The sequence below is a fragment of the Enterococcus sp. HMSC076E04 genome, from assembly GCF_001814285.1.
Lineage (GTDB): Bacteria > Bacillota > Bacilli > Lactobacillales > Enterococcaceae > Enterococcus_B > Enterococcus_B lactis.
Genome location: NZ_KV815627.1, coordinates 18,811 through 76,481 on the forward strand (window position 1 = coordinate 18,811; position 57,671 = coordinate 76,481).

The window sequence follows — 57,671 nt, forward strand, 5'->3', positions numbered from 1 at the left end:
GTGTTCTTTACTTTTGTCCCACGCTCTTTTTCCGGTTAAACGGTGTTCTCTTACCAATTCCTCGGTCACAAGTCACAATATTCATCAAACATGGGAAGCTGTTTTTTTTAAATTGTTTCTTGTGACTCGGAGCTGAACGGCAGGCTCGCGACCTCTTTTATACTTGGTCCTATTTGTTCGAAATTCAGAAATAAAAGAAGATTTTTTTGTTTTTTTATCTGTAATGTACATATAAACGGTCGGAATATGTTGTTATTATTAGCTTTACGTCAAAAAAATGTCTTGATTTATTGAAGCGCTTTCTATAGAATGAAAAACGAATAAAAACTAAAAAAGGCACCCGGCAATTTAGTAGCAGCTAAATCGCCGGGGCTTGAAAAGTCAGCGGGAACTGACCAATCAAGTTGCCATAGTCAATGCTTGTGCATCGACGTGTATATTGTACCTAATTTCATACAGAATTACTAGTTATTTTTTCTGATTTTTAAGGGAATAATATACGCAGAGTGGCACGCTTATTTAGCTATGTCAAGGATATTGGACGGTTGTCTGATATCCTTTTTTCTTTGCGCAATTATCCTCCCATCATTGAAGCAAGAAGTGTTTGTAGCAATGGAAAAAGAATCAGCACTATCTAATTTTCCTTGAAAGTATTGAGTTGTTCATCCTAGGCAGAACAAAAAGGCAAGCCTTGGTTTTTATTCGCCTTAAAAAAAGATGGTTTTATAAATATATACTGTATAAAAATACAGTATATTGAAAAATGTCAATGGAAGTAGAGGTGTAGAAAATGAAGAAAAAAATGAGAATCATCTTAGCATTAAGTGTTATGTTATTATTCTTGACAGCTTGTGGGCAAGAGGATGACGAAAAAATCACGTTGAACATGGCTTGGTGGGGTTCACAAGTTCGACACGATGCAACGGTAAAAGTAATCGAGCTTTACGAAGAAAAAAATCCCCATGTGACGATCGAGTATGAATTCTATGATTATGAAGGATATTACACAAAATTAGGTACGCTAGCAGCATCAGATGATATCTGGGATATTTTTCAATTAAATAATCAATTTCCTCAATACATCAATCAGATTGAACCATTAGATGAATATGTGGAGCAAGGGATAATTGATGTTTCTAATGCGGATGAATCCTATTTGGCAACGACGATTTACGACGGGCAATTAGTTGGACTGTCCAACGGGGTGAACTCGTTTGCGATTGCTTACAATAAAAATATATTTGAACAATTAGGTATCCCTGAACCTGCTTCCAATTGGACATGGGAAGAATTTGAACAAATCAGCTATCAAATCACTGAAGAATTAGGGATCTATGCTATTTCAAGGTTCGAAGATTTTATAGCTGGCTGTATTATTCAAATACCGCAAGTTGAGAAAGGATTGAATTTTTATAATCAGGAGGATTTATCTAACAGCTTGGGATTCGAAAATCCGGATTATTTAACAGATTTTTTCCAGCTGCGTAAAAATCTGGTAGACAAAGGTGCCCATCCAGAACCGGGTGGTGGAGCTGCAAGTACGACAGATCTGTCTTTTCAGGCAGTTAGAGATAGCGAAGCAGCGATGGTTTTTCTATCAAGTAACCAGTTGACAGAAATTTTGTCAGGCGCTCCTGAAGACATGGAAATTCGATTGATTAATCCCCCTCGCAGAAAAGCAGATGGAGAATCTGGTATTCCTTTACGTTCTTCGCAAATGCTGAGTATGGCAAAAAATTCAGCACACAAAGAAGAAGCGGCTAAATTTATTGATTTCTTCCAAAACAGTGAAGAAGCCAATGAGATTTTAAAAGGAGAACGCGGTGTACCAATCATGTCCAATATTCGAGAACAACTCGCTCAGACAGATGATACAACTTTACAAGCGACATTCGACTATTTAGAAATGATCTCCGATATGGACAACGGTGAAGTAAATGTTTTTGATAGCGCTTTAAATCCAGAGATCCAAGATCAATACAATCTTTTGGTAGAAAAAGTCATCTATGAAGAAATGACGGCAGAAGAAGCAGCAGAGAGTCTTTATGAGTTTGCTTCAAACATTCTGGAATAGTAACAGGAGGAAAGCATGAAAAAAGAAAAACTAAAACGATTCATGAATCAAGATAACGTGGTCGGTTACGTATTTGCTTCTCCATTTATTCTAGGATTTCTATTGATAACGGTAATACCGATGATCTTGTCTCTTTATTATTCGTTCACCGATTATCGTCTGGGGAATCCAGTCTCATGGATTGGCTTGGATAATTATATAAAAATGCTAAGTGATGCTCGTTTTTTGAACTCCATTCGAGTCACTTTTCTCTATGTATTTGCCTCTGTGCCTGTGAAACTGATCTTTGGTCTATTGATTGCTTATCTTTTAACGAGAAATATCAAAGGGACGACTTTCTTTCGTTCTTTGTATTATGTACCTAGTTTGATTGGCGGCAGTATTTCTATTGCTCTAGTGTGGCGAGAATTATTTTCTAAAAATGGGTTAGTGAATATTTTTCTAGAACGACTAGGCGCACCAGCACTTTCCTGGTTTGGCGATCAAAAATTGGTCATGATCCCTCTTGTTTTGATGTCTGCTTGGCAATTCGGTTCGGCAATGATCATCTTTGCTGCAGGTATCAAAGAGATTCCAGCCTCGTATTATGAAGCGGCAGAGATCGATGGAGCGAATAAATGGCAGTCGTTTTACAAAATCACGCTACCTCTTCTTTCACCAATCATTTTGTATAACTTGGTCATGCAGACGATTGCAGCGTTTATGACTTTCACGCAAGCGTTCATCATTACCCAAGGTGGTCCGAATGATGCCACGAACTTTTATGCTCTTTATGTGTATAACCAAGCATTCTCTTTTAATTCTATGGGGTATGCTAGTGCTATTTCGTGGATCATGCTGTTGATCATGGGGGCTGTCACCTTTCTGATTTTCAAATCATCAAAAAAATGGGTCGTTGTGTGAACGAGGGAGGAAAAAATGAATAAAACAGTAATGAAATGGTTCCAGTACGGGTTTATTTTGCTATTAGGTCTAGTCATGATTTATCCAGTCTTGTGGATGATCGCAGGTTCTTTTAAAACGGATCAAGAGATTCTGAGTGGTTCACTGAATTTGATTCCAGAAACTTTTCGATGGGAAAATTACGCAGAAGGATGGGCAGGTTTTGCTGGAATCTCATTTTTCACGTTCTTTAAGAATTCGTTTGTCATCTCTGCGGTATCAACGATCGGGACAGTGCTGAGCTCGACTTGTATTGCTTACGCATTATCGAGGATCGATTTCAAAGGAAAAAGGTTCTGGTTCGTCGTCATGTTAGTAACGATGATGATTCCTGCACAAGTGATTTTGATCCCGCAGTTTATTATTTACAATCGGCTGAATTTGGTTGGTACGTATGTGCCGCTGATTTTACCGCACTTTTTTGGACAAGCATTTTTTATTTACCAGATCATGCAATTCATGGTTGGTATCCCCAAAGAGTTAGATGAATCTGCGATTATTGACGGATGCAGCAAATATAGTGTCTTTACCAAAATTATTTTTCCTTTGCTGAAACCTTCGATCATCACCACGATCATTATCCAGTTTTATTGGAAATGGGATGACTTTATGGGACCGCTGATCTATTTGAACAAGCCGAGATCTTATACCGTATCGATTGCCATCAAATTATTTGCAGATGCTGGATCTAGCACGACTTACGCTAGTATGTTTGCGATGTCTACGCTGTCTCTGCTGCCGGTTTTTCTGATTTTCTTATTCTTCAATAAATATCTCGTCCAAGGAATCAGTACAAGCGGCTTGAAAGGCTGAATATGAAAAAGCCAATAGAGGAGATGTTTCTTTACAAGATCAACTACTATTTCTGTCGGATTTTTTTAACCAGTCTTATCAGTCATGGTCTTTTCGCTTTTTTTCTAGGATGTTTTTTCACTTTAGGATTAACGCTTTCTGCTCATGTTATCTATCTGATTTATTTTTTGATGATGTATCCTGCTTATTATCTATCTGCCCATTATTTGGCGGAAAAGAAGGTAGGTTGGCGGAAAGAAAAAATCAAAAGGTCATGTTTCATTGTTGCGTTGTTTCAGCTGTTCGTTCTTATTTTTGCAGCTGATTGGTATTTGTTCATAGAAAAGGCTGATGCTTGGTATCTGATTCCTTTTCTATTGTGTCTGTTGCTTTTTGTATCCCATGGTTTTTTTAGTACGCTAATTGATGTCTGCAAAGAAGAGAAAGCAGATAGTCTTATTTATTTGATCAAAAGGAATATCTGGCTGTTGTCAAAAAACGTCAAAGGGTTTCTGTGGTATTTCTGTCTTTTGTATGGGCTGTTTTGGTGTATACAGTATGATTTTTTACTTGCTGCATTGCTGTATCCTGGACTGCCGTTTGTCACGGCATGCTGGTTAAAAGAAAAGGAGAATGAGTTTAAATGAAGAAAAAATATGTACAAGTCGGTCTTGGCGGAAGAGCTCGCTTTTTTTATGAGGCAATTGCCTCTACGTATCATCAAACTTGTGAACTGGTCGGTTTTTGTGATGTGTCTCAAACAAGAATGGATTATGCAAATCGAGTACTTGTGATCAAGTATGGACAGAAGAAAGTAAAGACATGTATGCCATCGCAATTTGAACAGCTACTGGATGATGTACAGCCAGATGAAGTCATTATTACGTCAGTAGATCGAACGCATCATGATTATATCATCCGTGCAATGAGAAAAGGGTATGATGTTATTTGCGAAAAACCTCTGACTATTGATGAGGAAAAAGCGCAAGAAATAATAACTGTCCAAAAACAAACGGGAAGGAATCTGCGAGTCACTTTCAATTATCGTTATGCGCCATATCACACGAAGATAAAGGAACTGCTGGAAAAAGACATAATCGGCGATGTTTTCTCTATCCACTTTGAATGGTTGCTGAATACGCAGCACGGGGCAGATTATTTCAGAAGATGGCATCGAAATAAACACAATAGTGGCGGACTTCTCGTGCACAAATCTACCCATCATTTTGATCTGGTGAACTTTTGGTTGAGTAGCCAGCCAAAAAAGGTATTCGCATTTGGTGGATTGAATTTTTATGGAATGCATAATGCGGAAAAACGCGGAGTAGAAACATTTTACAGTCGATGCTATGGAAGCGAACTAGCCAAAAATGATCCATTTGCTATAGATCTATCAGCCAATGAGGAATTACGAGAAATGTATTTGGAAGCAGAAGAAGACAGTGGATACATTCGTGATCGCAGTGTATTTTCCGATGATATCTCTATTGAAGATACGTTAGGAGTGACGGTCAAATACGAGACTGGTACGATATTGACGTATTCGCTAAATGCGTATATGCCGTGGGAAGGATTCAATGTTTCTTTTAATGGCAGCAAAGGACGGATCGAAATGAAAGTGATCGAAAAGTCCTATATCAACGCTGGTGGAGATAAAACAGACGAGGGAGCAGCCGTTCTTCAGTCCATCCAGGTCTATCCGATGTTCGGTGAACCCTATGAGGTAATCGTTGAACAAGAAGCAGGCGGACATGGCGGAGGAGATCCACGTTTGTTGGATGATCTATTTGGCGAAGCAAAGGAAGAAGATCCGTGGAATCGAGCAGCAACTCACGTAGATGGTATCCTGTCGATCTTGACAGGAATTGCAGCAAATCACTCTATTGCTTCAGGAAAAGCAGTGGCGATTGACGAACTTGTCAGCTTCAAGGAATAAGAAGGAATTTACGAAAATTATTTCCTGTACGTTATAAATCTGTGCGCTATTGCCGTAGGTTGTCTTTGGAACACTATTTATTCGAAAGAAGGGTTGTGACACGTTTTTTTCACAATCCTTTTTGTGTGGAATAGAATTTTTGGATAAGTGAAAATAAAAATAACTATTTAAACCCGAACAAAAAGGAGTAATGCATTAAAAATCATTAGATTTTACAAAAAAATAAGTAAACCACGTTGTCAGTTTCAGAAAGTAGTGTTAGACTATTTTCAATATTTGAAACAACATTCTTTATTCAAATATGTCAAACTGCCTTCACGTGCAAAACAGTTGCAAGAAAATGATTTTACACTATTATTAGTTTTACATACCTACTTATATATCGTCATAATATGGATGACAGTTTCTAGCCAGTACCGTAAATGCTGGACTATAAGTAAAAGATTGGCTATTTCACCCTTCTTTTCTTATGATAAAGTGGAGGGTGTTTTTCTTTAACAGAAACATAGTAGGTTTTTGCACAAAAGCGGTTTTTTGGTATTAATAAATGATAAAGGAGCAAATAAAGTGAAAGAATTAGTTGAACGTATTCAAAAAGACGGACGTATATTAGGCGAGGGCGTACTAAAAGTCGACAGTTTCGTCACTCACCAAGTAGACCCTGTATTGATGGAACAAATGGGACAACGGTTTGCAGAAGTATTTAAAGAACAAGGGATCACGAAAGTTGTGACCATTGAAGCTTCTGGGATCGCACCAGCTTTATTTGCTGCAAAAGAATTAGGTGTTCCAATGATCTTCGCCAGAAAAGCAAAAAGCTTGACGATGGATGAAGAATTATTGACGGCTTCTGTTTATTCTTTTACGAAACAAGTGACAAGTACGATTTCTATTTCTCGTAAATTCTTATCTTCAGAAGATAAAGTATTGATTATTGACGATTTCTTGGCAAACGGACAAGCGGCAAAAGGATTGATTGAATTATGCCAGCAAGCTGGAGCTCAAGTAGAAGGAATCGGGATCGTCATTGAAAAGTCTTTCCAAGATGGACGTCAGTTGCTTGAAGAAATGGGATTGAGAGTCGTTTCTCTTGCACGTATCGCTTCCTTGACGAATGGACAAGTTGAGTTTCTTGAGGAGGACGCATAAACGTGGAAAAAGAAACACAAAATGGAAAAGCCGCGGTTTTAGGGCTGCAGCATCTATTAGCGATGTATGCAGGAGCAGTAGCGGTGCCTCTTTTGATCGGTACAGGACTAGGCTTTAATCAAGAACAGATGACTTACTTGATTTCAATTGATATCTTTATGTGTGGATTAGCAACATTATTGCAATTGACCGTTAACCGATTTTTCGGAATTGGCTTGCCTGTTGTTTTAGGATGTGCGATCCAAGCAGTAGCGCCGCTGATCTTGATCGGAACTAATGAAGGAGTAGGAGCTATTTACGGATCTATTATCGCTTCAGGTATCTTTGTTGTGTTAGTTTCAGGTATCTTTTCTAAAATCAAGAAATTATTCCCGCCTTTAGTAACAGGAACGGTTATCACCGTTATTGGTTTGACATTGATTCCAGTAGCAATTGAAAAAATGGGTGGCGGTAATGCAACAGCGGCTGATTTTGGTGACAAAACAAATCTACTACTTGCATTTGTGACGATTCTCCTCATTGTAGGTGTGCAAATGTTGGCAAAAGGGTTCATTCGTTCCATCGCGGTATTGATTGGTTTAGTCGGTGGAAGCATCTTAGCTGCTTTCATGGGAATGATCGATCTGAGTGCGATTGGAGATGCACCGTTGTTCCATGTCCCACAACCCTTTTATTTTGGTAAGCCAACTTTTGATGTATGGTCGATTTTACTGATGATCATCATTTCTATGGTCAGCATGGTAGAATCAACGGGTGTATATTTTGCGCTTGGTGACATTACTGGAAAGAATGTTGGAGAAGAAGAATTGAAAAAAGGATATCGTGCAGAAGGACTTGCCGTTATCTTAGGCGGTATTTTCAATACATTCCCTTACACAGGCTTTTCTCAAAATGTCGGATTGGTTCAACTTTCGGGTATCAAAACGAGAAAACCTATCTACTTCTCTGCGTTCTTCTTGATTGTTTTAGGATTATTCCCTAAAATCGGTGCGTTAGCACAAATCATTCCTGAGCCGGTACTTGGTGGAGGAATGTTAGTCATGTTCGGGATGGTGGCAGTCCAAGGAATCCGTATGCTGTTGGAAGTTGATTTCAGCAATGATAAAAATCTATTGATTGTTGCTGTTTCTGTTGGATTTGGGCTAGGTTTCAATATTACGCCGACATTATTCAGTCAAATGCCTCAAACATTGCAAATGTTCACTGGCAATGGCATCGTAATGAGTAGTATTACGGCGATCATATTGAATCTGATCTTTAATGGTTTAAAAAAAGATGAAGAAATAGTAGAAGAAGCCTTCAAAAAATAATGAAGTAAAAGAAAAGTTGTGAAACCAGCGTTTTGAGTGAATAGCGAGGATCAGCTGATTGAATACCATTTATATTAAAAAAGGATGTGACATCACTTTTGTCACATTCTTTTTTTATGCCTTCGACAAACACGAACAATAAAATGGTTTTCTTCATCAATATTCGAAATTTCTTTGACATCAAAAAATACGATTGTTAAAATATGGGTGTAGAAAAACTGGGAGGAAAAACAATGACAGCAAAAATCTCTGTGATTATGGGGAGTACTTCAGATTGGGAAACAATGAAAGAAGCATGTCAAATATTGGAAGAATTCGGTGTGTCTTATGAAAAAAAAGTCGTTTCTGCTCATCGCACACCAGATTTGATGTTTGAATATGCACAAAGCGCTCGAGAAAAAGGAATCAAAATCATTATTGCAGGAGCAGGTGGAGCCGCCCATCTACCGGGGATGGTTGCGGCAAAAACAACTTTGCCGGTTATCGGCGTACCGGTCCAATCACGAACATTAAATGGTTTAGATTCGCTTCTGTCGATTGTTCAAATGCCTGGAGGCGTGCCTGTGGCTACTACGGCAATCGGAAAAGCTGGAGCAATTAATGCTGGACTACTTGCGATACAGATGCTTTCCATGTATGATTTAGAATTGGAGGCTAAATTGGCTGAAAGACGTTCAATGTTGGCTAAAACTGTTATAGAAAGTAGTGATCAACTTGGTTAAACCTTTGTTGCCTGGTTCAACGATCGGGATCGTCGGCGGCGGTCAATTAGGTCGTATGATGGCGATTAGTGCAAAAGAAATGGGCTTTAAAGTAGGTGTGCTGGATCCTGTAAGTGATTGTCCAGCCGCACAAGTTGCAGATTGGCACATTGAAAGTGTCTATGATGACACCTTTGCGCTGAAAGAGCTTGCTAGAAGAACAGATGTCATTACCTATGAATTTGAAAATGTCAGTGTAGAGGCGCTAAATGCGATCTTACCCATGTCATTTATTCCTCAAGGGACAGACTTGCTTGCGATTACGCAAGACCGCCTATTGGAAAAATCTTTTTTGGAAACGAACAACATCGTGATTGCTCCTTATGCAACGATCGTCAGTCCGACAGATATCCAAGATGCGATTGACGGGATCGGTTATCCTTGCGTTTTGAAAACCACTCGAGGCGGTTATGATGGCAAAGGGCAGTATGTTTTGAAAAGTCGGGCAGACTTGGCCCCTGCAATGGATCTTTTAAGAGAAGGAACCTGTGTTTTAGAAGCTTGGATCCCATTTGAAAAAGAGATTTCGATCATGGTGGCAGGAAATGGACAAGGAGATTTCACAACTTTTCCGGTCGTGGAAAACATCCATCGAAACAACATTCTGCACGAAACGATTGCTCCAGCCGCGATTGCTCAGGATGTGATCGAGGAGGCTGAGCGTATTGCCCGTGTGATTGCAGAAGCAGTAAGCCTTTCAGGTGCTCTAGGGGTAGAAATGTTTTTAACAAAAACAGGCGGGTTATATGTGAATGAATTAGCCCCTCGTCCTCACAATTCTGGGCATTATTCTATCGAAGCTTGTTCTATGAGTCAGTTCGATGCCCATATTCGAGGGATTTGCGGCTGGCCATTAGGAGAAAAAGTGCGTCTGACAAGCAATGCAGTGATGGTCAATGTTTTGGGAGAACAACTGTTGGAAAGCTATCGCTTGATTGAGAATAAGCCAGACTGGCAATTCCATTTCTATGGAAAAAAACAAGCGAAAAAAGGTCGCAAGATGGGACATATCACTATCTTGACAGAAGACATCCAGCAAACGCTGGAAGAAATCAAACAAACGAATATTTGGGATTAGAGGAGAAAAAACATGTTAGAACGTTATACACGCCCTGAAATGGGGAATATCTGGACGGAAGAGAACAAATACCGTGCGTGGCTCGAAGTCGAGATTTTAGCAGATGAAGCTTGGGCAGAACTTGGTGAAATCCCGCAAGAAGATGTGAAAAAAATCCGCGAGCATGCATCATTTGATATCGATCGGATCTTGGAAATCGAAAAATCAACACGCCATGATGTCGTTGCTTTTACACGAGCAGTTTCTGAAACATTGGGAGAAGAAAGAAAATGGGTCCATTATGGTCTAACAAGTACGGATGTCGTAGATACTGCTTATGGCTATCTCATCAAGCAAGCAAATGATATTTTACGGGAAGACTTGAAACGTTTTACGGAAATCATTGGCGAAAAAGCAAAAGAACACAAATATACAGTGATGATGGGTCGAACACACGGTGTCCATGCTGAACCAACTACTTTTGGATTGAAACTTGCCACATGGTATTCAGAAATGAAACGGAACATCGAACGATTCGAACATGCGGCAAAAGGAGTAGAAGCAGGAAAAATCTCAGGAGCAGTGGGGACGTTCGCAAATATCCCGCCATTTATTGAAGAGTATGTATGTAAACAATTGGGGATCCGTCCGCAAGAAATCTCTACTCAAGTTCTCCCTCGGGATCTCCATGCTGAATATTTCTCAGCGATGGCGCTTATTGCTACAAGTATTGAACGCTTTGCAACAGAGATACGCGGATTGCAAAAGTCTGAAACACGTGAAGTAGAAGAGTTTTTTGCGAAAGGTCAAAAAGGTTCTTCTGCTATGCCGCACAAAAGGAATCCGATCGGTTCAGAAAATATGGCTGGTCTAGCCAGAGTGGTGCGCGGACACATGGTCACTGCCTATGAAAATGTCACATTATGGCATGAAAGAGATATCTCTCATTCTTCAGCCGAACGAATCATCTTGCCTGATACCACGATTTTATTGAATTACATGTTAAATCGTTTTGGCAATATCGTTAAAAATCTAACGGTCTTTCCTGAAAACATGAAGCGGAATATGTCTGCAACATTTGGTTTGATTTATAGCCAGCGCGTTATGCTGAAATTGATCGATAAGGGAATGACAAGAGAAGAAGCTTATGATCTTGTTCAGCCAAAAACTGCGTATGCTTGGGACAACCAAGTTCAGTTCCGCCCACTGTTAGAAGAAGATCCGACCATCACATCGGTATTATCTAAAGAAGAAATAGATGATGCCTTTGATTATCATCATCATTTGAAAAACGTTGACGTGATATTCAAACGAGTAGGTTTGGAATAAAGAAGAGTGAGTTGCAAAGTTCAATTAAAATAGAATAGCAAAAATAACCAAAAAAGAAGCAGATCCGTTAGCGGTTCTGCTTCTTTTAGTTTATTATGTTTTCTTATCAATGATAGGAACCTGATTTTAAAAGCGACTACCTCTTTACCGTGCCTCTTTACATACAAAAAAATAGAGGAATTAAGCGTAAATGGCTTGGCTATTATAACTAAAATGCTGGTTATGGAGATATTGCAGCAAATTTTCGAGAAAAGTATATTCCATCTCTTGTCCATTAAATAAGATTTGGATACGATAGTGATTTTTGAAACGTTTCTGCTCGTGGATCTGACTGATTAAAAGTTCGCCTTTGTGTTCTGTCCGATAGCTAAAAGTCCTTTTACGGCATTCAGCGCAACGCTTAGCTGCTCGGCGGATTTTCCGAAAGGTATAAAAACTAGTATCTTTATTGCATAAATAAACGTCTTTGATCGACAACAAATCATTATATAGACAGGAACGTTCTTCAGCCGTTAATTCTGATAAAAAAAGCTGACCTTGTTTTATTGTATCTTCCATCGGCAAGTGCCTCCTCGATCCAGTTATCCAAATTTTTAGTTAATTTTAATATACCATCATTATATATAAATGTAAACGCTTGTTGATGAGGGGATTTTTGTACTTATAACAAAACACGAACATTAAAAGAATCTAATGCCTTTAATGTACATATTTATATTGATTTCTAAAAAGATGATTGTTAAAATTCAAAGTGAAAACACGAACAAAAATCGATGTATTTGCTTTCAATGTAAATAAAAAAGGAGAGTCAGACATGGAGAAAAAAGAACTTCTGTACGAAGGAAAAGCCAAAAAATTATATCTTACCTCTGATGAAAACTTGATTTGGGTAGAATACTTAGATCAGGCGACTGCGTTGAATGGCGCGAGGAAAGATCAGATAAGTGGGAAAGGAGAATTGAATAATCAAATCACAAGTACGATTTTCCGCTATCTGACCCATCGAGGAATAAAAAACCATTTTATTGAACAATTATCTAAAACCGAACAATTAGCAAAAAAAGTACAAATCATCCCTCTGGAAGTGGTTATCCGAAATATTGCAGCAGGAAGTTTCTCAAAACGTCTAGGTGTTCCTGAAGGCAAAAAATTAATCGAGCCAATCGTTGAATTCTACTATAAGGATGATCAGTTGGATGATCCTTTTGTCAATGAAGACCATATCTATTACTTGCAACTGGCAAAACCGGAAGAAATCAGTGAGCTGAAAACCCAAGCATTAGCTATCAATAAAATTTTGATCGAATTATTTGCTAAGGTTGGTCTGGTTTTAGTGGATTTCAAGCTTGAGTTTGGTCGGTCGAATGGAAAAATGTTGCTTGCGGACGAAGTAACACCGGATACTTGCCGATTATGGGATGAACGTACGAATGAACATATGGACAAAGACGTTTACCGCAGAGGCTTAGGTGATCTGATTCCAGTCTATCAAGAAGTATATAACCGTCTATCGGAACTAACTGAAGAAAAGGAGCGAGTATGATGTATTTCGTAAAAGTTTATGTAACCTATAAAGATTCAGTGTTAGATCCTCAAGGAGAGGCAGTAAAAAAAGCAGTCCATCGTATGGGATATGAAACAATCGAAGATATCCGTATCGGAAAATACTTTGAGATACAACTTGCTGATACAGAAGAACCAATCGATACAGTGATTGAAACGATTTGTGACAAGTTGCTTGCAAATGTAAATATGGAAACATACCGATATGAAATCAAAAAAATGGAGGAAGTATAACATGAAATTTGCGGTCATCGTTTTTCCAGGTTCAAATTGTGACGCAGATATGTTATGGGCAGTTCGCGAGATCATGGGCGCTGATGCCGAATTTGTACGGCATGATGAGTCCTCTTTAGAAGGATTTGATGGGGTTTTACTGCCGGGAGGATTCTCCTATGGTGACTATTTGAGATGCGGTGCGATTGCTCGGTTTTCTACAATCATGGAAGAAGTGATTCGTTTTGCTGAAGAAGGGAAACCCGTATTCGGTACATGTAATGGATTCCAGATATTGACAGAAGCTGGACTGTTGCCAGGTGTACTGAGACGAAATGAGTCTTTGCATTTTATTTGTAAAACTGTACCATTGAAAGTCAACCCTAAGACAGCCTTTACTTCAGAATATGAAGCAGATGAAATAATCTCTCTTCCAGTTGCTCACGGGGAAGGAAATTATTTCTGTGACGAAGAAACACTTGAAGAGCTGAAGGAAAATAATCAGATCGTCTTTACTTATAATGACAACATCAACGGCAGCGTGGAAAACATTGCAGGGATTACGAATAAAGCGGGGAATGTGTTAGGAATGATGCCTCATCCAGAACGTGCAGTAGAAGACTTGCTAGGATCAGAAGATGGGAAACGGTTCTTTGCTTCCATTTTAAAAAACTTCGGAAAGGTGACCGTATAGATGAAAACATTGAATGAACCGACAGCTGAAGAGATCAAGAAAAAAAGAATCTATGCCGAATGGGGATTGACTGATGAAGAATATCGAATGATCGAAGAAGATGTCTTAGGAAGAATGCCTAATTATACGGAAACTGGACTGTTTTCTGTTATGTGGAGCGAACATTGTTCCTATAAAAATTCTAAACCGGTTCTACGCAAATTTCCTACTAGTGGACCTCATGTCTTGCAAGGCCCTGGAGAAGGCGCAGGTATCGTCGACATCGGTGATGGACTAGCAGTTGTCTTCAAAGCAGAAAGTCACAACCATCCCTCAGCCGTGGAGCCTTATGAAGGAGCTGCGACAGGAGTTGGCGGAATCATCAGAGATATTTTCAGCATGGGGGCTCGTCCAATTGCGCTGCTAGATTCATTGAGATTCGGCGAATTAGATAATCCAAGAACAAAATATTTACTAGAAGAAGTAGTTGCAGGTATCGGCGGATACGGCAATTGTATCGGTATACCGACTGTAGGTGGCGAAATTGCATTTGATCCTTGTTATGAAGGAAATCCATTAGTCAATGCAATGTGTGTAGGTTTGATTGAACACAAAGATATCCAGAAAGGGCAAGCCGCTGGTGTCGGCAATTCGATCATGTATGTAGGAGCAAAAACAGGTCGCGACGGCATCCACGGCGCAACTTTTGCCTCAGAAGAATTTAGCCAAGAAGAAGAACAGCAACGTTCTGCTGTACAAGTAGGCGATCCTTTTATGGAAAAGCTGCTGCTTGAAGCGTGTTTGGAATTAATCTTGCATCATTCGGATTCTCTAGTAGGTATACAGGATATGGGAGCAGCAGGACTTGTTTCATCTAGTGCGGAAATGGCTTCAAAAGCTGGTTCAGGACTTATATTGACATTAGACGAAGTCCCACAAAGAGAAACTGGAATGACGCCTTATGAAATGATGCTATCCGAATCACAAGAACGGATGTTGATTTGTGTCAAATCAGGAGAGGAGGAAAAAATCCAAGAACTATTTCAGAAGTATGATCTAGATGCAGTCACTATCGGTAAAGTAACAGACGACGGGCAATATCGTCTATATCATCAAAGGAAAGAAGTAGCGAATCTGCCAGTCGATGCGCTGGCTGAAGATGCGCCAGTCTATCATAAAGAGATGAAAGAACCAGCTCGAATCGCAGATTTTCAGCGGTTGGCTCCTTATCAGCCGGTTATTGAAGAACCTGGACAAGTATTGCTTGATCTGCTGCAACAACCGACGATTGCTTCGAAACGTTCAATCTACGAAACTTATGATTCACAAGTACAAACCAATACAGTTGTCTGTCCAGGAAGCGATGCGGCTGTGATAAGAGTCAGAGGGACGAACAAAGCATTAGCGATGACCACAGACTGCAACGCTCGTTATCTCTATTTGGATCCAAAAGTCGGAGGACAAATAGCAGTGGCAGAAGCAGCTAGAAATATCATTGCTAGCGGTGGCAGACCCTTGGCGATCACCGACTGCCTGAACTATGGTTCTCCTGATAAACCAGAAGTTTTTTGGGAATTATCGACTTCAGCTGACGGCATTGCTGCTGCGTGTGAAACGTTAGGAACTCCTGTTATTTCAGGAAATGTCTCTTTATATAATGAAACGGACGGTCAAGCAATCTATCCAACACCGATGATCGGTATGGTCGGATTGATCGAGGATCATGAACATATCACTACTCAGGAATTCAAAAAATCAGGGGATCTAATCTATATATTAGGCAAGACGTTTGCAGATTTTGATGGCAGTGAATTACAAAAGATGCAGCTTGGAAGAATCGAAGGGGTGATTCGAAACTTTGATCTAGCCGTTGAAAAGAAAAACCAGGAGTTAGTATTGACAGCCATCCAAAACGGATTGATCGAAAGTGCCCATGACTGTTCAGAAGGTGGCTTGGCAATTGCACTGGCAGAATCAGCTTTCAAATATCAGTTAGGTTTATCTGTGCAGTTTGGCTTGCCCTCTGCTCAATTGTTTGCAGAAACTCAATCAAGATTTGTATTGACAGTTGCACCGGAAAACCAGACACGATTCGAAGAAATGATGGGAGATGCTGCTGTTTTAGCAGGTAAGGTGACGGATGAAGCGATAATCGAAATTTCAGCAACTGACGGTCAAATCAAAATAGAAACAGCAGTAGCAAGAAAGTGCTGGGAGGATGCAATCGTATGTCTTATGAAGTGAAGAGTTTAAATGAAGAATGCGGGATCTTCGGTGTTTGGGGTCATCCAGACGCCGCTAGTGTGGCATACTTCGGGCTCCATAGTCTTCAGCATCGAGGACAAGAAGGTGCGGGTATCGTGTCCAATGATCGAGGAAAACTCATGGGTCATCGAGATCTGGGTCTACTTTCTGAGGTATTCAAAGATCAAAGAAAATTGCAGCAGTTAACAGGAGAAGCTGCAATCGGACATGTACGTTATGCAACAGCAGGCAATGGAAGTGTGGACAATATTCAGCCTTTTCTATTCAAATTTCATGATCAGTCGATCGGCTTAGCGCATAATGGTAACTTGATCAATGCTCGCTCCCTTAGAAAAGAGTTAGAGGAAAATGGGGCGATCTTCCATTCCAACTCCGATACGGAGATATTGATGCATTTGATCCGACGAAGTGAAGAAACAGATTTTTTAAATAAATTGAAAAGTGCTTTAAATGAAGTCAAAGGTGGCTTTGCCTATTTATTAATGACAGAAACGGCAATGATTGCCGCTTTGGACCCGAATGGTTTTCGTCCATTAGCAATCGGACAAATGAAAAACGGAGCATACGTGATTGCCTCGGAAACTTGTGCATTAGAAGTTATTGGGGCACGTTTTATAAGAGATGTCCAGCCTGGTGAGATAGTGATCATCAATGACGAAGGAATCCAGATTGATTGCTTTACGAAGGACACGCAGCTTTCTATTTGTTCGATGGAATATATCTATTTTGCCAGACCGGATTCAAATATCGCAGGGATCAATGTGCATACTGCACGGAAAAACATGGGACGGAATTTAGCGAAAGAATCGCCAGTAAAAGCAGATATGGTCGTTGGTGTACCTAATTCTTCTTTGTCAGCCGCAAGCGGTTATGCAGAAGCTAGCGGTATCCCTTACGAAATTGGATTAGTAAAAAATCAATACATTGCCCGAACATTTATCCAGCCGACGCCAGAACTAAGAGAGCAAGGCGTCCGAATGAAATTATCTGCTGTACGCGGGGTAGTGGAAGGGAAAAAGGTGATCATGGTTGATGATTCGATCGTTCGGGGCACGACAAGCAGACGGATCGTCCATCTTTTGAAAGAAGCAGGAGCAAAAGAAGTACATGTGAGGATTGCTTCTCCTCCTTTGAAATATCCGTGTTTTTATGGGATTGATATTCAAACGCGTAAAGAACTCATTGCGGCCAATCACACGATTGATGAAATCAAAGAATGTATCGGTGCAGATTCTTTAGGTTTTTTAAGTGAAGAGGGTCTGATCGAATCGATTGGTCTGGAAAAAGATGCTCCGTATTCAGGATTGTGTATGGCTTATTTCAACGGAGATTATCCGACGCCGTTATATGACTATGAAGAAAAATATCAGGAATCACTAAAAGAAAAAGTATCGTTCTTTTAAAAGCAGATCAAGAAGGGAGCATATGAAGCCAATGGCAAATGCATACGCAAAAGCTGGCGTAGATGTCGAAGCTGGATATGAAGTAGTAGAACGGATCAAGAAGCATGTCAGAAAAACGGAACGATTAGGCGTGATGGGCGCTATAGGAGGATTCGGCGGCTGTTTCGATTTATCGGTCTTTCAATTAAAAGAGCCAGTCCTTGTTTCGGGGACCGATGGTGTAGGGACGAAATTAGCAGTAGCAATCGAAGCAGACAAACACGACACGATCGGAATCGACTGCGTAGCGATGTGTGTCAATGATATCTTAGCACAAGGGGCAGAGCCGTTGTATTTTTTAGATTACTTAGCAACGGGGAAAAATGATCCGACACGTTTAGAAAATGTAGTAAAAGGTGTAGCAGATGGGTGTGTTCAAGGAAATATGGCACTGATCGGCGGCGAGACAGCTGAAATGCCCGGTATGTACTCAGGAAATGATTATGATCTAGCCGGATTTGCTGTAGGGATAGCTGAAAAATCTCAATTATTGACAGGAGAAACAATCAACCCAGGAGACGTGTTGCTTGGAATAGCATCTAGCGGAATCCATTCAAATGGGTACTCTCTTGTTCGCAAAATTTTCTTTGAGCAGCAGCAGTTTTCTTTATCATCAAACCTGCCAGAATTGAAAAAAACACTTGGCGAAGTATTACTTGAACCAACGAAAATCTATGTTTCTGCCTTGCTTCCGCTGATCAAAGAAAAGAAAATCAAAGGAGCTGCACATATCACCGGTGGAGGGTTTGTAGAAAATATCCCGCGAATGTTGCCAGAATCTATGGCTGCTGAAATCAAACTTGGCACGTGGCCGATCCTTCCGATCTTCGGCTGTGTACAAAAATATGGTGAGATTCCTATGATGGAGATGTACGAAATATTCAATATGGGCATCGGTATGGTCTTAGCAGTCGAGGAAGCAAAAGTAAAAGAAATCGTGCACGAGATTGAGCAAGCTGGCGAAAAAGTTTATGAAATCGGGAAAGTGATCGCCAAAGAAAAACATCGTGTGGTGTTTACAGGAGAAGAACGATGAGGATCGCTGTTTTTGCTTCTGGAAACGGAAGCAACTTTCAAGCGCTAGCCGATTATCTATCGAAAAAAGGAATGGAAGCTTCGATTGACTGGTTGTTTTGTGATCAGCCTGCAGCATATGTTTTGAAACGTGCAGTCGCATTGGATGTACCGGCAGATTGTTTTTCGCCTAAAGAATTTGACTCCAAAAAAGAGTATGAAGAAGCGATTTTGTATAAATTGAAAGAAAAAAAGATCGATTTGATCGTATTAGCTGGATACATGCGAATCATTGGACCAGTATTGCTGGAAAATTATGATAAAAGAATCATCAATATCCATCCATCTCTTTTACCTGCATTCCCTGGTTTGCATGGCATTCGTGATGCATTTGAAGCTGGAGTAAAAGAAACGGGTGTCACAATCCATTATATCGACCAAGGTGTAGATACTGGACCAATCATCCGGCAGGAAAAAGTGAGGATCGAACAGGAGGACACGTTCGATTCTTTAGAAGAAAAAATCCATAGAGTAGAGCATCGGATCTATCCAGAAGTGATTAGTGAAATTATTGAAAATGGAGGCTATCTGAAATGACAAGAGCATTGATCAGTGTATCAGATAAAACTGGGATTGTAGCATTTGCCCAAGGTTTGGTTGAACAAGGAGTAGAAATCATTTCAACAGGAGGAACAAAGCATGCGTTGGATCAAGCTGGGATCAAAACGCTTTCGATCGAAGAAGTGACAGGGTTTCCTGAAATGATGGATGGCCGTGTCAAAACACTGCATCCTAAAATCCATGGTGGTCTTTTAGGAAGACGCGATCTCCCTAGCCATATGGAGGCAATGGAAACGGAAAATATCCAACCAATCGACTTTGTTTGTGTCAATTTATATCCTTTCAAAGAAACGATTATGAAACCAGATGTCGAAATAGCAGAAGCTATTGAAAACATTGATATCGGTGGTCCTAGTATGCTCCGTAGTGCAGCAAAAAACCATGAATTTGTCACCGCTGTTGTTGATCCATCTGACTATGAAGAAGTACTTTCAGAATTACGTCAGTATGGGCATACTTCACTTTCTTTCAGACAAAAACTAGCGGCAAAAGTCTTTCGTCATACTGCTGCATATGATGCACTGATCGCTCAATACTTGACGGATTGGGTGGAAGAAAAAGAACCGGAAAAATTGACACTTACGTATGAACGAAAACAAACGCTTCGTTACGGTGAAAATAGCCATCAAGCCGCTGCCTTTTATCAGTCCGCTCTTTTGGAAAAATATTCGATTGCAGCAGCAAAACAACTCCATGGGAAAGAACTTTCTTATAATAATATCCGAGATGCAGATGCTGCGTTACGGATCATGAAGGAATATGACGAACCAACGGTAGTCGCCTTGAAACACATGAATCCTTGTGGTATTGGGACAGCATCTACGATTTTAGAAGCGTGGGAAGCAGCATATGAAGCAGATCCTGTTTCAATCTTTGGTGGGATCATCGTTTTGAATCGAGAAGTAGATCTGCCAACAGCAGAACAGATGCATAAGCTGTTTCTAGAAATCATCATTGCCCCTTCTTATACACAAGAAGCTTTGGAATTACTGCAAAAAAAGAAAAACATCCGATTACTGACAGTAGACTTTGTGCAAGAAGAAAATCAAAATCGAGAAGAAACGGTCTCAGTCTTAGGTGGACTTCTTGTACAAGATCAAGATCTGGCAATGGAAAACGAAGAAGAATGGAAAGTCGTGACAAAACGTAAGCCGACTCCAGCAGAAGCAAAAGCATTAGCGTTTGCTTGGAAAGCTGTCAAACATGTGAAATCTAATGCGATCGTGCTGGCAAACGAACGTCAGACAGTAGGAATCGGAGCCGGGCAGATGAATCGAGTCGGTTCAGTAAAAATTGCGATTGAACAAGCGCAAGAGAAAATGGAAGGTGCAGTTTTAGCTAGCGATGCTTATTTCCCAATGGATGATTCAGTTGAATATGCAGCCAAACATGGTATAAAAGCAATCATTCAGCCAGGTGGAAGTATCAAAGACCAAGATTCTATTGATATGGCGAATAAATACGATCTAGCAATGGTCTTTACTGATGTTCGGCATTTTAGACATTAGAGAGGAGTCGGATAAATGAACATTTTGGTGATCGGTGCAGGTGGTCGTGAACATGCAATAAGTAAAAAACTTTTAGACAGTCCGAAGGTGGATACTGTGTATTGTGCGCCAGGAAATCCTGGAATGACAAAGGATGGCATCAATTGTGTCGCTATCAGTGAACAAGATCATTCAGCATTAATTCATTTTGTTAAGAATGAGGCGATTGATTGGAGTATCGTTGGTCCTGAAGTTCCTTTATTAAATGGGATCGTCGATGATTTTATGGCGGAAGGATTGAAAATCTTCGGTCCGACAAAAGCAGCAGCTCTGATCGAAGGTTCGAAAAGTTTTGCTAAACAATTGATGGAGACGTATCAGATCCCGACAGCTAAATCCAGAAGTTTTGAATGTTACGAAAAAGCAGCAGCGTATATCAAAGAAAACGGTGCGCCAATCGTAGTGAAAGCGGATGGCTTAGCAGCTGGAAAAGGTGTAGTCGTGGCTACAACAGTGAAAGAAGCGCTGGATGCGGCAGAACAAATGTTGAACCAGCATCGATTTGGGAACAGCAGCAAAAAAATCGTCGTAGAAGAGTTTTTGGCAGGAGAAGAATTCTCCCTTTTGGCGTTTGTCCGTGATACCAAGGTGTATCCGATGGTCATTTCGCAAGATCATAAGCGGGCATTCGATAACGATAAAGGGCCAAATACAGGCGGGATGGGTGCTTATTCACCAGTACCGCAAATTCCAAAAAAGATGATTGAAAAAGCTGTGGAAGAAGTTTTAAAACCAGCGGCTTTGGGAATGAAAGAACTAGGACGCTCTTTCACGGGTGTTTTATATGCGGGTTTGATTGCTACGAAGGAAGGACCAAAAGTGATCGAATTCAATGCGCGTTTCGGTGATCCTGAAACGCAAGTCGTTCTTTCTCGGTTGAAGAGTGACTTTGCACAAGTAATCGATGATTTATTAGAGAATCGTGCAGTAGAGTTAAAGTGGCAGCAAGAAGGATACAATGTAGGCGTTGTGGTGGCAGCTGCCGGTTACCCCGAAGAATATGAGACAGGAATGGTTCTACCAGATTTTCTGGAAGAAGAGCTTTCTGTTTACTATGCTGGAGTTTCCTCAAATAACGGCAAACTAGTTGGAACAGGAGGACGCCTTTATCTAGTAGAAGCATACGGTGAGACGATCAAAGAAGCACAGGAAAAAATCTACACCGCGTTAATGGATAAAACGACAGATGGAACATTTTATCGTACAGATATTGGAGAAAAAGCTGCCAATAGCGAACTGGTCGTGAAGTAAATCAGCTGCTTCCATTTATAAAAAATACAACAAATATAGTCGGAAGCGCCGATTTTAGTGAAGCCTTTTCATAAAGAGTGTGGTACACTTTTGTTGTGTATATAAATAAGGAGGAGTTCAGATGAAAAAAATTCAATTAGGTACTTCTGATCAGAAAGCAGCTGCAGTGATCTTAGGCTGTATGCGTATCAACAATGCGGAAGATCCAGTAAAAGTGATTGAGACAGCTTATGAAAACGGCATTGATTTTTTTGACCATGCAGATATTTATGGGAACGGTGAATGTGAAGAAATCTTTGCAGATGCTCTAGCAAAAACATCAATCAAACGAGAAGATCTTTTTATTCAAACAAAATGTGGAATCGTTCCAGGTGTGATGTTTGATTTTTCTAAAAAACATATCATTGAATCTGTGGAAAAAAGTTTGACCCGTCTGAAAATGGATTATGTGGATGCTTTACTTCTTCATCGTCCAGATACATTGGTGGAACCAGAAGAGGTAGCTGAAGCGTTTGATGAATTGGAACGATCAGGTAAAGTCCGTTATTTTGGTGTCAGCAATCAAAAACCAATGCAAATCGAATTGCTGAAAAAATATGTTCGTCAACCATTAGTAGCTAATCAGCTGCAATTTGGCTTGAAACATACTGGAATGATCGATCAAGGAATTCATGTCAATATGACAGATGAAGCAAGTATCGACCATGATGGTAGTGTACTTGATTATTCCCGTCTGCATGATATGACGATCCAAGCGTGGTCGCCATACCAGTATGGATTTTTTGAAGGTGTATTTATCGGGAACGAAAAATTCCCTGAATTAAACCAAACATTAGAAGAACTCGCAGCTAAATATCAAACGACACCAACTGGCTTGGCTTCTGCTTGGATTTTGCGCCATCCAGCCAATATGCAAGTAATCGCCGGTACGATGAACGTAGGGCGAATCAAGGAAATCGCTCAAGCATCAGAAATTAATATGTCTCGGGAAGATTGGTACGAATTGTACCGTGCTGCTGGAAACATTTTACCTTAAAAGTTGTCATAAGCAACGGTGCGATCAATTAAAAAGGTGGAATATCTTGAAAGCTATTTTCAGCTTCGAGATATTCCGCCTTTTTTTTATTGCCAACGGGAAAGAGTATCGCTATACGGATTTTATTTATTATTTATTTTTGTTTTCAAGGAAAAGCTGTGTCCGATATTCTTTTGGGGAAATCCCTTGTTTTTTCTTAAATAAATAACTGAAATAGTTAGGGTCATTATAACCAATCTCAAAAGCAATATCTGAGATACGATAGTCTGATTGCTGCAATAATTTTTTTGCTAATTCGATTCTTTGTTCTGTCAGATAATCGATGAATGTTTGGTTAAACGATTGAGAAAAAATCGTACTGAAATGAGAGGGGCTTAATGCAACTTGTTGAGCGACCCAAGTTAAGGACATATCTGGATCGGTAAAATTTTCTTTGATAAAATCCAATGCATGGTTCAAAATTGGCTGATATTTGTTCCTTGAAGGCTGTGAGGGCAGAGCAGTTAAGAAAGAAATGAACATATAAACAGTCGAACGGTAAAGCGAGTCGTCGGCGCTGATTGCTAAGCGTTGGCTAGTGGATGTGCAATGAACCATTTCTTGCGGGATTTCCTTTTCTTTCAGGCGGACATGCTGGAGTAGCTTAGTCAAGACAAATAAACGATATAATCGTGTTCGGATTGGTGTGCCTTGTGGTTTCGTCAAGTGTTCGATGTACTTAGATACTTCGTTTTTCGATAATGAAGACAAATCAAGTGAGAGATCAAAGTAAAAGACAGAATCAACTGGAAGTTTTGCTTCTTTAATCAAATCCTCATAGCTGATAATTTGATCTTTAAGGGAACTGGCAGTTTCAAGTATCATCTGCGTGATCTCAAAAGATGCAGGTAATTCGCTGATTCTTTCTGCGACAGGACCGATGGCGACTGAAAAATTATTTTTTTGTCCCTTTTCTAATTCATGGACCAACGTTTGGGCTACCTGATAACTGGTCTCAATCACATTTTCTTCAAGAGGATCAACTATTAAAAATTTGATGAATCGAGAGGAAACAGCAGAAAAAATCACTTGTTGATTCTCCCTAAATAAAAACTTCAAATAATCACTGAGATGAGCGTAATCTTCAAAGTCTGTACTGACTTGGTTTGCTGCTAATAATACGGTCATTTTTTTCCCTGCTAAAGAGCGATTGAAAGATTCAGCAAGTTTCAATGTTTCACTGATCGTAAGTGAGCCTTTGAACAAACCGTTCAAGAAATGATTTTTTTCAATTCGAAAACAAGATCAGAAGAAGGGTGCGTTCTTTTTGCTGCAAGTCTAACGCAGTCACTGCTTTTTCTATTGCTTGTTTCAATTCGTTGCTTTTAATTGGTTTAAGTAGATAATCATCTGCCTGTACTTGGATTGCTCCTTTCATATAATCGAAATCGTCGAATCCGCTAATAAATATGAGGCGAGTCCAAGGAAGCAGTTTCCTTGCTTCTTTTGAAAAAGTCAAACCGTCCATGAATGGCATTTGGATATCAGTCAGAATGATATCGGGCTGTAAGTCGATAATCGAAGACAGTGCCATCTCACCATCTCCAGCTTCCCCGACATAAGTGATTGGATAATAAGAACCAAGGGCAGTTATTTGTTCCCGCAAGTTATTGCGAATGAGGTATTCGTCTTCGATGATAAAAACTTTATACATGTTTGTTTCCTCCAATTGTTTTGGGAGATATAGGAATCGTCAGTGTGACAGTTGTCCCTTCTCGGTATTTGCTGTCAATCGTGATAGGTTTTTGATTATTTCCGTAATAGAGAAGGAGACGCTTGTTTACGTTGTAAAGCCCATAGCCGATACTGAAATCTGAATCGATCCCTTTGGCTAACTCTTTACGTATTTCTGTTAGTTTTTCTACAGGAATGCCAATACCGTTGTCTATGACTTTGAATTGGATCATTTCGTCGATTTTGCATGCAGTAATACGAATAAATCCTTTGTGACGAACGTACTTTGTTCCATGGTACACAGCATTTTCGATCAATGGTTGCAAGATCATCTTTAAAATAGAAACAGGAAAAAGTGTTTCTGGTATATCAATCTTATAGTCAAGCATATGTCCGTATCTTATTTTTAAAATGACCAGATAATCATTGATATGGCTGATTTCTTTTTCAAGAGGAATCCAGTCTTGTCCTTTGCTTAAAGACGTACGAAAAAAGCCGGAAAGTGCATGGGTCATAGTCAGAGCTTCTTCAAAGCAGTCTTGTTCGATCAAAGAAATGATGGCATCCAAACTGTTATAAATAAAATGAGGAGTGATCTGAGCTTGCAATACACGAACTTCACTTTGTGCTAAATGGTATTGTTTCAAAGCGTTCTCCCGTAAAGACTGGTTTAGATCTTCCGCCATTTTGTTCATACTAGCGGTAAGTGTCTGTAGTTCTTGTGTTTCTGGCATGTTTAAACGAAATCCAAGATTTCCTGAAGAAAGCTGTTCGGACATTGTGATCAGCTGATTGATCGGCTCTTGGACCTTCTGCTCTAAAAAGCGGCGATTCTTTTTCGCATAGAAAAAAATAGTACTAAGAACCCCCAATTCGACTATCGTTAATAAAATGAGCGAGCGGACAAGCGTCGTATTTTTTTGACTTGCTAAGTCGATTTCCACACGAACAAAATCCTGTAAAATATCTGACAGTAGTTGAGTGACAGAATCGACCTGATTGATGATCTGTTCATTGGTATCCATAAAATCTTCTGCCAAGATATGATGAATGAGCTCAGCTTGATAATCTTCCAATGTATCGATCGTACGTAACGATACATCTAACGTACTAATTTCTTTAAGTGTATTTGTATTATTTTTGATCTCTCGAATATCATTCCTAAGTTCTTCTAGGATATTTTCCTCATTGAACTCATCTACGGTTACTTGGCCAGAAATCAAGTCCCACATACTTTCCAAAACTTTTTGATCAACCTTCAAAGCAATTGCATCTGCTTTTTGGATATTTGCGATCGTCTGTTGATAAATCAAAAGCTGTTGCGAATATAACAGTATGCTCAGTAGCAAAGGGATAACAGCAAATAGAAGCATGGCTTTGTTTGCTTGGGCAAAAATCTGTTTTATGCTTAAATTTTTGGTCATGATACTTCTCCAGTCAATAATTTCTGGTTGGGATGTTAGCTATATTCTGCTGGGAAAAGACAGTCTCGGAAATAAAAATATCTTTAGGTAGTGTTTTTCCTGTTTGAAGATTTCCAAAATAACGAGTAACGGTATTGGCTACATACCAGCCGACATCAGGTTTACACTCGACTACGCAATTGACGATTCCTAAGCGTAGCTTCTCGATCATATCTTCTTGTCCATCAATCGTTACAATGATCAAATCTTCTCCAGGTTTGATTGATGTTTCTTTTATCGCAGCTAAAGCACCGTGAGTCATTTCATCACTATGGCTGTATAATACATCAATTTCGGATAAATCATTTGTTTCTAAATATCGTTTCATCTGGTCTTTTCCTTTCATCCGAATAAAATCACCGACAATTCGGTGAACAATAGTCATTGGAGGTTTATGGTCGATGGTTCCATCTTTTATTAGGGTTGGTTTACGATTGATTGATTCCAAAAATCCTTCGGAGCGTAGCTTGGTCGGTGTGGAGTTCTCTGAACCAGCAAGTTCTAGGATTCTGATTTCCTGTTTCTTTGAATTTGTGAAGTGATTGCTGACAAATAAACCCGCCCGATTTCCTTCTGCTTTGAAACTGGGACCGATGTGGGTGACGAAAAGCTCGGGATCATTCGTTTGAATATGTCTGTCGACAAGTATGACAGGGATCCCTGCTCGCTTGGCTTCTTTTAATACAGAGTCCCACCCGGATTCTTGCAAAGGAGTAAAAATGATCATATCTACTTTATAGGCAATGAACGTCCGTATATCTTGGATTTGCCGTTCCTGATTCATGTAACCATTTCGGTAGAGAACTTGGTAATCTTCTTTTTCAAGCGCAGTGATAATTGATTCAGTATGCTTTTTCCGCCAGCTACTCTCCGTTCCTGATTGCGAAAAACCAACGACTAGTGGGTCAGGTGCTTCCTTTGTACTAGGTGTACACCCCATCATTTGGTAAGCGATTACAATAAGAGCTAAAAAAAATAAAACACGTTTCACTTTAGATCACTCCATCTGGATTTGTTAGTACTATCTTATCAGATAAAAGGGAAAATCAAAGTCAAAAGGAATCAATCGAAAAAAATCCAAGAAACTTAAAAAAATCCAAGACAAAAAAAGTACACCTAAAAAATTTAAAGTAAATCCCATAAAAAAATCAATGTTAACGCTTTCTTTATTAGCTATACTCGGTGTATCAATCGGAATGGGGGATAAAAAATGAAAAACAAATTTAGAAAGATTCTTGGTAGTATCGCTATTTTGACCGCAAGCATTCTATTAAGTGCGTGTGGCAATTCAGGATCTGCAGATGATAGTACGGGGTATGTAGGAATCGCTATGCCGACCAAATCAGCAGAAAGATGGATCGCTGATGGGAACAACATGGTCTCGGAATTAGAAAAACTGGGTTATAAAACAGATCTTCAATATGGAGAAGATAAAGTAGAAAATCAAGTAGCACAAATCGAAAATATGATTACAAAAGGGGTAGATACACTTGTGATTGCTTCTATCGATGGTTCGGCTTTAACTGATGTGTTAGCTAAAGCAAAAGAAGCAGATATCAAGGTGATTGCCTATGATCGTTTACTGATGAATTCAGAAAATGTCGATTACTACGCGACTTTTGATAATTTTGGAGTAGGTGTATCGCAAGCAGCTTATATTGAGGAGCACTTAGGATTGAAAGAAGGAAAAGGACCATTCACGATTGAATTATTTGGTGGCTCGCCTGACGACAACAATGCACTAATTAATTACAACGGAGTGATGTCTGTTTTACAACCATATATGGACAACGGTCAGTTGGTCGTGCCATCTGGACAGACGAGTTTCAGTCAAATCGCTACGCTTCGCTGGGATGGTTCTACGGCGCAAGCAAGGATGGATAATCTGTTAAGCGCAAATTATACTGACCAAACATTGGATGCCGTTTTGTCGCCATATGACCCAATAAGTTTAGGGATCATTTCGTCATTAAAAGGCGTGGGGTATGGGAGTGAAAGTAAACCTTTACCTGTGATTACTGGACAAGATGCGACAGTTGCTGGCGTCAAATCGATCATTGCCGGGGAACAAACACAAACGATCTTTAAAGACACACGTATCTTAGCAAAAAATACGATTGAAATGATCAAAGCAATCAGTGATGGAGAAGAGGTTCCGGTCAATGATACTGAAACTTATGATAATGGGGTGAAAACTGTTCCTACGTATTTAGCAAATACAGTATCTGTCGATAAAGATAATTATCAAGCAGAGCTGATCGACACAGATTATTATAAAGAATCCGATCTGAAAAATTAAGAGGAACCAAACAAGGAACTAAAGAGATCTAAGTCAGAGAGAGGATAAGAATTATGGCGGATTGTATTTTAAAAATGGCAGATATCACCAAAAAATTTTCTGGAATCCGAGCGTTAGATTGCGTGAATCTGATGATTGAACGTGGGGAAATCCATGCATTGTGCGGAGAAAACGGAGCGGGAAAATCAACATTGATGAATGTCTTGAGCGGCTTGTATCCGTATGGCTCCTATGACGGGGAAATCTTTTATGATGGAAAGCTGTGTCAATTCAAAGATTTGAAAGATAGTGAAGAAAAAGGCATCGTCATCATTCATCAAGAATTAGCACTAAGTCCTTATCTTTCAATAAAAGAGAATATTTTTCTCGGAAATGAACAAGCAGAAAGAGGCGTGATTGATTGGGAATTGACAGAAAAGAAAACGTATGAATTGCTGAATAAAGTCGGTTTGTCTATCGACCCGAATCTTCTAGTATCCCAGATCGGCGTAGGGCAACAGCAACTAGTTGAAATAGCTAAAGCATTATCAAAATCCGTCCGTCTGTTGATTTTGGATGAGCCTACCGCTGCATTGAATGAAGAAGAAAGCGCGAATTTGCTGAGATTGATCCGAGAATTGAAAGAGCAAGGTGTAACCTCCATCATTATTTCACATAAGCTGAATGAAATCGTGGATATCGCAGATCGAATCACCATTTTACGGGATGGACAGACGATTGAGACGCTAGAAAATGAAATGATCAGCGAAGAGCATATTATTCGCGGGATGGTGGGCAGAGATTTAGTTGATCGTTATCCTGAAAGAAAACCGGATATTGGAGAAGTTTATTTTAAAGTAGAAGACTGGACGGTCTATCACCCTCTTGATCATGAGCGAATCATAAACGACCATATCAACTTGCATTTGAAAAAAGGAGAGATTGTAGGAATAGCTGGACTGATGGGAGCGGGCAGAACTGAATTCGCTATGAGTCTATTTGGACATTCTTATGGAAGCAAGATATCCGGACGTATATTAAAGGAAGGAGCAGAGATATCAGTTAAGACCGTTCCTTCAGCCATTGCAAACGGACTCGCTTATGTCTCGGAGGACCGAAAATCTTTAGGACTGAATCTGCTGATGGATATTCGGGAAAACGTGACGCTGAGCAGTTTGGATAAAATAAGTCAAAAAGGAGTATTAAATAAAGAAAAAGAAGTAACTGAGGCAGAAAATTTCCGGAAAAAGATGCGTATAAAAACAAACTCCATCCATCAAATTGTCAGTAGTCTTAGTGGTGGGAATCAACAAAAAGTCGTTTTATCCAAGTGGCTGATGACACAACCCGATATTCTTTTTTTAGATGAGCCAACCCGAGGGATAGACGTTGGGGCAAAATATGAGATCTACACGATTATCGAAGAAATGGCAGCAAATGGCAAAGCTGTCTGTCTTATCTCTTCTGAACTTCCTGAAATCTTAGGAATGTGTGATCGAATCTATACGATGAACGAAGGACGTATTACAGGAGAAGTCTCGCGAGAAGAGGCAGATCAAGAAGTCTTGATGAAATTAATGACGAAAGAAGAGGTGGGTTAAGTTGGAACAAGCAAAAAATCTTACGGATAAAAAAGAGAAAAAACTAAATTTGAAAAGTAGAGCAGCTGATCTTTTTGGTCGCTACAGCATGGTGATCATTTTAGCGGGACTACTTATTGCGTTTCAATTGATGACGGATGGTATTTTCTGGCGTCCGTTGAATATAACTAACCTTGTTTTGCAAAATAGTCATATATTAGTACTAGCTGCAGGGATGTTATTAGTTGTGCTCTTAGGTCATGTGGATTTGTCGGTAGGGTCAGTGATGGCGTTTGTTGGTGCAATTGCGGGCATGATGATGGTCAATCGCCAAATGAACCCGTGGGTGACAGTCATCGCTTGTCTTGCAGTAGGCGGGCTGATCGGCGCATGGCAAGGTTTTTGGGTAGCTTATGCTGGGATACCGGCGTTTATCGTGACTTTAGCAGGATTGCTGATGTTTCGTGGACTGACACAAGTTGTTCTAGGAGGCCAATCTCTAGCACCTTTTCCAGCTGTTTTCCAAAAAATGTCTACGGGTTATTTACCAGACTTAAGCAAAGGAAGCAACCTTCACTTCTTGACATTGATTTTAGGAATGATCATCACCATCGTGTTAGTTGTTGGACAATGGCGAACAAGAAATCGTCGGAAAAATCATTTATTTGAAGTGGAATCTCCAGCAGCTTTCTTGGTAAAGGCGGTATTTACAGCAGTCGTTGTACTAGGGATAACTTATATCTTTGCCTCTTATCAAGGATATCCGATCATTTTGATCATTCTCGGTTTGATCGTCGCAGCATATGGGTTTTTGACAAATAAAACAGTAGTAGGTCGCCAGATTTATGCGACGGGCGGAAATCGAAAAGCGGCTGAACTATCAGGAATCAAAACAAAGCGGATCACGTTCTGGGTTTTCGTCAACATGGGAGTCATGGCAGCTTTAGCTGGATTAGTTTTAGCTGCTCGGTTAAATGCGGCGACACCTCAAGCGGGTACTTCGATGGAACTAGATGCGATGGCGGCAGTATATTTTGGCGGTGCTTCGACATCAGGCGGCATCGGAACGATTATGGGTGCGATTGTCGGTGGCTTGGTCATGGGTGTATTGAACAATGGCATGTCGATTTTAGGCGTTGGGGTAGATTGGCAGCAGGCAATCAAAGGGTTGATCTTGCTTTTAGCCGTTGTATTAGACTTGTATAACAAGAAAAAACGGACAGCGTAGGAGAACACCGTTTATTCAGAAAAAAAGACTGTGACAAGACGTTTGTCACAGTCTTTTTTTCGCTAAAAGCGAACATTCATTGCTTCGTTTGTTTAGACTAAAAATAATGTATGTTTTTTTACCATTCGTATAAATTCTCTTTTTGCTCTTGATTTTTTCGCTTAATTGAGTTAAATTACATAGGGCGCTAAAAAAAGCCTTGATTAAATTAATAATGTTCGTGTTTTGCTGGATGTGAACATCAGGAGGATAATGTAATGAAAGTATTTGATTACGAAGATATTCAATTAATTCCTAATAAATGTATCGTAAATAGCCGTTCTGAATGTGATACAACGGTCACATTAGGTAAACATACATTCAAAATGCCAGTAGTGCCTGCCAACATGCAGACGATTATTGATGAAACGATTGCAGAATTCTTAGCGGAAAATGGTTATTTCTATATCATGCATCGGTTTGATGAAGCAGCTCGAATTCCGTTTATCAAAAAAATGAAAAAGCGCGGATTGATTACCTCGATCAGTGTTGGTGTCAAGAAAGAGGAATATTCCTTTATAGAGAAGTTGGCAGAAGAATCGCTAAATCCTGATTATATCACTATCGACATCGCGCATGGACATGCTAACTCAGTTATTGATATGATTCAGCATATTAAAAAATATTTGCCTGAAACTTTTGTGATTGCCGGTAATGTTGGTACACCGGAAGCCGTCCGTGAATTGGAAAATGCGGGCGCAGATGCAACAAAAGTCGGGATTGGTCCAGGAAAAGTATGTATTACAAAAATCAAGACAGGCTTTGGAACTGGAGGCTGGCAACTGGCCGCTCTTAGATGGTGTGCGAAAGCAGCTCGCAAGCCGATCATCGCTGACGGTGGGATCAGAACACATGGCGATATTGCAAAATCTGTCCGTTTTGGAGCGACAATGGTTATGATTGGCTCATTGTTTGCCGGTCACGAGGAATCTCCTGGCGAAACAAAAGTCGAAAACGGAATTGTATATAAAGAATACTTTGGTTCTGCTTCAGAATTCCAAAAAGGTGAAAAACGAAATGTTGAAGGAAAGAAAATCTGGATCCAACATAAAGGATCTTTGAAAGATACACTAGTGGAAATGCAACAAGACCTTCAATCATCTATTTCGTATGCTGGAGGAAGAGATCTGGAAGCCATTCGGAAAGTTGATTATGTCATCGTGAAAAATTCGATTTTTAACGGAGATACGATCTAAATAATGAGCAAAATATCAGCGGAAGGTTCATAACAGAACCTTCCGTTTTTTATGTTTTGCAAAAAAAGCTTTTCTTTTTTCTCGTAAATTCGGTAAAATCAATAGAAAGAATGGACAACAGAAAAGAGAGGACTATGTGGGAAAAAGTAGAGAAAAAACAAGGACCGATTTATCGTCAAATCATGGAACAGATCATGAGAGAAATCGAAAGTGGAAGAATCAATCCTGGAGATCAACTTGAATCGGAACGAAAACTAGGGCAATTTTTTGGTGTAAATCGTTCCACCGTTGTTCATGCATTGGAAGAACTTAGAGAGCTTGGCGTATTAACAAGTAAACGTGGTAGCGGTTGGTTCGTCAATCAGACTGAATGGGGGAAATTCGCCGTTCCAAGAATCGATTGGCGACAAATGATCTCACCTCGCTATGAACAGACGGATTGGTATGAGCAAAAAATAAAAGAAGCAAAGCAGAGCCAAAAAACATTGTTCCTTGACTTATATGCGAGTGAGATGCCAAATGAGCTTTTGCCGAATTTTGAGTTTCCTTCTTATTCTCTTGAAGAAATCTTAGCGGAAGAAAAAGAAATGGATCTTTTAGGCTATACTCCGTTACGTAACAAAATCAAACGGTATTTGGAAAGTAAATTTGAACTGACCTTTTCCCTAAACCAGCTTCTGGTGACTGGTGGTGGCCAGCAAGCAATCTTTTTGATCTTACAAACGATTCTTTCTGCTGGAGAGGGGATAGCTGTAGAGTCACCTTCTTTTTTTTACCGATTACCTCTTTTCAAAGCTTCAGGAACGCGTTTATTTGGGATACCGATGGATGAAGAAGGGATCGACTTAGAAAAACTGAAAGAATCGATCCATAAAAATAAATTGAAAGCAGTGCTTATCAACCCGAATTTTCAAAACCCTACAGGAAAGGTGATGAGTCAAAAGCGACGAGAAAAGCTAGTAGAATTGTGTCGGCAGTATCGGCTTCCGATTATTGAAGACGATGTATTTACGGACCTTTCATTTCTAAAGCAAGATGAAGTTCTTCCTATACGGACGATTGATCCGGATAATGTATTATATGTCGGTTCGTTATCTAGGATTTTAGGAAAAACAACGAAAATCGGTTGGTTGATCGGACCAGAGACCTTTATCTTGCAACTCGCTAAAGCGCAAGAAATGATGGAGTTTCCGATGAACATCCTTACACAAATCACGGCCGCTAATGTATTTGATGAAGCAATTGATTTGAAAATGTTGGATGTAAGAAAAAAATTGAAAGAAAAAAGCCAACTGATAAGTATTTGGGCGGAGTCTCAATCGTTTTTCAAGCTTCATTCGATTCTAGGTGGTTATTATGCTTGGATCACTTGGGATGGAAAAAAGCTGGACCCCCAACTAGCAGAAAAAGTAGTAGATATGGGTCTAGGAATCGCACCAAGTCTACTTTTTGGGCAAGATATAAATGGAATCAGAATCAATTACAGTCGTCTAGATGAAGCCAACATATCGTTGTTTTATTCAAAGATGAAAATTTTAGAACAGTGGTTAACAGAATAATTTCACAAAGTAAAAAGATTAAAGAATATAACAGCTGGGATTTAAATTTCCGGCTGTTTCTTTTTTTTCTTAAAAAGAAGACGAGACAAAGTATTAGGGAAAAAAGCACTTTTTGTACAACCGTTCACGATGTCTTAAGAAAATAAATAGTTGTAGCAAAACTGTATAACACCAGCGTTTCTAAATAGAAACAGATCATTATAAGTTTGATTAGAAAATAGAAAAAACACAGTCTAAATATAAAACGCTTTCCTTATTGTGATTATATTCACTAATACTGTTAATATGCGGATTGGCATAATTTCCTTTCATCGTGAAAATTTGTGCTTTTAGCTTGTATTTCTCATAAATCCATGATAATTTATTAATGAAGACGGTTAAATAGTGATACAGTTTTATTCGCTGTTTCAATCGCAGAATGAAGAGATTTTCTTATAGATGAGAGAGGAATGTGTGACAAATGGCAAACAAAAAAGCACCGATCGACTTCCAAGCACTGCTAGATGAAGTCAATGCAGATTTCCCAGTATATCAAGCACTTGATCAAGATGGAAACATAGTTAACAAAGATTTAGTACCTGATTTATCCGATGATGAACTCGTTGAATTAATGACTCACATGGTATGGTCTCGTGTATTAGACCAACGTTCCACAGCGCTGAACCGCCAAGGACGCCTAGGCTTTTTTGCACCAACTGCCGGACAAGAGGCAAGTCAGCTGGCCAGTGCGTATGCATTTGATAAAGAAGATGTTCTTCTTCCAGGTTATCGAGATGTCCCTCAATTAGTAAAACACGGCTTACCTTTATCACAAGCATTTTTATGGTCTAGAGGACATGCTGCAGGTAATTCTTATCCGGAAGAATTGAAAGCTCTACCACCACAAATCATCATCGGTGCACAATATGTACAAGCAGCCGGTGTTGCATTAGGTTTGAAGAAACGCAACAAGAAAAATGTTGTCTTCACTTATACTGGTGATGGCGGTTCATCACAAGGTGATTTTTACGAAGCAATCAATTTCGCTGGTGCTTACCATGCAAATGCTGTATTTTATATCCAAAATAATGGGTATGCGATCTCTACACCTCGTGAAAAACAAACCGCAGCAAAAACACTTGCACAAAAAGCTGTCGCAGCTGGGATTCCAGGAATTCAAGTCGATGGAATGGATCCGCTTGCAGTATATACTGTATCTAAAATGGCACGGGAATGGGCAATCAGCGGAAATGGACCAGTCCTAATTGAAACACTGACTTATCGTTACGGACCACATACACTATCTGGGGACGATCCAACCCGCTACCGTACAAAAGACACAGATGACGAATGGCAGAAAAAAGATCCATTGATCCGCTTCCGTAAATATCTGACGGAAAAAGGACTTTGGTCTGAAGAAAAAGAAGAACAAGTGATTGAAGCAACTAAAGAAGAAATCAAAGCAGCTATCGCAGAAGCCGACAAAGTTCCAAAACAAAAGGTTTCAGATTTCTTGAAAAACATGTTCGAAGTATCTCCACAATCAATCAAAGAACAAATTGCAATTTATGAAGCGAAGGAGTCGAAATAATCATGGCACAAAAAACAATGATCCAAGCAATCACCGATGCCTTAGCACTTGAACTAGAAAATGACGAGAATGTCGTTGTTTTTGGTGAAGATGTTGGGAAAAACGGAGGAGTTTTCCGGGCAACTGAAGGATTGCAGGAAAAATTCGGAGAAGACCGAGTATTCGATACTCCTTTAGCTGAATCTGGAATCGCAGGGTTGAGTTTCGGACTTGCGTTGGAAGGATTTCGTCCAGTTCCTGAAATCCAATTTTTTGGTTTTATTTTCGAAGCAATGGATGAAGTAGTAGCTCAAATGGCTCGTACAAGATACCGAATGAGCGGTACTAGAAATCTACCAATCACGATTCGTTCACCATTTGGTGGCGGTGTTCATACACCAGAACTGCATTCAGATAATTTAGAAGGTTTGATTGCCCAGTCTCCTGGTATTCGAGTAGTGATCCCATCAAACCCTTACGATGCAAAAGGACTATTGATTTCTTCTATTAGAAGTAACGATCCAGTTGTTTTCCTAGAACACATGAAACTATATCGCTCATTCCGAGAAGAAGTGCCGGATGAAGCTTACGAAGTTCCTTTGGACAAAGCAGCAGTTACTCGTGAAGGAACAGATGTATCTGTTATCACATACGGGGCAATGGTGCGTGAAGCAATCAAAGCAGCAGACAATCTTGCAAAAGAAAATATCTCTGTTGAAATCATTGATCTTCGTACAGTTGCGCCATTAGATGTAGAAACGATCATTCAATCCGTGGAAAAAACAGGTCGCGTAGTCGTTGTCCAAGAAGCGCAACGACAAGCGGGTGTTGCTGCGCAAGTAGTTTCTGAGATCTCAGAACGCGCTATCCTTTCATTAGAAGCCCCAATCGGACGAGTTTCTGCACCTGATACAGTCTTCCCGTTTGGACAAGCAGAAAATGTTTGGTTACCAAACGCAAAAGATATCGAAGACAAAGTAAAAGAAATCGCGGAATTTTAAGAAAAGAAGGGACGAAACAAAGTCATGGCTTATCAATTTAAATTGCCGGATATCGGTGAAGGAATTGCAGAAGGTGAAATCGTCAAATGGTTCGTCAAACCAGGAGATACGATTAATGAAGATGATACATTATTAGAAGTTCAAAACGACAAATCAGTAGAAGAAATCCCCTCACCTGTAACAGGAACGGTTAAAAATGTCATTGTTCCAGAAGGTACAGTAGCAAATGTTGGGGATGTATTGGTAGAAATCGATGCACCAGGACATGAAGACAATGAAGGGGACAGTGGTGTAGCCGCAGAATCCCAAACTCCAGCTAACCCGGCTGCTGAACCAACTGTTGATACAGGATCAGCTGGATCGTCAAGCGAAGGAGTCTTCCAATTCAAGTTACCGGATATCGGTGAAGGAATTGCAGAAGGTGAAATCGTCAAATGGTTCGTCAAACCAGGAGATACGATTAATGAAGATGATACATTATTAGAAGTTCAAAACGACAAATCAGTAGAAGAAATCCCGTCACCTGTAACCGGGACAGTTAAAAACGTGATTGTCCCAGAAGGAACAATAGCAAATGTTGGGGACGTGTTAGTAGAAATCGATGCTCCTGGACACAATGGTGCACCATCAACTAGTGCGCCATCAGCTGAAGCACCAAAAGAAAAAGTAGAAACATCAGGTTCAGCAAGTGTCGTTGAAGCTGCCGATCCAAATAAACGTGTATTGGCTATGCCATCTGTTCGTCAATTTGCCCGCGAAAAAGATGTAGATATCTCACAAGTAACTGCAACTGGAAAAGGTGGCAGAGTAACAAAAGAGGACATCGAAAACTTCTTGACAGGTGGTCCAAGCAGTGCACCAGCGAAATCAGAAGCGCCAGAAGCGGCAGCGCCGAAAGAAGCAGCTCCTGCAGCAGAAAGCAAACCATCTGCACCAGCAAAACCATTCAAGTCCAACTTAGGAGACTTGGAAGAACGTGTAGCAATGACACCAACACGTAAAGCTATTGCTAAAGCAATGGTCAACAGTAAGCATACAGCTCCACACGTGACATTGCATGATGAAGTAGAAGTGTCTAAACTATGGGATAATCGGAAACGATTTAAAGAAGTTGCTGCTGCAAATGGTACGAAACTTACTTTCTTGCCATATGTCGTGAAAGCTTTAACAGCGACTGTTAAGAAATACCCAGTATTGAATGCATCTATCGACGATGCAAACCAAGAAATCGTTTATAAACATTACTACAATATCGGTATTGCAACTGATACGGATCACGGACTATATGTACCAAATGTGAAAGATGCAGACCGCAAAGGAATGTTTGCTATTGCAGACGAAATCAATGAGAAAGCAAAATTAGCTCATGACGGCAAACTATCTGCAGAAGATATGCGCAATGGAACGATTACGATCAGCAATATCGGATCTGTAGGTGGCGGTTGGTTTACACCAGTCATCAACTATCCAGAAGTAGCTATTTTAGGTGTAGGAACGATTGCACAACAACCAATCGTAAATGCTGAAGGCGAAATCGTTGTCGGTCGTGTGATGAAACTGTCATTAAGTTTCGATCACCGTATCGTAGATGGAGCAACTGCGCAACAAGCAATGAATAATATCAAACGTCTTTTAGCTGATCCAGAGCTATTAATGATGGAAGGATGATAAACAAATGGTAGTTGGAGATTTTGCTGTAGAATTAGATACAGTTGTAATCGGTGCGGGACCTGGTGGCTATGTAGCTGCCATCCGCGCTGCTGAAATGGGACAAAAAGTAGCAATCATTGAAAGAGAGTATATTGGCGGTGTTTGTTTGAATGTCGGCTGTATTCCTTCAAAAGCACTGATAGCTGCAGGACACCATTATCAAGAGTCACTAGATTCTGAAATGTTTGGAGTAACTAGTGAAAATGTCAAACTAGATTTTGCGAAAACACAAGAATGGAAAGAAAACAAAGTTGTCCATACGTTGACTTCTGGTGTTAGTTTCCTATTAAAAAAACATAAGGTTGAAACAATCGAAGGAGAAGCGTTCTTCGTAGATGATCACACACTACGCGTCATCCATCCAGATTCAGCTCAAACTTATTCGTTCAATAACGCAATCATCGCAACAGGTTCCCGTCCTATCGAGATTCCAGGATTTAAATTCGGAGGACGTGTGTTAGATTCTACTGGCGGATTAGCATTGAAAGAAGTACCTAAGAAATTTGTGATCATCGGTGGCGGTGTGATTGGTGCCGAATTGGGCGGAGCGTACGCAAACTTAGGAGCAGAAGTAACGATCCTTGAAGGTTCACCACAAATTTTACCAACTTACGAAAAAGATCTAGTAAAATTAGTAGAAGATGATTTCAAGAAAAAAGGTGTAACAGTCGTAACGAATGCAATGGCGAAAGAAGCAGTCGATAACGGTGACAGCGTGACAGTGAAATATGCAGTGGACGGGAAAGAAGAATCCGTTACTGCTGATTATGTGATGGTCACTGTAGGTCGTCGTCCGAATACGGATGATATGGGCTTAGAACAAGCAGGAGTCGAAGTAGGAGAACGAGGATTGATTACGGTAGATAAACAAGGACGTACGAACGTACCTAATATCTATGCCATCGGTGATATCGTTCCAGGGGCGGCATTAGCACACAAAGCCAGTTATGAAGCAAAAATCGCTGCTGAAGCAATCTCTGGCAAAAAAGTAGCTGTAGATTATAAAGCAATGCCGGCAGTAGCCTTCACTGATCCTGAATTGGCTTCTGTAGGTATGACGATCAAAGAAGCAAAAGATGCTGGTATCGAAGCAAAAGCATATAAATTCCCATTTTCAGGGAACGGTCGGGCATTATCGCTTGGTAAAACAGAAGGATTCATCCGTCTAGTTACGACGATCGAAGATAACGTGCTGATTGGTGCACAAATCGGGGGAGTCGGTGCAAGCGATATGGTTTCTGAATTAGCTTTAGCAATCGAATCAGGAATGAACGCTGAAGATATCGCCTTGACGATTCATCCGCATCCATCTCTTGGCGAAATCGTCATGGATGCTTCGGAATTAGCATTAGGCTTGCCAATCCATATTTGATTTGAATAATACAGGCGAAACGCAACTGAGAAATTGGTTGCGTTTTTTTCTTTTTTATTATCAATAATTTAATTATGTAAACTTAATAATACGACTACTTCTTGGTTTATTACCGTCTCCTATGCTACACTAAAGAAGAATATGAAATAGGAGAGTTGAAGATGCAAGAATATCAGTATCCACTTGATTTAGACTGGACAACAGATGAAATGGTCATTGTAATGAAGATGTGGGAAGATCTGGAACGTGCGAATGAAAAAGGGATAAACAATGAAGCTTTTTTGAAGACCTATCAGCAGTTCAAAACAGTTGTCAAATCCATCGGAGAAGAAAAACGGTTGGGACGGGAATTTGAAAAAGCTTCCGGGTACTCCTTATATCGAACAGTGCAGCAAGCAAAAAAAAATCCAAACAAAAATTTGAGAATGAACGGGTGAGATAAATGGAACAGATGATTGATCATATCAAATCCTGGCTAGAAGAAGCTGGTGAGAAAATCAAATCTTCTCAACAAACATTAACGATCTCGCAAAAATCAAATCGAACGGATCTAGTGACAAATGTCGACCGAAACATCCAGAATTTTCTAATCGAAAAAATCCATTCCTATGATCCAGAGGCGAAAATATTGGCAGAAGAAGAAGGGTGTAATCAACTAGCAGATCTCGATGGAAGAGTCTTTATCATTGATCCTATTGATGGCACATTGAATTTCGTGATTGAAGGGGAAAATTTTTGTATCATGCTCGCTGTTTATGAATCCGGTGTTGGAAAACTTGGTTTCATTTATGACGTCATGAGAAATGAGCTTTTTTGGGGTGGAAAAGGAATAGGTGTCTATAAAAATGATAAACCAATGCCTAGACCAGCAAATAAATCTTTATCAGAAGGCTTACTTGGTGTGAATAGCTATCTTTTCGGTCATAATAAATATGGAATCCGAGAGATTGCGGAAAGCAGCATGGGAACACGTATGTACGGGTGTGCAGGGCTTGAACTAGCCGCAATCTTGAAAGGAAACCATATTGCTTACATTTCGAACCTCAGCCCTTGGGATTATGCAGCGGGAAATGTTTTATTGGAAGAGTTTGGTATGGTAACAAGCGGTCTTTTTGGCACTCCATTGACCTTTGATAGAAGGGAATACTATTTAGCAGGGACTCCTTGTGCATATGCAGAAATCGCAGACCTTTTGAAAAAAGAAGGCTAAAAAAAGGTAGAAATCATTCACAAAAATGATAAAAACGGGCAAAAGATTAATTTTCTCGAAAAAATGAAAACATTTTACTATATTTCATGAAAAAAGTCTGCTATAATTAGCAGTCGAGTAAAATTTGCCCTGTCATAAAGAACCAATAAAAAAGGAGTTAGTTACATTGAATTATAGAAACGATATCCGTAACGTCGCAATTATTGCCCACGTTGACCACGGAAAAACAACATTAGTTGATGAACTATTAAAACAATCAGATACATTAGACGCACATACGCAATTGCAAGAACGTGCGATGGACTCAAATGCGCTAGAAAAAGAACGTGGTATCACGATTTTAGCCAAAAACACAGCTGTAGACTATAAAGGAATTCGCGTAAACATCATGGATACTCCAGGACACGCGGACTTTGGTGGCGAAGTAGAACGGATCATGAAAATGGTTGACGGCGTTGTGTTGGTCGTAGATGCGTATGAAGGAACAATGCCTCAAACACGTTTTGTATTGAAAAAAGCATTGGAACAACATATCACACCAATCGTTGTCGTAAACAAGATTGACAAACCTTCTGCTCGTCCTGAGCATGTTGTAGATGAAGTTCTTGAACTATTCATCGAATTGGGAGCAGATGATGATCAATTAGACTTTCCTGTGATTTATGCGTCTGCACTGAATGGTACGTCAAGCTTATCAGACGACCCAGCAGATCAAGAACCAACAATGGCACCTATTTTTGACACGATTATTGAAAAAATTCCTGCTCCTGTCGATAATAGCGACGAACCATTACAATTCCAAGTTTCATTACTTGACTACAACGATTATGTAGGTCGTATCGGAATCGGACGTGTATTTAGAGGAACAATCAAAGTAGGCGACCAAGTAGCATTAATTAAATTAGACGGAACAGTTAAGAAATTCCGTGTAACGAAATTATTTGGTTTCTTTGGACTAAAACGTCTAGAGATTCAAGAAGCAAAAGCTGGAGACTTGATTGCTGTCTCAGGTATGGAAGACATCTTTGTCGGTGAAACAGTTACTCCTGTGGATCATCAAGATGCGTTACCTATCCTTCACATTGACGAACCAACATTGCAAATGACTTTCTTAGTTAATAATTCACCATTTGCCGGTCGAGAAGGGAAATACGTAACTGCTCGTAAAATTGAAGAACGTTTGATGGCAGAACTTCAAACAGATGTATCTTTGCGAGTTGAACCAACAAACTCTCCAGATGCTTGGACTGTTTCTGGTCGTGGAGAATTGCATTTGTCTATCTTGATTGAAAACATGCGTCGTGAAGGATACGAATTGCAAGTATCTCGTCCAGAAGTTATTGAAAAAGAAATCGACGGTGTAAAATGCGAACCGTTTGAACGCGTACAAATCGATACACCAGAAGAATACATGGGTAGTGTCATCGAATCCTTGAGCTTACGTAAAGGTGAAATGCAAGATATGGTCCATACAGGAAACGGACAAATCCGTTTGACATTCTTGACACCTGCCCGCGGTTTGATCGGTTATTCAACTGAATTCCTTTCAATGACACGCGGTTACGGAATCATGAACCATACTTTTGATCAATACTTGCCAATGCTTCCTGGTCAAATCGGTGGACGTCACCAAGGTGCGCTTGTTTCGATCGATACCGGAAAAGCAACGACCTATTCTATCATGAGTATCGAAGAACGCGGTACAGTCTTCGTAGAACCAGGTACAGAAGTATATGAAGGAATGATTATCGGAGAAAACAGCCGTGATAATGATTTGACTGTCAACATCACAAAAGCAAAACAAATGACAAACGTACGGTCTGCTACTAAAGACCAAACATCTGTCATCAAAAAACCAAAACAATTGACGTTGGAAGAATCTTTGGAATTCTTGAATGATGATGAATATTGCGAAGTAACACCAGAAAGCATTCGCTTGAGAAAACAAATTTTAGAGAAAAATGCTCGTGAAAAAGCATCTAAAAAGAAAAAATAATCTGTAAAAGGATGAAGAGAGAAACCAGCTTGTTATAAAAAATAGCTGGTTTCTTTTTTTGTCCAACTTATTTCTGTGGAGAAGTCATCTTTGTCAATGGACTTAAATTCAGAAAATACGCCAAAAGACATTTAAAAGACTTTTAAAGAACTTGAATCTGGTGTGATTTTGTTTCATATCGTGCGTATGTTTCACAAGAGGGATCAACTTGTCCTTCGGAGAAAACCGAAGTAAAATGGCAAGGGAAAGGAGCGGGAAGATGAACGACTTATTAAAACAATACTTTGGTTATGATGAGTTTAGACCTGGTCAAAAAGAAATTATTCAGAAAGTCATTGATCAGGAAAATGTATTAGGGATCATGCCTACCGGCAGTGGGAAATCAATCTGTTACCAGCTTCCATCTTTACTATTAGATGGGCTTACTGTGGTTGTATCCCCTTTGATCTCTCTGATGAAGGATCAGGTGGATGCAGCGAATCAATTAGGTATACCCGCCACTTTTATCAATAGCTCGTTAGATGGTTACGAAACAGCTAGACGCTTCCAAGAAATCGATAGGCAGCAGTATCGTTTACTTTATATTGCTCCAGAACGTTTTATCATGCCGGATTTCATTCAAGCGATGAATCGATGGAACGTCTGTATGATTGCCATTGACGAGGCGCATTGTATCTCTCAGTGGGGGCATGATTTCCGTCCAAGTTATTTACAAATGGCGAAACAGCTAGATCAACTGCCAAATCAACCTGTTATTGTTGCACTGACAGCTACAGCAACTATACAAGTAGCCGCTGACATAAAAAGACTTTTAAAAATCCCTGACGGCAATCACATCCAGACTGGTTTTGAACGGGAAAATCTCCGCTTTCAAGTAGTGAAAGACCAAAAAAAAGAACAGTATCTAGTCGAGTATTTGAAAGTCAACAAAAATCAATCGGGCATTATTTATGCAGCGACGAGAAAAGAAGTAGACCGAATCTATCATTTGCTTAAAAAATTTGGTTTTTCTATAGGCAGATATCATGGTGGCCTAAAGGAGAATGAACGAACGGCAATGCAAGAGGCCTTTTTATACGATCGCTTACAGCTAATCGTAGCGACCAATGCATTCGGCATGGGCATAAATAAAAGCAATGTCCGTTTTGTTATCCATTATCAAATTCCTGGCTCTCTAGAAGCATACTATCAGGAAGCTGGTCGTGCGGGAAGAGATGGTCTTTCCAGTGAAGCCATCCTGCTTTTCGCTCCTCAAGATATTCAGGTCCAAAAGTTTTTTATCCAGCAGTCCCAAAGAGAAGAGGAGCAAAAGCAAAAAGAATATGAAAAATTAAAAGCGATGACAGAATATGCGTATATAGAATCCTGTCTTCAGCAATACATCCTAAACTATTTTGGCGAGACAAGCAGTCCGTGCAATCGTTGTGGTAATTGTTTAGATGACAGAGAAATAGTAGAAGTAACGACACAAGCACAGATGGTCCTTTCTTGTTTGAAACGTATGGGGGAGAATTATGGCAAGCAGATGCTAATGAAAGTCTTGGCAGGATCGAAAGAACAAAAGCTGCGAGCCTTGGGGTTTGAACGTTTATCTACCTATGGACTGATGAAAAACCAATCGCAAAAAGAAACGATGCAATTGATTGAATATTTGATATCGAATGGCTATCTTCTGACCGTTAATGGAGAATATCCTATCTTGAAAGTAACAGAAAGAGGGATCCAAGTATTAAAAGGACAAGAAGCTGTTTATCGAAAGGAACCCAAGAAAGTCCAGCAGCTGTCGGATGAAGAGACCGATACACTATTTGAAGTGTTGCGGGAACTTCGAACGGATCTAGCATCAGAAGCAGGCGTTCCCCCGTATGTCGTATTTTCAGATTCCACCTTGAAAGAAATGAGCCGAATACGTCCATCAAGCAGACTGGAGATGCTTCAGATAAAGGGAGTTGGTCAAAGCAAGCTTGATAAATACGGAGAAGCCTTTTTATCTCGGATAAAAAATACGGATCCTAACGTTCTGGACAAGTAAGAAGGACCATTACGTAAAAATGAATAAAAACAACTGGTTAAATCTGTTTTTTTGCTCCCTATGAAAATCAAATATGTTATAATTAAGGAATTAGAACGGGAGGTAAGCACAGATGGATTCTTTGTCGAAAAAACTTGCGATCCAAGTATTAAATGATGAAGCAGAACGGATCAAACGATTAATCCGAAACCAAAATAACAGTCTCTGTATCTCGCAATGCAAAGCCTTCGAAGAAGTGGTAGATACACAGATGTACGGTTTCTCCCAGCAAGTCGGGTTTGCTGTTCGTATAGGAGTAATCGAAAAAAACGAGGGACAGCTGATGTTAAGTGAGCTGGAACGAGAATTGAATCAGTTATACAGTGAGGTTTACCAAGAAAATTATGATAAAAAAGAAGTTGGCAAGGAGGAATAGACTTGCCTAAGAAAGTAAAAAAAAGGCATCTATTAGACTATAGTATCTTGATTCCCTATTTGATTTTATGTGTTTTGGGTTTGATCATGGTATATAGTTCTACGTCGTATCTATTATTAGAAAACGGACAAAATCCGTCCGCATCAGTCATTAACCAAAGTATTTTTTGGGTGCTCAGCTTGATTGCTATCGCACTACTCTACAAAATGAAAACAGATGTTTTAAAAAACCAGCGTTTGATTATGGCAGCCATCGCAGTTTTGACGATTTTGCTGCTGATCGTTGTGTTTTTCGGTAAAGAAATCAATGGTGCAAAAGGTTGGCTTCAAATTGCAGGATTTTCGATCCAACCTGCCGAATACCTAAAGATTATTTCTATCTGGTATCTGTCTCTGACTTTATCTAAAAGACAAAACAGTGTGCAAAAAGATTTCCTAGGGACTGTAAAACGTCCACTTGCAATGGTTATCGGACTGACTGCTTTGGTCGCTATTCTTCCTGATTTTGGGAATGCGGCAGTTATCTTTTTGATTATTTTGGTTCTGCTTTTAGCCAGCGGAGTCAATTATGTGTATACTTTGATTGTAGGAGTAGGGGGTTTTTGTTTAAGTACTTTTACGATCTGGCTAATCAATATTACAAACGGAAAAATCTTGCCTGGACGTTTACAGTATATCTATAATCGCTTTGCTATTTACCAAAATCCTTTCTCGGATGAATTAAATAAAGGCCATCAATTAGTTAACGGCTACTATGCCATGTTCAATGGCGGGTTATTTGGCAGAGGATTAGGTAACAGTATCCAGAAAAAGGGATTTTTACAAGAAGCACAAACCGATTTTATCTATGCAATCGTAGTGGAAGAGCTCGGAGTGATTATGGGGATTTTGATATTAGCGTTGCTATTCTTTATGATCGTGCGCATTATTCTTGTAGGGATTCGTTCAAGAGATCCGTTCAATTCGCTTTTGTGCATTGGGATCGGCGCAATGTTTTTGATCCAAGTGTTTGTCAATCTGGGAGGAATCACTGGTGTCATTCCTTTGACAGGGATCACGTTCCCATTCTTAAGTCAAGGAGGATCCAGTTTGCTGATGCTTTCGATCTGTGTCGGCTTTGTCCTCAACATTAGTGCGGATGAAAAACGCAAGAGCTTAGGTTTATAATAAAAAAAGATGTAGGAGTGGTTCGATGAAAAAAGTTTTAGTTGCTAACAGGGGTGAAATCGCTGTACGTGTATTTCGTGCTTGTACAGAATTAGGAATTAAAACTGTTGGAATCTATGCAGAAGAAGATGAATATTCCGTACACCGTTTTAAAGCGGATGAAGCATATTTAGTAGGACAAGGGAAAAAACCGATTGATGCGTATCTAGATATTGAAGGGATCATTTCTATCGCGAAAGAATGCGGGGCTGATGCCATTCATCCTGGTTATGGTCTTTTATCGGAAAACTTGAATTTTGCGCAACGGTGCGAGGAAGAGGGTATCACTTTTGTTGGACCCAAACTGCATCATTTGGATATTTTTGGAGATAAAATCAAAGCAAAAGCTGCAGCCATCGAAGCAGGAATTGCTTCAATTCCAGGCACAGATGGTCCAATCGCTTCTGTAGACGATGCATTGGAATTTGCTGAACGATTCGGTTATCCGATTATGATTAAGGCAGCTCTAGGCGGCGGAGGTCGCGGAATGCGTGTGGCTCATGATGAAAAGAGTGCAAGAGAAGGTTACGAACGTGCAAAAAGCGAAGCAAAAGCTGCCTTTGGTAGCGATGAAGTGTATGTTGAAAAATACATCGCCAACCCTAAGCATATCGAAGTACAGATTCTTGGTGACACACATGGAAACGTCATCCATCTTTTCGAAAGAGACTGTTCTGTTCAGCGCCGCCACCAAAAAGTAGTAGAAGTAGCGCCTTGTGTCTCTATGAACGAACAGCAACGTCAAAAAATTTGTCAGGCAGCTGTCCAATTGATGAAACATGTTGGGTATGTCAATGCGGGTACGGTAGAATTTCTTGTTGAAGGAGATGATTTTTACTTTATCGAAGTCAATCCTCGCGTCCAAGTGGAACATACGATCACAGAAATGATTACAGATATTGATATCGTGACAACACAACTATTGATTGCCCAAGGGTTAGATTTGCATAAAGAAATCGGATTGCCTCAGCAAGAAGAAATCAAATTGAATGGGTCAGCTATTCAATGCCGAATTACTACGGAAGACCCGTTGAATAACTTTTTACCAGACACAGGAAAAATCGATACGTATCGTTCACCTGGCGGATTTGGCGTACGTCTGGATGTAGGGAATGCTTACGCTGGCTATGTGGTGACGCCGTATTTTGATTCATTGTTAGTAAAAGTATGTACGCATGGCGCTACTTTTGAAACAGCCATTCAGAAAATGGAACGTTGCTTGAAAGAATTCAGGATCCGTGGAGTAAAAACAAATATTCCATTTATGCTAAATGTCATCACACATCCTGAATTCCAATCAGGAAATGCAAAAACAACTTTTATCGATAGTACAGCAACATTATTTGAATTTCCTCGACTACGAGACCGCGGAAATAAAACGATGAAATATATCGGTGAAATTACTGTCAATGGTTTTCCAGGTATCGAAAGTGGCGAAAAACCATTTTATGAAGAACCACGTATGCCTAAAGATCTAATCACAAGAACTGATTATGTAACGGCTAAGAACGTATTAGATGCGAAGGGTGCCGATGCTTTGGTTGAATGGATCAAAGGACAGGAAAATTTATTGTTGACGGATACGACATTTAGAGACGCTCATCAAAGTCTGCTAGCAACTCGTGTTCGGACAAAGGATTTCAAGCAGATTGCACGCTTAACGGGAGAAGGTCTTCCTGAACTCTTTTCAAGTGAGATGTGGGGGGGAGCAACATTTGATGTGGCTTACCGCTTTTTGAATGAAGATCCTTGGCAACGATTGAGAAAAATCCGTTCTTTAATGCCTAATACATTGCTGCAAATGCTTTTCAGAGGTTCAAATGCCGTTGGGTATTCTAATTATCCTGACAATGTACTGGTGGAATTTGTCAAAGAAGCAGCAGCACAAGGGATTGATGTTTTCCGAATCTTTGATAGTTTGAACTGGACTCCTCAAATGGAAAAAAGTATCCAAGCAGTACGGGATACTGGTAAAATCGCAGAGGCAGCTATCTGCTATACTGGCGATATCAACGATCCAAGCCGAGCAAAATACAATGTTCAGTATTATAAAGACATGGCAAAAGAACTAGAACAACTGGGTGCGCATATCATTGCAATCAAGGATATGGCTGGATTGCTTAAACCGCAAGCAGCTTATCGTTTGATTAGTGAATTGAAAGAAACGACGGATCTGCCAATCCATCTGCATACTCATGATACTAGTGGAAACGGGATTATCACTTATTCCGCTGCTTCAAAAGCAGGAGTAGACATCGTTGACGTAGCAATGAGTGCAATGAGTGGGAACACGAGTCAGCCTAGCATGAGTAGCTTGTATTATGCGCTGGTCAATGGCCCACGGCTGCCAGAAATCACAATTGAAAATGCACAGAAATTGAACCATTATTGGGAAGATGTGCGTATGTATTACAAACCATTTGAAAATGGCTTGAATGCTCCTGAAACAGAAGTGTATATGCATGAGATGCCGGGAGGACAGTATTCAAATCTGCAACAGCAGGCAAAAGCTGTCGGACTAGGTCATCGCTGGGATGAAATCAAACAAATGTACCATACTGTCAATTTGATGTTTGGCGATATCGTGAAAGTAACTCCATCATCTAAAGTCGTAGGAGATATGGCACTATTCATGGTCCAAAATGATCTCACAGAACAAGACATCTATGAAAAAGGCGAAACACTAAGTTTCCCTGAATCTGTAGTGACTTTCTTCCAAGGAGAACTAGGACAACCAGTCGGCGGATTTCCTGAAAAACTGCAAAAGATCATTCTTAAGGGCAGACCCGCGTTGAGTGAACGTCCAGGACTGTTGGCGAAATCAGTCGATTTCAACGAAGTGAAAAAAGAATTGGCAGAAAAAATCGGCTATGAACCAAAACAAGACGAAGTATTAAGTTATTTGATGTATCCGCAAGTCTTTTTGGACTATCAAAAAGCGTATAATCAATTTGGCGATGTTACATTACTGGATACACCAACATTCTTCCAAGGGATACGTTTAGGTGAAACGATCAATGTACAAATCGAACGTGGAAAAACGCTTATCATCCGGTTAGATGAAATCGGAGAACCCGATATCGAAGGAAATCGCGTACTGTTCTTCAATCTGAATGGGCAAAGACGGGAAATCACTATCAAAGATAATTCAATCATCAGTGCGGTTCAAACTCGATTGAAAGCTGAACCAACAAACCGAGAGCAAATCGGAGCAACGATGTCTGGTTCTGTGCTTGATGTATTAGTGAAAAAAGGCGATAACGTCAAAAAAGGCGACACGTTGATGATTACTGAAGCAATGAAAATGGAAACAGCCATCGAAGCACGTTTTGACGGAGAAGTTGCACATGTATATGTATCTTCAGGCGACACGATTTCGTCTGGCGACCTTTTGATTGAAGTGACTGAAAAATAATAAGTGAAAGGTGGGGAAACATGAAAAGACTGGGTTTGTTTTGGCTGATTCTGCTATTAGTTATTGCGGCATTCTATATGGAACCAGTCTTGTTCCCGCCAAAACTTGAAGTGAAGGAAAACTCTGATCAACAAATCTCAAATCAAATGACAACGTGGAAATACCAGGAGCTTAAAGCAACTGGTTTTTCTACTTATATTGGAAAACCGATTGAACAGCTAGAAAAAGATTTTGGACAATCCTATGATCGATTAACTAGTGGGTTTGGTTTTGAAACAAGATATTATGAAAACAAAGCCAGTCATCTCACTTTTGAAGTGAATGTCCAAGATAGCATGGTCACAACTGTTAAAGTACTGCAAACAGGACCTGCTGATATCACGCCGTTTTATTTAGGGATGACGATGCAGGACCTAACGAAACTCACGACTATCTATACTAATTTCACTTTTGAGTATCACGACACAGAAGTTGGAATCGAACTGATGGAAGAGGATATGAATTATCGTCCACTGATTGCTTTTGATAACGACACTTTTGCTATTTTGTTTTTTGATCAAACAACTAACGGTCTGTTTTCAGTTGTATATTTAGATAAAGATAGTCTTTTGAAACTTTTACCGTATCAAGTGTTTGGTGAAGGTCTCCCACATTATGAAGCAGATAAATCGGCTGACTGGGAATCGATCAATCGCGGTAAAGAACGAAAAAGTACGACTATACTAAACATGCTTAGAAGAGAAGACGAACTTCCTATATACAACCAACCACTTGCCTTTCAAAGCCACAGTCGGCTGCTGCTACATGATTTCTTGACAAAGCCTGAAGAAATCTTGTCAGACGAACGTATGGCTGATTGGCAAAAATCGCTAGGCAGTGGACAAACGACAACGAAATTCTCCTTGACGAATGATGAATTGGAGAAGTTAATCAGTAAACAGAAATTAGAAAATACTAGTGGACTGTTTATTCATCCAGCAATCGACGCTACTTTTTCGTTTTTATATTGGTACAGCGATCCATATAATCATGACCGCTTTATGGATCCGGGAACGGATTCATTAGGCATTGCTTTTTCTAAAGAAAATATGTTAGTCTTATTGCAAGAAGAAAACGGAGAAAGTAGTGATAGCAGTGATCGTTAACGAAGAGCTGTTTCAACTGGAGGATCAATGCCTCCGAGTCGCTGAAATGATAAAAAAGAGTAAAACGATGACTTCTTATTTCAAACATAAACAGTCAATGAAAGAATCTGCAGAAGTCTGCCAATTAAAAGAGGCGTTCCTGTCGAAGAAAAAGGCGTTTGAAAATGTAGCGGCATATGGCGAATATGCACCTGATTATCGTGAAAAAAAACGTGCTCTTCGAAAAGCAAGAAGACAGCTTGACCTGAATGAGCATGTCGCAGCTTTTAGGTATAGTGAAACACAGTTACAAAGTCTATTGGATCAAATTGTCCAAGCACTTGCCGAAGAAGTTTCTAATGAAATCAAGGTAGATGCAGGTAGTCCGTTCTTTGAAACGAAAAAACACTTTGGATGCGGAGGGAATTGTCATGCAAGTTGACAATAGTGAATTTGAAATAATAAAACGACGCGGGCTGATCGTATGGGTCTACAGCTTAAAACAATTAAAGAATCTAAAAAAGTTCGGCTTGTTGCATTATGTCTCAAGAAGAATGAAATATGTCGTCCTTTACTTGAATGAAGAGACATTTGAAGAGACAGAAGAACGAATCCGTAAATTACATTTTGTTCGAAACGTAGAACGTTCTTACCGACCAGATATCGAAATGAATTTTGCTGATAAAATAGGTAATAAAACGGTATTAAAAGAAGAAGGTTTCGAAATCGAAGAGCTGAATACAGAAATCAGATTAGCTGAACATCTTTAAAAATCTCTTATGAGCAGTTTTTTAATAAAAAAATAACTTGGACAACTATCAAAAATTGATCATTGTCCAAGTATTTTTTTGTCTTTTTTTTGGTATACTAGTACCAGTACCATTTCTAAGGAGTGAGTAGATGCGGATAATATCAGGAAATTATGGCGGACGCCGCTTAAAAAGTTTAGCAGGGGCGAACACCAGACCAACTACAGATAAAGTAAAAGAATCCATATTCAATATGATTGGACCCTATTTTGATGGAGAGACAGTATTGGATCTGTTTGCAGGAAGCGGCGGTCTAGCTATCGAAGCCGTATCCAGAGGCTGTAGTTATGCAGTATGCGTAGACAAAAATTACCAAGCGCTAAAAATCATCAAAGAAAACATCGAGATTACGAAAGAACCAGAGAAGTTTACAACAATAAAACTTGATGCAGACAAAGCAATCGAACGGTTAGCAGCAGAGAAACAACAATTTGATTACTTGTTTCTTGATCCGCCGTATGCAAAACAAAAAATCATTGATCAAATCCATAAAATGGAAGAACTGGGACTTTTTTCTAAAACCGCAGTTATCGTATGTGAAACGGATAAAACAGTCGAATTGCCAGAATCTGTGGCTGGATTTCATCAAATAAGAAAACAGATTTATGGCATAACAGCTGTGACTATCTATAGAAAAGAGGGAAATCGATGAAACGTGCATTATTCCCAGGAAGTTTTGATCCTTTTACAAAAGGACACTTAGATACAGTGGAGCGTGCGGCTAAATTATTCGATGAGGTGGTAATTGGTGTTTTTATCAATACTTCAAAGAAAAGTTTGTTTCCTCCAGAAGAAAGAATGACATTGATCACAAAAGCTGTGGCACATCTTCCTAATGTAAAAGTCATGCATCAGGAAAATCAATTGACAGTGGAAACGGCAAAAGAAATCGGCGCGGATGCCTTGGTCAGAGGAATACGGAGTATCAAAGACTTCGAATATGAACGAGAAATCGCTCAGATGAACCGTCATCTAAACGAGGAATTGGAAACGGTGTTCTTATTGGCAAAACCAGAATATAGCCATGTCAGTTCCAGTATTTTAAAAGAAGTACTGCACTTTGGTGGAGACGTGAGCAGTTATTTACCGCCAGTTATCAACGAAGCTTTAGCTGGAAAGCGTGAATCAAATGAAAGCTAAACAATGGTTGAAAACAGTACTGATTATCATATTTGGAATGTTGATCATCGGATTTGTAGTAGTTCCTCTGCCATATTATGTGGAATCACCAGGAGCAACGATTGATCTGAAAGAATTAATTACAGTCAATGACAAAGAAGACAAAGGTTCTGGCTCTTTCTCTCTTACATCCGTCGGTATCAGGCAAGCTACCGGATTTTTGGCGCTAAAGGCTAAACTAGCCCCCTTTGAAGAATTAATCAGTAAAGAAGAATTGACTGGTGGGGCAACAAATGAAGAATATAATCAAATGCAACAGTATTATATGGATTCTTCCCAAAACGCAGCCATCGAACAAGCGTTGAAACTTGCAGGCAAGCCTTATAAAATGGAATTCAAAGGCGTATATGTCATGAGAGTAGAGAAAACATCGAACTTCTTTGGCAAGCTTTCAGTAGGAGATACAGTAACAAAAGTAGACGGCAAAAGCTTTCAAAGTACAGAAGCATTTATGGATTATGTAAAAAGCCAAAAAGTTGGACAAACAATCGAAATCAGTTATTTGCATAATGGTGAAGAAAAAACAGCATCTGGTGATCTGATTGAGTTGCCAACAGATAAAAAGGCAGGAATAGGCATCACACTTACTGATCATACAGAGATCGAATCAGATACAGACGTTCGCATTAATTCTGGCTCTATTGGTGGACCGTCAGCGGGATTGATGTTCACTTTAGAGATCTATGAACAGGTCACTGGTAAAAATTTGCGACATGGTAAGCAAATTGCCGGAACTGGAACGATCAACAGCGAAGGAGAAGTCGGCCGAATCGGAGGAATCGATAAAAAAGTGGCAAGCGCGGATAAAGCCGGCGTAGAGATTTTCTTTGCACCAGATGATACGATCTCAGATGATGTTAAGAAAGAATATCCTGAAATAAAAACCAACTACGAAGAAGCAAAAGCCGCTGCCAAAAAATTGAATTCCTCCATGAAAATCGTACCAGTAAAAACAGTACAAGATGCGCTTGACTATCTAGAGAAAATGAAATGAACCAACTAAAAAAATTGTGAAAAAGCTGCTCTGTATCAAGTAATAAGAATAGCTAAGCAAAAACAGCTTCTCCTCTTTTGTTTGGATTTATTTATCGCAGATGCAAGCTTTTGAGCTAATTGAATACTATTTATTTTGAATAAGGGATTGTGACATATTTTCTGTCACAATCCTTTTTTTTCGTCAAAATATCTTTCTGCTAAAAAAAAAGAAAAAATTGACGTAATTAGATGTTGAAGGGACGATTTTGCCAGAGCACACTGTTTCTTCGATTTCAAATGAAAGGAGTAATGAATGGTTTTTACTGATCATTCTTTGTAAAAAGAAATAATGATAGAAAAAATCAGCAAGAAAATACTCACCTCACCTAAGTTAATCGTTTGTATGTCTACGGTAGTTCTTATTTTTTGTATAGCCAGTGGTTTTTTATTGTCAAATCTGTTATTTCATAGAGAACCAGAAGAAATCGCTGCAAAAGAAATGCTTTCTCCATTTAGTTCCAGTGAAGAAAATCAATTGCCTGAAGAAAATACTGTAGAAGAGGATGCTCGTCCAAAGGTTATGTACACCGATATCAAAGGAAGTGTGAAGGAGCCTGGTATCTATTCGTTTTCTTCAGAAGAACGGGTCTATGATGTACTAAAGCGCGCAGGAGGATTATTAGAAGAAGCGGATAGCGATCGAATCAACTTTTCTGCGAAAATAGAAGATCAGCAAGTCCTATACATCCCTGCTGTAGGTGAAGAGCTGCCAGAACATCTTGATCAGTTGGCATCCTCAGAAGGAAAACAATCTACAGCAGATTCCGAGCCTTCAAAAATAAATATCAATACAGCCAGTCCCTCAGAACTCCAGCAGATTCCTGGGATCGGATCAGTCAAGGCGCAAGAAATCATTCGATTTAGAGAAGAAAACGGATCCTTCCAGAAAGTGGAAGACTTGCAGGAGATCTCTGGTATCGGTGAAAAGACAGTTGAAAAACTAAAAAACTTCGTTACAATTAAATAGAATGATTCAGAATCAACTGAAAAGAGCAATAAATGGAGGCTAATGGATGACGGACTTCATTTCGGCAGTGAAGGATATGCTCTTTTGTCAGACATGATGATTCGGTATATTTAAAGAATATTTTGTTTAAGCAATGGAGTGCTTTTTTGATCAACTTGAAAAAACGGAGGAATGTAAACCATGTTAGAAAAATCTTCAAAACCATGCGATACGAACAAAGAAAAAATTACTGATAAGACTCAAAACAAACGCATTCCCTGGGACCAGTACTTTATGGCTCAGGCAGTATTGTTATCTTTACGCAGCACATGTACACGTTTAGAAGTAGGAGCGACACTTGTTAGGGAAAAACGGATCATTGCTGGCGGCTATAATGGAGCAGTCAGTGGAGATGTCCACTGCATAGATGAAGGCTGCTATGTTGTGGATGGACACTGTTTGCGAACGATCCATGCAGAGATGAATGCGCTGCTACAGTGCGCGAAACTCGGTATCCCAACGGAAGGTTCGGAAATCTATGTCACACATTTTCCATGTTTAGCTTGTACAAAAGCTTTGCTGCAAGCTGGTGTCAAAGGGATCAATTATCTCCATGACTATCGAAATGATCCGTATGCTCAAGCGTTGATTGAACAATTAGGCGTATCTGTACACCAAGTTGCTTTAGACTCGCAGCATTTTTCAAAACTTCAAAATGAATTAACAGGAAAACATGTCTAGCGTTTTAGAAAGGCATGTTCGAAATCGGTTGATTTTTCCGGCAATTACGTCGATGATTATTTGTTTGTTGTATGATACGAACAATTGGATTTATCGTTTGTTTCTTGCCGGAATTTTTTTGTGGTTTTCGCTAAAAGAAGGACGTTTTATCGCGTACTTCTGTATTGTTGGTAGCATAATGGTATCCGTTTCTTATAAGCTACAAGAATATTCATTTTTAGAGGAAAAAGAAACTTCTGCGCAAGTGACTTTATCTACAGATACGATTCGTGCAAATGGCAGTTTTTTGACAATGGAAGGAAGGTTGTCAGAGAGTAAACAGAAGATACAGCTTTCTTATCAAGCAAACACCGAAGAGGAATTGAAAACTTGGCTTGGGTTCCGAGGGAAGGGGATAGAATTGACAGCTGAAGGCGAGTTTATTTCTCCCGAAAAAAAGCGAAATCCTTATACTTTTGACCAAGAAGCTTACTTCAGGAACCATAGAATCTCTGGTCGATTCCAAATTCAAAGGGTCGATAAAATCAACATACAAAATCATTGGCGAAATTGGCTCCAGAGAAAAAGAGGCGCTTTTATTTCTTTTGTCCAATCTGAATTTCCGCAAAAAACAAGTGTATATATCAATTCTTTATTATGGGGTTATAAAGATTCAGGATTCAGAGAATCAGAAGAAATTTTTAGAGAGAGTGGTTTGCTGCATCTATTCAGCCTATCGGGATTACACATCCAATTTTATTTAGGGTGGCTGTATTATTTGTTTCGACGTATCGGATGGCCACTGCACGTCAGCATCATTCCGTTGAGTCTGCTAACTATCTGTTATGTTTCTCTTGCAGGCAGTTCTATTTCTGTCTTGCGTGCTAGTCTGTTGTTTTTATTGCGGTTGCTAGTCAAATTATTGAATAAACGTTACTCCTCTATGGACTTATTTGCAGTTGTCTTTTGGCTTCTTTTGCTATTTGATCCTCGATTTCTTTTTCATGCGGGCGGGCAGCTTAGTTTTTTCATGAGTTTTTTGTTTATCCTGATTTCTTTTGATGGAGATTGGATGAAAAAAACGGCTTCTCATGTCCTATTTACCATGATCACGATGCCATTGATTGTATGGCATTTTTATGAGTGGCCTCTTTTAGGCAGTCTTTTTACATTACTGGTTGCGCCGGTATTCAAGTTTCTTTTTCTTCCTAGTGTGTTCTTTCTGACGCTTTTCAATCGCTGGTTGCCGAAAACCTTACTTTTGCTGATAGAAGAGGGACTGATCTTGTTTGAACGAATGATCGATTCGTTTTCAGGATCGCCTCTTGTTATAGGGCGTCTACCTCTTATGCTATCAGGGGTATATATTTTCGGATTGCTGATTTGTATGGATAGATTGAACGAGCAGCCGATGAAACTCTTGTTTTATGTTGGTCTGTTTTCTTTGATGCTATTGACTTTGCCATTTTTACGTTTTTCTTCAACGATCGCTTTTATCGATGTTGGCCAAGGAGACAGTATCTTTTTGCAAAGTCCTTTTCGAAAGGAAACGATTTTGATTGATACGGGTGGTAAGTTGTACTTTGAAAGGGAAAAGTGGGCGCAAGGTATTGCACGACCTCCTGCTGAAAGGAATATCGTTCCATACCTAAAAGGACAGGGAATAAGTGTGATCGATAAACTCATCTTGACACACGACGATACGGATCATGTGGGAGAATTGTCCACATTATCTCAGCATTTCACCATCAAAAAAATTTATATTGGCTGGGGCGCTGGACGAAATGAACCGTTGCGAAGGCATTTAACAGAAGCTCAAAAAAATGGCACTAAAATCATTGAAGTCAAACATGGCGACAGGATCAAAGGCTATTATGATCTTTATGTATTGACACCTTTTGAAAAGGGAGAAGGAAGAAATG

48 protein-coding genes, 1 pseudogene and 1 riboswitch (1 of these 50 running past the window's edge) are annotated in these 57,671 nt (G+C 39.7%); of the genes and pseudogenes, 45 read left to right on the forward strand and 4 right to left on the reverse strand.

Annotated elements, in window-relative coordinates; genetic code table 11:
- Positions 1-790: 790 nt before the first annotated feature.
- The 10 genes from HMPREF2961_RS10960 (at position 791) to purB (ending at position 11,350) form a co-directional block, all read left to right on the forward strand.
- Entirely contained in the window at positions 791-2,074 is a 1,284-nt protein-coding gene (locus HMPREF2961_RS10960) for an ABC transporter substrate-binding protein (RefSeq protein ID WP_002315166.1), read from the forward strand.
- Positions 2,075-2,089: 15 nt separating this feature from the next.
- On the forward strand, positions 2,090-2,977 hold the full coding sequence (locus HMPREF2961_RS10965; protein WP_002313850.1) for a carbohydrate ABC transporter permease: 888 nt from the start codon (positions 2,090-2,092) through the stop codon (positions 2,975-2,977).
- A gap of 15 nt (positions 2,978-2,992) precedes the next feature.
- Positions 2,993-3,829, forward strand: coding sequence for a carbohydrate ABC transporter permease (locus HMPREF2961_RS10970; protein WP_002292245.1), 837 nt, complete (start codon positions 2,993-2,995; stop codon positions 3,827-3,829).
- Between the two features lie 2 nt (positions 3,830-3,831).
- A complete protein-coding gene (locus HMPREF2961_RS10975; protein ID WP_002315164.1) occupies positions 3,832-4,455 on the forward strand; it encodes a hypothetical protein in 624 nt (207 codons plus the stop codon).
- Positions 4,452-5,744, forward strand: a complete 1,293-nt coding sequence (locus HMPREF2961_RS10980; protein ID WP_002315163.1) for a Gfo/Idh/MocA family protein — start codon at positions 4,452-4,454, stop codon at positions 5,742-5,744. The genes HMPREF2961_RS10975 and HMPREF2961_RS10980 overlap by 4 nt, the downstream gene beginning before the upstream one ends.
- A 355-nt stretch (positions 5,745-6,099) precedes the next feature.
- A riboswitch (purine riboswitch) is annotated at positions 6,100-6,197 on the forward strand.
- A 114-nt stretch (positions 6,198-6,311) separates the two neighbouring features.
- On the forward strand, positions 6,312-6,893 hold the full coding sequence (locus HMPREF2961_RS10985) for a xanthine phosphoribosyltransferase (protein ID WP_002292242.1): 582 nt from the start codon (positions 6,312-6,314) through the stop codon (positions 6,891-6,893).
- Between the two features lie 2 nt (positions 6,894-6,895).
- Entirely contained in the window at positions 6,896-8,203 is a 1,308-nt protein-coding gene (locus HMPREF2961_RS10990; protein ID WP_002292241.1) for a nucleobase:cation symporter-2 family protein, read from the forward strand.
- Positions 8,204-8,436: 233 nt separating this feature from the next.
- The gene (gene purE / locus HMPREF2961_RS10995) at positions 8,437-8,925 is read left to right on the forward strand and encodes a 5-(carboxyamino)imidazole ribonucleotide mutase (protein WP_002315162.1); all 489 of its coding nucleotides are present in this window, start codon (positions 8,437-8,439) and stop codon (positions 8,923-8,925) included.
- Positions 8,918-10,042, forward strand: a complete 1,125-nt coding sequence (gene purK, locus HMPREF2961_RS11000; protein ID WP_002315161.1) for a 5-(carboxyamino)imidazole ribonucleotide synthase — start codon at positions 8,918-8,920, stop codon at positions 10,040-10,042. Before purE ends, purK begins: the two co-directional genes overlap by 8 nt.
- 12 nt (positions 10,043-10,054) lie before the next feature.
- Positions 10,055-11,350 carry an adenylosuccinate lyase gene (gene purB, locus HMPREF2961_RS11005; protein ID WP_002306865.1) on the forward strand — a complete coding sequence of 432 codons (1,296 nt, stop codon included), beginning with the start codon at positions 10,055-10,057 and terminating at the stop codon, positions 11,348-11,350.
- Between the two features lie 180 nt (positions 11,351-11,530).
- On the opposite strand, the gene HMPREF2961_RS11010 is transcribed toward purB, so the two are convergent.
- A complete protein-coding gene (locus HMPREF2961_RS11010) occupies positions 11,531-11,908 on the reverse strand; it encodes a hypothetical protein (RefSeq protein WP_002315160.1) in 378 nt (125 codons plus the stop codon).
- A gap of 256 nt (positions 11,909-12,164) precedes the next feature.
- Here HMPREF2961_RS11010 and purC point away from each other — a divergent pair, with 256 nt between their 5' ends.
- From purC to HMPREF2961_RS11060, 10 genes are all read left to right on the forward strand, one after another.
- The gene (gene purC, locus HMPREF2961_RS11015; protein ID WP_002315159.1) at positions 12,165-12,893 is read left to right on the forward strand and encodes a phosphoribosylaminoimidazolesuccinocarboxamide synthase; all 729 of its coding nucleotides are present in this window, start codon (positions 12,165-12,167) and stop codon (positions 12,891-12,893) included.
- Positions 12,893-13,147, forward strand: coding sequence for a phosphoribosylformylglycinamidine synthase subunit PurS (gene purS, locus HMPREF2961_RS11020; RefSeq protein WP_002309490.1), 255 nt, complete (start codon positions 12,893-12,895; stop codon positions 13,145-13,147). The genes purC and purS overlap by 1 nt, the downstream gene beginning before the upstream one ends.
- Before the next feature lies 1 nt (position 13,148).
- The gene (gene purQ, locus HMPREF2961_RS11025) at positions 13,149-13,820 is read left to right on the forward strand and encodes a phosphoribosylformylglycinamidine synthase subunit PurQ (RefSeq protein ID WP_002292228.1); all 672 of its coding nucleotides are present in this window, start codon (positions 13,149-13,151) and stop codon (positions 13,818-13,820) included.
- Positions 13,821-16,043, forward strand: coding sequence for a phosphoribosylformylglycinamidine synthase subunit PurL (gene purL / locus HMPREF2961_RS11030; RefSeq protein ID WP_002315158.1), 2,223 nt, complete (start codon positions 13,821-13,823; stop codon positions 16,041-16,043).
- Complete coding sequence (gene purF, locus HMPREF2961_RS11035; protein WP_002309482.1) at positions 16,028-17,467, forward strand: amidophosphoribosyltransferase; 1,440 nt, start codon at positions 16,028-16,030, stop codon at positions 17,465-17,467. Before purL ends, purF begins: the two co-directional genes overlap by 16 nt.
- 22 nt (positions 17,468-17,489) lie before the next feature.
- Complete coding sequence (gene purM, locus HMPREF2961_RS11040; protein ID WP_174128717.1) at positions 17,490-18,542, forward strand: phosphoribosylformylglycinamidine cyclo-ligase; 1,053 nt, start codon at positions 17,490-17,492, stop codon at positions 18,540-18,542.
- Entirely contained in the window at positions 18,539-19,117 is a 579-nt protein-coding gene (gene purN, locus HMPREF2961_RS11045; protein ID WP_002315157.1) for a phosphoribosylglycinamide formyltransferase, read from the forward strand. The genes purM and purN overlap by 4 nt, the downstream gene beginning before the upstream one ends.
- On the forward strand, positions 19,114-20,649 hold the full coding sequence (gene purH, locus HMPREF2961_RS11050) for a bifunctional phosphoribosylaminoimidazolecarboxamide formyltransferase/IMP cyclohydrolase (protein WP_002315156.1): 1,536 nt from the start codon (positions 19,114-19,116) through the stop codon (positions 20,647-20,649). The genes purN and purH overlap by 4 nt, the downstream gene beginning before the upstream one ends.
- A 15-nt stretch (positions 20,650-20,664) precedes the next feature.
- Entirely contained in the window at positions 20,665-21,939 is a 1,275-nt protein-coding gene (purD, locus tag HMPREF2961_RS11055) for a phosphoribosylamine--glycine ligase (RefSeq protein ID WP_002292221.1), read from the forward strand.
- Positions 21,940-22,060: 121 nt separating this feature from the next.
- Positions 22,061-22,975, forward strand: coding sequence for an aldo/keto reductase (locus tag HMPREF2961_RS11060; protein ID WP_002288005.1), 915 nt, complete (start codon positions 22,061-22,063; stop codon positions 22,973-22,975).
- Between the two features lie 129 nt (positions 22,976-23,104).
- On the opposite strand, the pseudogene HMPREF2961_RS11065 reads toward HMPREF2961_RS11060, so the two are convergent.
- The 3 genes and pseudogenes from HMPREF2961_RS11065 to HMPREF2961_RS11075 all read right to left on the reverse strand — a co-directional run bounded on the left by HMPREF2961_RS11065 (position 23,105) and on the right by HMPREF2961_RS11075 (position 27,142).
- Positions 23,105-24,668, reverse strand: a pseudogene (locus tag HMPREF2961_RS11065) (response regulator).
- A complete protein-coding gene (locus HMPREF2961_RS11070; protein WP_002315153.1) occupies positions 24,661-26,112 on the reverse strand; it encodes a sensor histidine kinase in 1,452 nt (483 codons plus the stop codon). The pseudogene HMPREF2961_RS11065 and the gene HMPREF2961_RS11070 overlap by 8 nt, the downstream one beginning before the upstream one ends.
- Before the next feature lie 13 nt (positions 26,113-26,125).
- Positions 26,126-27,142 (reverse strand): ABC transporter substrate-binding protein, encoded by a 1,017-nt coding sequence (locus tag HMPREF2961_RS11075; protein ID WP_002315152.1) that lies wholly within the window; start codon positions 27,140-27,142, stop codon positions 26,126-26,128.
- Positions 27,143-27,361: 219 nt separating this feature from the next.
- On the opposite strand from HMPREF2961_RS11075, the gene chvE reads away from it, so the two are divergent.
- The 25 genes from chvE to HMPREF2961_RS11200 all read left to right on the forward strand — a co-directional run.
- Positions 27,362-28,450 carry a multiple monosaccharide ABC transporter substrate-binding protein gene (gene chvE, locus HMPREF2961_RS11080; protein WP_002306852.1) on the forward strand — a complete coding sequence of 363 codons (1,089 nt, stop codon included), beginning with the start codon at positions 27,362-27,364 and terminating at the stop codon, positions 28,448-28,450.
- A gap of 53 nt (positions 28,451-28,503) precedes the next feature.
- Positions 28,504-30,030 carry a multiple monosaccharide ABC transporter ATP-binding protein gene (gene mmsA, locus HMPREF2961_RS11085; protein WP_002315151.1) on the forward strand — a complete coding sequence of 509 codons (1,527 nt, stop codon included), beginning with the start codon at positions 28,504-28,506 and terminating at the stop codon, positions 30,028-30,030.
- A 1-nt stretch (position 30,031) separates the two neighbouring features.
- Entirely contained in the window at positions 30,032-31,237 is a 1,206-nt protein-coding gene (gene mmsB / locus HMPREF2961_RS11090; protein ID WP_002315150.1) for a multiple monosaccharide ABC transporter permease, read from the forward strand.
- A 257-nt stretch (positions 31,238-31,494) separates the two neighbouring features.
- On the forward strand, positions 31,495-32,472 hold the full coding sequence (gene guaC, locus HMPREF2961_RS11095) for a GMP reductase (protein WP_002287992.1): 978 nt from the start codon (positions 31,495-31,497) through the stop codon (positions 32,470-32,472).
- Positions 32,473-32,606: 134 nt separating this feature from the next.
- The gene (locus HMPREF2961_RS11100) at positions 32,607-34,031 is read left to right on the forward strand and encodes an aminotransferase-like domain-containing protein (protein WP_002292210.1); all 1,425 of its coding nucleotides are present in this window, start codon (positions 32,607-32,609) and stop codon (positions 34,029-34,031) included.
- A gap of 460 nt (positions 34,032-34,491) precedes the next feature.
- Positions 34,492-35,601, forward strand: a complete 1,110-nt coding sequence (pdhA, locus tag HMPREF2961_RS11105) for a pyruvate dehydrogenase (acetyl-transferring) E1 component subunit alpha (RefSeq protein ID WP_070704784.1) — start codon at positions 34,492-34,494, stop codon at positions 35,599-35,601.
- A gap of 2 nt (positions 35,602-35,603) precedes the next feature.
- On the forward strand, positions 35,604-36,581 hold the full coding sequence (locus HMPREF2961_RS11110; protein ID WP_002292208.1) for an alpha-ketoacid dehydrogenase subunit beta: 978 nt from the start codon (positions 35,604-35,606) through the stop codon (positions 36,579-36,581).
- A gap of 24 nt (positions 36,582-36,605) precedes the next feature.
- The gene (locus HMPREF2961_RS11115; RefSeq protein WP_002315147.1) at positions 36,606-38,249 is read left to right on the forward strand and encodes a dihydrolipoyllysine-residue acetyltransferase; all 1,644 of its coding nucleotides are present in this window, start codon (positions 36,606-36,608) and stop codon (positions 38,247-38,249) included.
- Between the two features lie 7 nt (positions 38,250-38,256).
- The gene (gene lpdA, locus HMPREF2961_RS11120) at positions 38,257-39,663 is read left to right on the forward strand and encodes a dihydrolipoyl dehydrogenase (RefSeq protein WP_002315146.1); all 1,407 of its coding nucleotides are present in this window, start codon (positions 38,257-38,259) and stop codon (positions 39,661-39,663) included.
- 161 nt (positions 39,664-39,824) lie between these two features.
- A complete protein-coding gene (locus HMPREF2961_RS11125; protein ID WP_024635299.1) occupies positions 39,825-40,100 on the forward strand; it encodes a UPF0223 family protein in 276 nt (91 codons plus the stop codon).
- 5 nt (positions 40,101-40,105) lie between these two features.
- Entirely contained in the window at positions 40,106-40,873 is a 768-nt protein-coding gene (locus HMPREF2961_RS11130) for an inositol monophosphatase family protein (protein ID WP_002315144.1), read from the forward strand.
- 166 nt (positions 40,874-41,039) lie between these two features.
- Positions 41,040-42,869, forward strand: a complete 1,830-nt coding sequence (gene typA / locus HMPREF2961_RS11135) for a translational GTPase TypA (RefSeq protein WP_002292204.1) — start codon at positions 41,040-41,042, stop codon at positions 42,867-42,869.
- Between the two features lie 259 nt (positions 42,870-43,128).
- Positions 43,129-44,901 (forward strand): DNA helicase RecQ, encoded by a 1,773-nt coding sequence (gene recQ / locus HMPREF2961_RS11140; RefSeq protein ID WP_002315143.1) that lies wholly within the window; start codon positions 43,129-43,131, stop codon positions 44,899-44,901.
- 112 nt (positions 44,902-45,013) lie between these two features.
- A complete protein-coding gene (locus HMPREF2961_RS11145) occupies positions 45,014-45,316 on the forward strand; it encodes an Fpa/YlaN family protein (protein WP_002292202.1) in 303 nt (100 codons plus the stop codon).
- Positions 45,317-45,318: 2 nt separating this feature from the next.
- Positions 45,319-46,482, forward strand: coding sequence for an FtsW/RodA/SpoVE family cell cycle protein (locus tag HMPREF2961_RS11150; RefSeq protein ID WP_002309450.1), 1,164 nt, complete (start codon positions 45,319-45,321; stop codon positions 46,480-46,482).
- Between the two features lie 25 nt (positions 46,483-46,507).
- Entirely contained in the window at positions 46,508-49,936 is a 3,429-nt protein-coding gene (locus HMPREF2961_RS11155; RefSeq protein ID WP_002315142.1) for a pyruvate carboxylase, read from the forward strand.
- Positions 49,937-49,956: 20 nt separating this feature from the next.
- Positions 49,957-51,081, forward strand: a complete 1,125-nt coding sequence (locus HMPREF2961_RS11160; protein WP_002315141.1) for a CAP-associated domain-containing protein — start codon at positions 49,957-49,959, stop codon at positions 51,079-51,081.
- Positions 51,062-51,502 (forward strand): YlbF/YmcA family competence regulator, encoded by a 441-nt coding sequence (locus HMPREF2961_RS11165; protein ID WP_002315140.1) that lies wholly within the window; start codon positions 51,062-51,064, stop codon positions 51,500-51,502. Before HMPREF2961_RS11160 ends, HMPREF2961_RS11165 begins: the two co-directional genes overlap by 20 nt.
- Positions 51,492-51,830: a YlbG family protein gene (locus HMPREF2961_RS11170; protein WP_002292197.1), complete on the forward strand. Its 339-nt coding sequence runs from the start codon at positions 51,492-51,494 to the stop codon at positions 51,828-51,830. Before HMPREF2961_RS11165 ends, HMPREF2961_RS11170 begins: the two co-directional genes overlap by 11 nt.
- A 130-nt stretch (positions 51,831-51,960) precedes the next feature.
- Positions 51,961-52,521: a 16S rRNA (guanine(966)-N(2))-methyltransferase RsmD gene (rsmD, locus tag HMPREF2961_RS11175; RefSeq protein WP_002315139.1), complete on the forward strand. Its 561-nt coding sequence runs from the start codon at positions 51,961-51,963 to the stop codon at positions 52,519-52,521.
- Positions 52,518-53,009, forward strand: coding sequence for a pantetheine-phosphate adenylyltransferase (coaD, locus tag HMPREF2961_RS11180; RefSeq protein WP_002315138.1), 492 nt, complete (start codon positions 52,518-52,520; stop codon positions 53,007-53,009). The genes rsmD and coaD overlap by 4 nt, the downstream gene beginning before the upstream one ends.
- On the forward strand, positions 52,999-54,042 hold the full coding sequence (locus HMPREF2961_RS11185) for a SepM family pheromone-processing serine protease (RefSeq protein ID WP_002315137.1): 1,044 nt from the start codon (positions 52,999-53,001) through the stop codon (positions 54,040-54,042). The genes coaD and HMPREF2961_RS11185 overlap by 11 nt, the downstream gene beginning before the upstream one ends.
- 330 nt (positions 54,043-54,372) lie before the next feature.
- Complete coding sequence (locus HMPREF2961_RS11190; RefSeq protein ID WP_002315136.1) at positions 54,373-55,050, forward strand: helix-hairpin-helix domain-containing protein; 678 nt, start codon at positions 54,373-54,375, stop codon at positions 55,048-55,050.
- Between the two features lie 180 nt (positions 55,051-55,230).
- On the forward strand, positions 55,231-55,770 hold the full coding sequence (locus HMPREF2961_RS11195) for a ComE operon protein 2 (protein ID WP_002292191.1): 540 nt from the start codon (positions 55,231-55,233) through the stop codon (positions 55,768-55,770).
- Positions 55,763-57,671 carry the 5' portion of a DNA internalization-related competence protein ComEC/Rec2 gene (locus HMPREF2961_RS11200; RefSeq protein ID WP_025477259.1) on the forward strand. The gene runs 365 nt beyond the window's last position, so 1,909 of the gene's 2,274 nt are visible here — the first part of the coding sequence; it begins with the start codon at positions 55,763-55,765; the stop codon falls past the right edge of the window. Before HMPREF2961_RS11195 ends, HMPREF2961_RS11200 begins: the two co-directional genes overlap by 8 nt.

Bases quoted from the DNA above. Each gene is read 5' to 3' on its own strand.
- HMPREF2961_RS10960 (WP_002315166.1), top strand. From the start codon at position 791: ATGAAGAAAAAAATGAGAATCATCTTAGCATTAAGTGTTATGTTATTA.
- HMPREF2961_RS10965 (WP_002313850.1), top strand. From the start codon at position 2,090: ATGAAAAAAGAAAAACTAAAACGATTCATGAATCAAGATAACGTGGTC.
- HMPREF2961_RS10970 (WP_002292245.1), top strand. From the start codon at position 2,993: ATGAATAAAACAGTAATGAAATGGTTCCAGTACGGGTTTATTTTGCTA.
- HMPREF2961_RS10975 (WP_002315164.1), top strand. From the start codon at position 3,832: ATGAAAAAGCCAATAGAGGAGATGTTTCTTTACAAGATCAACTACTAT.
- HMPREF2961_RS10980 (WP_002315163.1), top strand. From the start codon at position 4,452: ATGAAGAAAAAATATGTACAAGTCGGTCTTGGCGGAAGAGCTCGCTTT.
- purE (WP_002315162.1), top strand. From the start codon at position 8,437: ATGACAGCAAAAATCTCTGTGATTATGGGGAGTACTTCAGATTGGGAA.
- purB (WP_002306865.1), top strand. From the start codon at position 10,055: ATGTTAGAACGTTATACACGCCCTGAAATGGGGAATATCTGGACGGAA.
- HMPREF2961_RS11010 (WP_002315160.1), bottom strand. From the start codon at position 11,908: ATGGAAGATACAATAAAACAAGGTCAGCTTTTTTTATCAGAATTAACG.
- purC (WP_002315159.1), top strand. From the start codon at position 12,165: ATGGAGAAAAAAGAACTTCTGTACGAAGGAAAAGCCAAAAAATTATAT.
- purS (WP_002309490.1), top strand. From the start codon at position 12,893: ATGTATTTCGTAAAAGTTTATGTAACCTATAAAGATTCAGTGTTAGAT.
- purQ (WP_002292228.1), top strand. From the start codon at position 13,149: ATGAAATTTGCGGTCATCGTTTTTCCAGGTTCAAATTGTGACGCAGAT.
- purL (WP_002315158.1), top strand. From the start codon at position 13,821: ATGAAAACATTGAATGAACCGACAGCTGAAGAGATCAAGAAAAAAAGA.
- purF (WP_002309482.1), top strand. From the start codon at position 16,028: ATGTCTTATGAAGTGAAGAGTTTAAATGAAGAATGCGGGATCTTCGGT.
- purM (WP_174128717.1), top strand. From the start codon at position 17,490: ATGAAGCCAATGGCAAATGCATACGCAAAAGCTGGCGTAGATGTCGAA.
- purN (WP_002315157.1), top strand. From the start codon at position 18,539: ATGAGGATCGCTGTTTTTGCTTCTGGAAACGGAAGCAACTTTCAAGCG.
- purH (WP_002315156.1), top strand. From the start codon at position 19,114: ATGACAAGAGCATTGATCAGTGTATCAGATAAAACTGGGATTGTAGCA.
- purD (WP_002292221.1), top strand. From the start codon at position 20,665: ATGAACATTTTGGTGATCGGTGCAGGTGGTCGTGAACATGCAATAAGT.
- HMPREF2961_RS11060 (WP_002288005.1), top strand. From the start codon at position 22,061: ATGAAAAAAATTCAATTAGGTACTTCTGATCAGAAAGCAGCTGCAGTG.
- HMPREF2961_RS11070 (WP_002315153.1), bottom strand. From the start codon at position 26,112: ATGACCAAAAATTTAAGCATAAAACAGATTTTTGCCCAAGCAAACAAA.
- chvE (WP_002306852.1), top strand. From the start codon at position 27,362: ATGAAAAACAAATTTAGAAAGATTCTTGGTAGTATCGCTATTTTGACC.
- mmsA (WP_002315151.1), top strand. From the start codon at position 28,504: ATGGCGGATTGTATTTTAAAAATGGCAGATATCACCAAAAAATTTTCT.
- guaC (WP_002287992.1), top strand. From the start codon at position 31,495: ATGAAAGTATTTGATTACGAAGATATTCAATTAATTCCTAATAAATGT.
- HMPREF2961_RS11100 (WP_002292210.1), top strand. From the start codon at position 32,607: ATGTGGGAAAAAGTAGAGAAAAAACAAGGACCGATTTATCGTCAAATC.
- pdhA (WP_070704784.1), top strand. From the start codon at position 34,492: ATGGCAAACAAAAAAGCACCGATCGACTTCCAAGCACTGCTAGATGAA.
- HMPREF2961_RS11110 (WP_002292208.1), top strand. From the start codon at position 35,604: ATGGCACAAAAAACAATGATCCAAGCAATCACCGATGCCTTAGCACTT.
- HMPREF2961_RS11115 (WP_002315147.1), top strand. From the start codon at position 36,606: ATGGCTTATCAATTTAAATTGCCGGATATCGGTGAAGGAATTGCAGAA.
- lpdA (WP_002315146.1), top strand. From the start codon at position 38,257: ATGGTAGTTGGAGATTTTGCTGTAGAATTAGATACAGTTGTAATCGGT.
- HMPREF2961_RS11125 (WP_024635299.1), top strand. From the start codon at position 39,825: ATGCAAGAATATCAGTATCCACTTGATTTAGACTGGACAACAGATGAA.
- HMPREF2961_RS11130 (WP_002315144.1), top strand. From the start codon at position 40,106: ATGGAACAGATGATTGATCATATCAAATCCTGGCTAGAAGAAGCTGGT.
- recQ (WP_002315143.1), top strand. From the start codon at position 43,129: ATGAACGACTTATTAAAACAATACTTTGGTTATGATGAGTTTAGACCT.
- HMPREF2961_RS11145 (WP_002292202.1), top strand. From the start codon at position 45,014: ATGGATTCTTTGTCGAAAAAACTTGCGATCCAAGTATTAAATGATGAA.
- HMPREF2961_RS11155 (WP_002315142.1), top strand. From the start codon at position 46,508: ATGAAAAAAGTTTTAGTTGCTAACAGGGGTGAAATCGCTGTACGTGTA.
- HMPREF2961_RS11160 (WP_002315141.1), top strand. From the start codon at position 49,957: ATGAAAAGACTGGGTTTGTTTTGGCTGATTCTGCTATTAGTTATTGCG.
- HMPREF2961_RS11170 (WP_002292197.1), top strand. From the start codon at position 51,492: ATGCAAGTTGACAATAGTGAATTTGAAATAATAAAACGACGCGGGCTG.
- rsmD (WP_002315139.1), top strand. From the start codon at position 51,961: ATGCGGATAATATCAGGAAATTATGGCGGACGCCGCTTAAAAAGTTTA.
- coaD (WP_002315138.1), top strand. From the start codon at position 52,518: ATGAAACGTGCATTATTCCCAGGAAGTTTTGATCCTTTTACAAAAGGA.
- HMPREF2961_RS11185 (WP_002315137.1), top strand. From the start codon at position 52,999: ATGAAAGCTAAACAATGGTTGAAAACAGTACTGATTATCATATTTGGA.
- HMPREF2961_RS11190 (WP_002315136.1), top strand. From the start codon at position 54,373: ATGATAGAAAAAATCAGCAAGAAAATACTCACCTCACCTAAGTTAATC.
- HMPREF2961_RS11195 (WP_002292191.1), top strand. From the start codon at position 55,231: ATGTTAGAAAAATCTTCAAAACCATGCGATACGAACAAAGAAAAAATT.